The following is a 57,671-nucleotide window of genomic DNA, read 5'->3' as shown; positions in this document are numbered from 1 at the left end:
CTGGAGCTGGCAGAAAAAGCACTACAGGCTTCACTGTTTGCAGGTCTGACAGATGGGCACGAGCGATCTACTGCCCATAAATACCTTGCGTTCATTTATTGCACCAATCGGGAATGGGCCCGGTGCGACACCGCATTCAACGCAGCTTTCGACGCGCGCCCTTCGTTCACGCTCGAAGCGTACGAGCTGCAGAACACGCCGTGGCGGGATGCCTATACGAAGGCATACAGCCAGCGCGGCGCAAAGTGCGGCCGGTCCTTGGCAAGTTTCAGCAACAGTCAAGGATCTTCCCCAGGGAATGGCAACGCTCTTACCTTTTCGCTCAACAGCACTGTGATCACAGCTATCACGCCGCTGTTGGCCGTTGCAGGCTATCCCACACCATCGTTCGACCCGACGTCCCCAATGGCACTGGGTTCGCGGAGGCCCATCCGCTCCGAGAACAACATTCAGCTGCGCGTTTCACCGTGGGCCCATGTGACTCTCAATGGAAAGCGAGTGGGCGTGACTCCTCCGCTCACAGAACTCAAGCTCCCCCCAGGCTCACACAACATTGAATTCAGCAACCCCGGCTTCGATACCGTGCGCAAAACGCTCAAGGTCGAGCCAGATCAACCGATCACGATCACCCATGACTTTGACGCGAGATAAATCCATGCGAAACCGTTACTGGAGCGCCTTGATCGTCGCCTGCGCCAGCCTTCTCCTGGCCGCTTGCGAAACAGCGCCAAAGCCCCCCGAGCCGCAGGTGGAAGCACCGCCACCACCGCCACCAGCTCCCGAGCCCGTCGCACCGGTGGATCCGCGCGCGCAGAAAGAGGCACAGCTGACCGAAGCATTGAACGCGTACGCAGAAGGGCAGTTCGATGAAGCCATCGTCAAGCTCACACCTCTTGCCGACGCCCCCGAGCTACCGCTGACATTGCAAATCAAGGCCCGCAAGTTCATGGCCTTCAGCCACTGCGCCGCAGGGCGGCCGCGCCCCTGCCGACAGCAGTTCGAACTCGCCCTCGAGCAGGACCCCACGTTCCAACTCACCGAGGCAGAAAAGGGCCACCCGGTCTGGGGCCGTGAATTCATCAATGCCCGCAATGCTGCGCGTTCCAAGCGCAACACCCGCAAGACATCCTGACGCTCCTCCAGACAACGCACGCGCAAATACGCAATGGACAAGATAGAACTGGTGGTCACACACGAAGCGGGTAGCCCGGTCTGCCGCTATTGGTCCGCCATCTTTGGGATGGCAGGCGGGACCGTGGGTCGTGCAGGGCAAAACAAGCTGGTATTGCCCGATGACGACGCGATGGTCGCGCGCGTGCATGCCATGGTCCGCCTTGACTCCGACCGAGCCTATATCGCCAATCTGTGCGAACGCCGCTCAGTGCGCGTAAACGGGCTGGAGGTGCTGTCCGGGCAAGAGGTACCGCTTGTACCCGGCACAAGCATAGGCATTGGTCCATATCAACTGCGCGCAGTCATTCCAGGGCAACACCAGGATGCGCAGGCTACCCAGGCGAAGGTCTCCCGCGCGTTCACAGAAGGCATCTCGGAGGCCACATCGGCAGCCGGCAGTGACACACAGCCGGGTACATCCACACCGAGCGCCAATGCCGCAACCTCGGCGATCGGGCTCGCCTCCCTGCCCAACCCCTGGGCAGACATACCAGACATCGTCGGAGGAGATGCACACCTGTCAGGCCTCTTGCTCTCGTCCCTGCCCGAAGCACCATCGCAGCACGATGCGGAGGCCAGCCCCTTCGCAATGCTTGGACGGGTCGAGGCCCGCTCTGCGGCAGCGCTCGTCCCTGAACGGTCCGCCACCGGGCAAGGGCCCGCCGCGGCACTGACAGTGGCGCAATCGGCCTCTGCCGCCCCTGTTGCGGACGGGCTGCATGCAGACATTCCGACGGAACACGCCCCACCCCACCCGTTCGATATTTCTGCCGCTACAGCCAGGCCCACACAGGCACCGCCGACAGCGCATCGAGCGATGGTCATTCCCGACGACTTCAACCCATTCGCAGTTGATCCCAGGGAGCAAGCCCTCCAGCGTGACCCCTGGAGCGGGAATCTTGCCGCCAAGAGCTTGGCTGAAGTGGTTCAACTCAAGAACGATGGCCTGCTCCAGGCATTGCCCAAAACGGGGCATTTCGCGGGCGAAATGGACAATGCTGCGCATACCGGGCTGCCCAAGCAGTTGGATCCAGCCATCGAACTGAACCCGCTGAAGCTCTTTCGTGAGCCCGGGGAGTCGATGTATGTGGAGCCAGAAGACCATGGCATGTCCCGCGGCTCGGATTTGGCCCAGGTGTTCAACATGCCCCGCGATGCCCAACGGCGCCATGCGACAGCGCTGCCAGCTGCGGTCGCCCATGGGCTCCCCGCCACCAACCGCCTCAACGTCGAGGCAACTCCGGTGGCTGCGCCGCCCGTTGAGTCTGTTGTAGAGGCAGGACTTCACGCCATGCAAGGGCTGGACTTGGCTCTGTTCGACGGCGGAGACGCTGCGCAGGCACTGCGGGAGGAGGACTTGCTGAAGATCGCAGATATCCAGCCGCCGCACCTATGGGAGAAGGCGATCCCCACGCACGCCACGCAGCCCGCGTCACCCCCTGCGCCGACACCGACCGCCGCTGACGCCCACGTAACGGCGCAGACAACGGTAGCTTCATCGGATGCACTCGCCGCTGCTTTTCTCCAAGGCGCGGGGATAGAGCAAGGCAAAGCACACGTCACCATCACGCCGGATTTCATGCGCGCTTTCGGCGAAGCACTGCGGGTAGCGGTACAAGGCTCTATCGACCTCCTCTCCGCGCGCTCGGAAATCAAACGTGAATTCCGAGCGGACGTCACGATCATTGCCTCCGGGGCCAACAACCCCCTCAAGTTCCTGCCGACGGCAGACGGTGTGATGCTGCAGCTTATTGGACAGACGTTTCCGGGATTCATGAAGCCGGTACCCGCAATGAAGGAAGCGTACAAAGACCTGGCGGTACACCAGATCGCACTGATGGCCGGCATACGAGCCGCCTACTCAGAAGCCGTGGCAAGCCTCAGCCCAGCAGAGCTAGAGAAGAAAGCTGCGGTAGCGTCTAGCCTGCTAACCAAAATATCCAGAGTGCATCGCAAAGCCGCCTTGTGGGACGACTTCCAGCAGCAATATGACTCGGTGCGTCGCCATGCAGAAGACGACCTCATGGCGTTCTCCGGGAAAACCTTTGTGAACGCATACGAAGCCGCCGCACAGTCTGCCGAGGAGCATTCGTGATCGCACATATCGCAGGAGAGTCGCACCGCCTGCGGCTGTCGGTATCGGCCATCACCGACAAAGGCGGCCGTGCCTCCAACGAAGATTACCTAGGCATGATAGATCTGGGATCGAGAGGCTTTTGCTGCACCCTGGCGGATGGAGCTGGAGGCCATGGCAACGGTGCGCTGGCCGCGCGCCTGACGGTGGACGCCGTACTCGGAGGTTACCGCGAGAACCCTATGTTTGCGCCAGCCAGCCTGGCATCGCTCATCTTTCGCGCCGAACATACAGTATCTGAAGAACAGCCCACCTCCGTTTCGCGGATGCACATGAGCGCCACCGTTGTCCTGCTGTGCATAGATCCGGTCACCGGCCGCGCGCTGTGGGCGCATTGGGGCGACTCGCGCCTTTACTGGTTCCGGGAAGGCCGGGTTCACCGCATGACCGAAGACCACAGCGTTGTGCAGCAGCTTTTGCACGCTGGCTTGTATGCCAACGGCGATCCCAGGTCGCTGCCCAATCGCAGTGTCCTGGCCGGTGCAGTGGGTGCCGAGTCGCAGGTACCGCCCACCGTGCTGCCTGAATCCGTGGAGCTGACAGAGGGTGACGCCTTTCTGCTGTGCTCCGACGGACTTTGGGAAAACCTACACGAGTCCGCGATGGAACAAGCGCTGCGGGCCGCAGAGCGGCCCGACGTCTGGCTACAGCACATGGCGGAAGCCGTTCGCTCCAAAGACCGTCCCCATCAGGACAACCTCAGCGCGCTGGCCGTGTGGGTATCCGCAAACCAGACCGTCAACTGAACTGAATCGAACTGCCCACTGAACGGGAGGATGCCGCCATGCAGATGACCAAGAAAGCCGTATCAAGGCGAACGATCCTGAAGACCACCCACTGGCTGTCAATGGCAGCGCTGCCTCTGTCCGGATGCGGCGTGGTGAACACACTCAATCGCCCCAGCGAGGCGCCCACCGGGGTGCCGCCAGCCGTCATCGAGATCATCGCCGAGCGCAGCCTGAACCCTGACGTGGACGGCATGCCCAAGCCCGTACTGCTGCGCATCTACGAATTGCGCACTCCCGTCACCTTCGAACGCTCCAGCTTCTTCGACCTGTTGGACAAGGACGAAAGCCAGCTCGGCGGCGACTTCGTGCGGCGAGAAGAGATCCTGATTGCACCGGGTGAGCGCCGCGTCATCGAACGCAAAGGCAACCCCGACGTGCGTGCCTTCGGTTTCTTCGCCAGCTATCGCGACCTCGAGCGCAGCACCTGGCGTGCACATGTCGATGCCCCGAACTCGGTGGAAATGCGCCGCCGCTGGTGGGGCCTTGGAGAAACACAGCGGCTCAAACCCGTTCACTACCTGGTCACGGTCTCGCGCGACGCCGTACGGGTTCAACATCAAATCACTTCAAGGTAGAACCATGGTTTGGCAACGCAAGGTGGTGTGGGCGGAAGGGATGTTCCTGCGCCCTCAGCACTTTCAACAACAAGAGCGACACCTGGACTTTCTGATCCAAGGGCGCAGTCTTTCCGCCCAGCCTTTCTACTGGGGGTTTTCAGAGCTGACCCTGGACACCCAGATGCTGGCCCTCGGCAAGGTTGCACTGATCTCTGCGCAAGGTGTGCTACCTGACGGCACGCCGTTCAGGATCCCGGATGTGGACGATGCCCCACCACCGTTTGATGTGGGGAAGAACACCAAAGACACGCTGATCCATCTGTCACTCCCGCTGCGGCGGCGTAGCGGCGCAGAAGTAACCCTTGCCGACGACGACGCAGGCATGACGCGTTACCAAGCGCAGGTGCTGGAAGTGGCAGACATTAACGACGTTGGCGCGCAGCCGGCGGAGGTGCAGTTGGGCATCGCCCGGTTCAGCCTGCGCACATCACACGATCTTTCCGACGGTTGGGTATCTCTGCCCGTGACCCACGTGGTGGAACGCAAGGCGGATGGAGCAGCGTTGCTGGACAAAACCTTCATCCCGACTGTCGTCAACAACTCTGAAACCTCCGCACTATTCGCGTTTTGCCGAGAACTTCACGGCCTGTTGCGCCAGCGGGGCGTCGCGCTGGAGGAGCGGCTGATCCAGCCAGGGCGCGGCGGTGTCGGCGAGGTGGGTGACTTCCTGATGCTGCAGTTCATCAACCGATGGGAGCCCGCGGTAGAACATTGGGTCAGGATTCGCAGCATTCACCCTGAGCGCCTCTTCGATGACCTCCTGAAAATGGCGGGCGAGCTGTCCACCTTCACCCGCGAGCAACGACGCCCCGCGCCACTGCCGGCTTATGACCACGACGACCTGCGCAGCTGCTTTCCGCCCTTGATGCTGGAACTGCGCCGCGGCCTTTCGTCGGTGCTTGAGCAAAACGCTATCCAGATCGAGCTGCAGGAGCGGCAATACGGCGTTCGTGTAGCCCTCATCCCGTCCACCGAGCTGCTGACCACCTGCGATTTCGTGTTGGCAGTACACGCCCAGACCACGGTGGAATTCCTGCGCACCCACTTTCCCACCCAGACGAAGCTGGGGCCTGTCGAGAAGATCCGGGACCTCGTCAACCTCCACCTGCCGGGCGTCACCCTGCGATCGCTGTCCGTGGCTCCACGCGAAATCCCCTATCACGCGGGGTACTCCTATTTTGAGGTTGACACCACACACGACCTGTGGCGCCAGCTCAACAGCTCAGGGGGCCTAGCCATGCATGTCTCGGGCGAGTTCCCGGAGCTGGAGTTGGAATTCTGGGCGATCCGCAGATAAGAACAACCCATGTCGATCCCAATCACGGACAACGTTTTCGCGTTCAGCGCCAGTGACCATACCGAGCATGGCGCACTCGGAACGCCTGAAATATCCATACCTGGAGCAGGCGCCCAGAACATGTCACGCACCAACCTGCCCGATGTGGTCAGCGGTGGCAATCCACTGGTGGCATCCGCGAACGTACTGCTAAATCTTGTGCCGCAGATCCGGGCGATGGCCTCCAACGCGGACCCTGAAGGCTTCCAGCGCCTGCTACTTGCGAACATCCGCGAATTCGAGCGCAGCGCGGGCGTCGCGGGCGTTCCGATCGAGACTGTTATCGGGGCAAGGTACTGCCTGTGCACCGTGGTGGACGAGGCTGCGGCGCAAACGCCTTGGGGCGGATCTGGCGTTTGGCCCAAGTTCAGCCTTCTGGTTGCGTTGCACAACGAAACCTGGGGGGGCGAGAAGTTCTTCCAGCTGCTGGCCAAGCTGGTTCAGACACCCCACCAACACATCGACCTGATCGAGCTGATGTACTTCTGTCTCATGCTCGGTTTTGAAGGACGATATCGCGTGATCGAGAACGGGCGAAGCCAGCTGGAAACGCTCAAGGCGCGGCTGTTGGCTCTGATCGAGAGTACACGTGGCGATCGCAGCGGCGCACTATCACTTCACTGGAAAGGCGAGGAACGCAAGGCGGCGCCTCCGTGGACCATGGTGCCGCTGTGGGTAGCTACAGCACTCGCGCTGCTGCTCGCGTTCGCCCTCTTCCTCTGGTTCAGCTACCGACTCGCAGCCCAGTCTGACGCGCTGTTCACCTCCATCAACGCTATCCGATTCCCCAGAGCCATCGCGGCCATGGCGAGCGTGGACAAGCCCAGGCTGCGCCAATTCCTCGAACCTGAAATCCGCGAAGGTCTGGTCGAGGTCATTGACCAGGCGGACCGCAGCACCATCATCCTGCGCGGCGACGGCTTGTTCGAACTGGGCTCCAACGTGGTCAAACCTCGCTATGTGCAGGTGGTTCAGCGCATTGCCACCGCCTTGAACGAAGTGCCCGGCAAGGTGGTCGTGAACGGCTACACCGACAACTCGCCCATTCGCACGGCCAGGTACCCATCCAACTGGCACCTCTCCCAAGACCGAGCTCGGTCCGTCTCTGACATGCTTCTGAGCACGGTTCGGGACAGTCAGCGCGTGCAGGCTGAAGGCCGTGGAGAAGCGGATCCTGTGGCGCCCAACACCACAAGCGAAGGCAAGGCGAGAAACCGACGCGTAGAAATCGTTCTGCTGGTCGCACCGCAGGTACGTGACAAGGAATTGCAGCTCAGCGGTAATGCCCCGCGGACTGAAAGCATCAAGAAATGAGCATGCTGAGACATATGGCAGCGTTGCTGTTCAATCGTTTTACTCTGGCCTTCATCGGTCTGGTATTGCTGAGTCTGGTGATCTGGTTCATCGGCCCTTTGGTTTACATCAAGCCGTATCAGCCACTGGAAAGCGAAAACGTGCGCTGGGCCCTCATCGCCGCGCTATTCACCATCTGGGTGATCAAGCTACTCTTTCACTGGTGGCGTGCCAAACGCATGAACGACAAGCTCATGGGGCAGATCGCACGGATCACTGCTGGCAGTGATACCCCCCAAGAACTTGCACCTGGTCAAGAGGAGGTGACTGAACTGGAGGGGCGCTTCAAGGAGGCCGTAGAGGTTCTTTCCAAGACTCGCTTTGGCACTACCGAAAGCGGCCTGTTAGGCCGCTTCACCAAGCGCTACGTGTACCAGCTGCCCTGGTACCTGATCATCGGCTCTCCAGGATCGGGCAAGACCACGGCACTGGCCAACTCGGGGCTCGACTTTCCACTGGCCGAACAGTTCGGCAAGGGCTCAATCCGAGGCGTGGGCGGCACACGCAACTGCGACTGGTGGTTCACAGACCAGGCCGTGCTGCTGGATACCGCCGGCCGGTACACGACGCACGACAGCGATGTCGTGCAAGACAAAGCCGCCTGGTCGGGCTTTCTACAGCTTCTGAAGCGCTTTCGCGGTCGGCAGCCCATCAATGGCGTCATCGTGACGCTCAGCGTACAAGAGCTCTTGAGCAGTACCGAAGCGGAGCGCGCGCGCCTCGCCAAGACCATCGGTGCGCGGCTCGGGGAGTTGTGCGATGAACTGGCAATCAAGTTCCCGGTGTACGTACTGATCACCAAGGCCGACCTGCTGGCGGGCTTCAACGAGTTTTTCGGCCAGATGACGCGCGACGAGCGCGCCCAGGTGTGGGGCTTCACCCAGCAATACCGAGAGAATGTGCCGTCCAACGATGACCCTACGGCCCAGTTCACTGCAGAGTTCGACGCGCTGGTGGCACAAATCAATCGCCTGTTGCCCCATCGCCTGCTGGCGGAACCGGATCTTGCCCGGCGTGGACTGATCTACGGGCTGCCCCAGCAGTTTGTGGGCCTGCGCGAACTGGTGCACCAAACGTTGCAGGAGGCTTTTTCATCCTCGCGCTTCAAAGAGAAGCCCCTGTTCCGTGGCGTGTATTTCACCAGCGGTACGCAAGAGGGCATGCCCTTTGACCGTGTGCTGTCGGCACTCAAGCGGCGGTTCGCCATCGCCACCCCGCTGAAGCCTGGAGCAGGGCAGCAAGGCAAGAGTTTTTTCATCGAAACCCTTTTCAAGGGGGTGATGTTCAACGAAGCGGGGTTGACAGGCCGCAACGCCAAGAAAGAGCGGCAGCTCCGACTGCTGCAGGCTGGCGGTCTCATCGGCTTGGCTCTGGCACTGAGTGGTGCTGCGCTGGCCTGGGGCATCAGTCACCAGAACAACCTTGGGTACCTGGAGGAAGTAAAGACCAGTGTGGGCACCTTGCGACAAGCGGTCGAAGAGGCCAAAACGGGCGACCCGGAAAATGTGGTGGCGCTATTACCGATGCTAGACCATGCGGAATCCCTCGCCGTCAGTGAGCGCTACACAGGCTCGCCACCGCTGAGTTGGCGTTGGGGCCTGCTGCAGGTCCCGAAAGTAGAGACAGCAGCAGACACCACCTACCTGCGCCTTCTGGAAGATGCGTGGCTGCCCGGTATCGTGCGGCAGTTGCGCCGCTCGTTGCAGCAAACCTCGACAAGCAACCCCGAGGCCAGCTACGAAGCGCTGAAGGCATATCTGATGATCCATGACTCCGATCGCTTCGACGCCCGAACGGTGAAGGCATGGATCCGGCACGAATGGGACGCCAGCCTGACGCCGCAACTGCTGCAGGCGGGCGTGGGCGATCGCCTATCTCACCATCTGGACCGGCTCATGGACGAACGCGTGGTGATATCGTCAACCCCGGTCGACACCGCACTGGTGGCGGAGGTACGCCAACGCCTGGCACAGATGTCCCCAGCGCAGCGGGCATATAGCCGCTTGAAGCAACTGCTGATCACGGGCAATAACCTCCCAGCAGACTTCAGCGTCGTGCGGGCCAGCGGCCCCGAAGCACCCCAGGTGTTCAGCCGCCGCAGCGGCCGGCCACTGACGCAGGGAATATCCGGACTGTTCACCTATGACGGATACCACGGTGTGTTCCTGCACGAGCTGCCCAAGGTCACAACGCTGCTGTCCAAGGAAGAAGGCTGGGTGCTGGGGCAGGCGGACGGCAAGCGCAGCACCGCTCAGGAGGTATTGACCGGTCAGGTCGCCAACGAGGTGAAACGCCTGTACCTGATGGAGTACGCCAAGCTATGGGAGGACTATCTGGCCGACGTACGCCCCACCCGCATCGGATCACTGGACCAGGCAGGGGAGCAGGCTCGCCTGTATTCATCTGCCAATTCGAGCCTGGAACAGTTCATTCGCGCCGTCGCCAAGGAGACGACGCTTGCACGTCGCCCCGATGCAGATGCCGATAGCAGCGGCGCCAGCACCAGCAGCTGGCTGGGAGATAAGCTGAACCGCATTCGCGAGGAACAGCGGCAGCTGAGCAGGCTGACCGGTAAGCAGGTCAACGTGGGGGGCCTTACGCCCAGTGGAACGCTCGAAGCCGACATCGTGGACTTCCGCTTCCGCGAATACCGCCGGCTCGCGACCAGCAACGGGTCGGGCCCTTCGCCACTGACACAGAGCCTGCAGGTACTCAACGAGGCATCTGCCGTGATCGCATCGGCGCGACAGCAGGTGAAATCGGGTGGCACCATCCCGCCGACGCTGTCGTCGACCCTTGAAAGGGTGCGTGCAGAAGCCAAGCGCCTCCCTCCGCCTCTCAACCTGATGTACACCGATCTGGCTGAAGCGACATCCACCCTGGTCGGACGGGACGTACGCAGCACCATTGGCGGTAATCTGAACGCGACCATCGGGGACTTCTGCCGCCGCGCCGTGCTGGGCAGATACCCCTTCACACGCAGCGCAGGACGCGACGTCACCGCTGATGATTTCGCCAAACTGTTCGCCATGGGTGGCGTCATGGACGATTTTTTCCGCAGCACGCTACAGCCCATGGTCGACATATCCGCTTCCGCCTGGACCTTCAAGCAGGGTGTGGACGGAACGCCGGTCGGAGGATCTGCGTCGCTGGCATCCTTCCAGAAAGCGGCCACCATCCGCGATGTCTACTTTCGGGCAGGAGGCAAGGCCCCCGGTATCCGTCTGGACATCAAGCCCATCGAGATGGACGCGGCCATCTCGCAGATGGTCTTGGACGTGGATGGAGACGTGCTTCGCTACCAGCACGGGCCGCAGATCCCTAAATCCATGAATTGGCCAGGCACGCGGGGCACAGGCCAGGTAAGGCTGCAGATCACGAGCACCAACGGTGAAAACTCGGGATTGGTAACGGAAGGTCCATGGGCGCTACATCGGCTATTTGACCGCGCACAGCTCCTTCCGGGCAATGCGCCGGAGAAGTTCTCCGCGATCTTCAACGTAGATGGGCGCCGGGTACGGTTTGAAGTCACTACCAGCAGTGTGTTCAATCCATTCCGCCTCAAGGCGATGGAAGAGTTCGAATGCCCAAGCAACCTTTGAGCAACGACCTCCGCAGCATGCTGGCGCCTTCTTCTGTCGCCTGGTACGGCAAATTGCCAAGCCTGGGTGACTTCGTGGGCAGGCGTATGCCGCATGCCCTCAGTAGCGAGTGGGATGCGTGGATGCGAGAGGGGATGGAACAACTGCGCCGGGCAGACGGTGCAGGCTGGTCGGATACCTTCGTGAACGCCCCGTTGTGGTTCTTCATTGCCTCTTTGAGCACACAGGGCTCACCGGTAATTGGCGCACTCGCGCCCAGCGTGGACCGTGTCGGGCGCTATTACCCACTCACCGTGATGGCAACGGCGCCGCATGCGGGTTGCCCATTTGCAGACGACCTGCAGGTCAAGGCATTCCTCGCGGGAGCGCGCTCTGCCATTGTGGAGGCACGACGCCGCGCGCTTTCTGTGGATGACTTGGATCGACGTGTCAGCCTGTTGCCCAACCCCTTCGGCACCACACTGCCCAGCGAGCGCGAGCCATCTCTCATCCAAGACATCCTGTCGGACCTCCACGAGGCTTCGCAAGCTCACCAAGCAACAGCAAGCGATCTCGCTGAAAACATCACGCTGCCTGCAGGCGAATGGAGAGCGCACACGGCTCTCTTTGGCGAGCAAAGCCTGTGGTGGATATCTCCCACCCATCGCCTGGAATCCCAGGAACTGGTGCATCACGGCAAGGCCGACCGCTGGCTCTTCGCTCAATTGTTCTCCAAACATTGACTGAACCCGCCTTCCCTGGATCAAGGCCCCTTCACCATGACAAACCTCGACGAACTCCTGAACGAAGCTCCCTCCGCGCCTCCGTGCGGCCCCGAGATGACCTATGCGGCGGAATTTCTGGCGTTGGAGCAATTGGCCCGCGGAAAGGTCGAGCAGCAGTACGGCGACACCATCATTCCCGCCGAAGATCCCGACTGGCAATCTGTGGAAAGCAATGCCTTGCAACTGCTAGTGCAGAGCAAGGACATGCGAATCGCCGGACTGCTGTGCAGATCCTGGACAAACACCGAAGGGCTCATCGGTCTGGCCCGCGGATTGGAGTTAATGGGAGCCCTCCTGGCAAAGTACTGGGACGACATTCACCCGCTGCCTGAAGACGGCGACTATTTCATGCGCATGAACGCCGTTGCCATGCTCAACGACGTGACCGGGCTGCTGCGCGAGTTGAGGCAAACGGAGTTCCTCGCCTCCAATTTTGGTCACTTCACAGTACGCGACGCAGAAGTGCTGGCGCGCGGACAGCGTGCGGAATCCAATGCACAGCTCACCATGGACCAACTGCGGCTGGGCATGGCTCACGCCGTGGAACAAGGGCACGCCCTGCTTGTCGCGGTCCCCCGAGCGAAAGAGGCGCTAGAACAGCTAATGCGGTTGTGCGACGACAAGCTGCCCCACCACCAGCGGCCCGACATGGGCAACATTCAATCATTGGTAGCGCTGCTCCACAGCCTTCTGCCCAAGTCAGAACAAGCCGCTGCCGTTTCCAAAGGACCAGGCGACGGACCAGATGTAGTTGTCACCGCCGTGCCAGCCGTCGGCCAGGAGATCAAGACCCGGGAGGATGCGATCAGACAGTTGGTCAAGATCGCCGAGTTCCTCGAATCCACCGAGCCCACCAACCCCGCCTCGCTCCTGATTCGCCGATCCGCAAAACTGATGGGCATGAGCTTCATCGACCTCCTTCGCGAGCTCGCACCACAAAGCCTTCAGCAGATCGAGTTAATCACAGGAGTCCAGCCTGAACAGACCTCTTGAACTACGAACTGTAACAGTGGCTGCGCAGGCAGATCGGATACTGAAATACAGAAACAGTAGCCCCGTTCAACGCATACAGGCTCCACGAAATTGTGGACTTGCCCACCTCCCAGTGGAGATTCTTCGAAGCATGCGCGTCATGGTCACCCCAAGGGCTGTGTGCGACAAAAAGACCGTCCAGGAACGACTCGTTTCAGCCACGACAAACCGTAGCGAATTCACACAACTTTGTAAGCATTTGAACCGGCAACCACGAGGTCTCGGCCAAAGGTTGATCGAACCAGACAACTTGAGAGAGAGGTAAACATGTCAATCACCAAAGTGGGAAAAAGCGGGCAGAAGTTCATCGCACGAAACCGGGCGCCACGCGTGCAAATTGAGTACGACGTGGAAATCTATGGGTCGGAGAAAAAGGTGCACATTCCCTTTGTCATGGGCGTGATGGCCGACCTGTCCGGAAAGCCGCTTGAAAACTTACCGGAAATCGCCGATCGCAAATTCCTGGACATCGACATCGACAACTTCGATGCCCGCATGAAATCCATCAAGCCTCGCGCTTCCTTCCTGGTGCCCAACACACTCACTGGTGAAGGCTATTTGAGCGTGGATCTGACGTTTGAAAGCATGGATGACTTCTCGCCTGCCGCGGTGGCCCGCAACATCGGCCCACTCAACACACTGCTGGAGGCTCGCACCCAACTCCATAACCTGCTTTCGTACATGGACGGTAAGCAGGGAGCAGAAGAGCTGATCCGCAAGGTACTCCAGGACCCTGCACTGCTCAAGTCACTGGCTGCGAGTGCCAAGCCCGCCGCAGAAGCCGCTGAGACGCCAGCTCAAAACGACGCCGCCTGAGACATCCCTGCCAACGGAGATCACCCATGAGTGCAGTAGTAGCCACCACAGAATCAACCACCGCCCAGTCGCTAGAAGGCCACGACTTTGCGGCCTTGCTGAACAAAGAATTCAAGCCCAAAACCGACCAAGCACGCGACGCAGTAGAAGCTGCCGTACAGACGCTTGCACAGCAGGCGCTCGCATCGGTAGCCACCATCTCCAACGATGCGTACCAGACCGTGCAAGCCATCATTGCAGAGATCGACCGAAAGTTGTCCGAACAAGTCAACCTCGTGATTCACCATGCGGAGTTCCAGAAGCTTGAAGGCGCCTGGCGCGGCCTACAGCATCTGGTGACCAACACCGAGGTGGACGAGATGCTCAAGATCCGCGTGATGAACATCTCCAAAAAGGAGCTTCATCGCAACATGCGACGCTACAAGGGCGTGGGCTGGGATCAGAGCCCCATCTTCAAGAAGGTTTACGAGGAGGAGTACGGCCAGTTCGGCGGAGAGCCCTTTGGATGTCTGGTGGGCGACTACCACTTCGACCACAGCCCGCCGGATGTCGAACTGCTGGGGGAAATGGCCAAGGTGGCGGCAGCAGCCCACTGCCCCTTTATCTCCGGCGCATCTCCCGCGCTGATGCAGATGGACTCATGGCAGGAACTGGCCAACCCTCGCGACCTGACCAAGATATTCACCAACACCGAGTACGCCTCTTGGCGCAGCCTGCGCGAGTCCGATGACTCCAAGTACATCGGCCTCGCCATGCCACGCTTCCTGGCCCGCCTTCCCTACGGCGCCAAGACCAATCCGGTGGACGAGTTCGACTTTGAAGAAGAAACTGCCAGCGGCAACCACAGCAAGTACTGCTGGGCGAATTCGGCGTATGCCATGGCGGTAAACATCAACCGCTCTTTCAAATACTACGGCTGGTGTACATCCATCCGCGGCGTGGAATCCGGCGGCGCAGTGGAGAACCTGCCCGCACACACATTTCCCACAGACGATGGTGGCGTGGACATGAAGTGCCCCACCGAAATCGCAATCAGCGACCGCCGGGAGGCGGAGCTTGCCAAGAACGGCTTCATGCCGTTGGTACACCGCAAGAACTCGGACGTTGCAGCCTTCATTGGTGCGCAGTCGCTGAACAAACCCGCCGAATACTACGACGCCGACGCCACGGCGAACGCCAACCTCTCGGCACGGCTGCCTTACATGTTTGCGTGCTGCCGCTTCGCGCACTACCTCAAGTGCATCGTGCGCGACAAGATCGGCTCGTTCAAGGAGCGCAGCGACATGGAGCGCTGGCTCAACGACTGGATCATGAACTACGTCGATGGGGATCCTTCCAACTCTTCCCAGGAGACCAAGGCACGAAAGCCCCTGGCCGCAGCTGAGGTTGAGGTGAATGAAGTGGAAGGCAATCCGGGGTACTACACCTCCAAGTTCTTCCTGCGCCCTCACTACCAGCTCGAAGGGCTGACGGTATCGCTGCGACTTGTGTCCAAACTGCCTTCTGTCAAAGAAGCAGGCAACTGACCGGCAGCGGTCCTGCCAGGAAGAAGGCACACGCTAACAAAAGCTAGCGTGACTCCATCGCTGTTTTCGCGACCTGGCGCCTCACCCAACTTCCGCTGATTGACCTGCCGTCGTTTGCAGGCAGGCAGGCAGGTACTTTTCACGAATTTGAGTCCAAGCGCACCGCTACTCGGAAGGGCCGCAGTGCATGCCCCACCTTCGTCGGATGACCGACATCGCAATCGATCATCCGTCAAGGCGATTTAGCACGCCGGCACCCAAAATGATCAACATCAGCTTTCAACGTGACTGCCATTCTCTTTGACTCCCAAAGCCCGTTGGACCTTCAACTCCATCGCGTCAAAGACGCGATCCGGGCTGAGCCCTCCAAGGCCTCGCTGCGCACTTTCTATTTCCAGTTGCTAGCGGTACTTGGCGACTGGGACAAGGCGCTGGCGCAGTTGCAGGTATGTGCGCAGCTGGATCCCAAGGCCATTCCGATGGCACATGCCTATCGGGAAGCCATGCGCTGCGAATTGCTGCGCACCGAGGTGTTTGAGGGGCGTCGCACGCCTTACATCCTGGGTGAACCGCCTGCATGGCTTAGTTACATGGTGGACGCCCTCAAAGCAGAGTCAGAAGGGACTCCCAATGCTGCGCTGCAATTGCGATCCCTTGCCTTGGACATGGCACCGGCTCGCTCCGGAAAGCTCAATGGCGAACCGTTCGAATGGCTGAGCGATTCCGACTCGAGGCTGGGGCCAGTGCTGGAGTTTCACACCAACGGCTGCTACTACTGGGTTCCCTTCTCAGCGGTGTATAGCATCGCCATGGAAAAACCCGCAGACCTTCGAGACCTTGTGTGGCAACCCGCAGAGCTGGTGCTGGTCAACGACAGCACGCTAAAAGGCCTGGTACCCACGCGCTATCCGCTGCAGGCTCACGATGACGACGGCCTGAGGCTGGCACGACGCACGGAATGGGCGGAGATCGGGGACGAGCATGTGGCAGGCCGGGGGCAACGAATGTGGGTCTCTGACCAGGGAGATCACGCATTGCTCGATGTGCGCACTATCTCCTTCCTGGATTGACGTATTCCTGTCATGCAGTCCAGAAGACTGAGCGGTTTTGGAACCGAAAAGGATCGCCTGCAGCCGGCTCTGCTGGATCGCCTGACCGACCATGAGCCCACCCAACGGACGGAGCAGGCCGATGCTGTGTATGTCACCGAGTCGCGCCTGCGCGGCGCGTTGCTGCGCGATCTTGGCTGGCTACTCAACGCAAGCAATGCTTCGGGACACATCGACTTTTCCGGACTTGCGCATGCTGAAAGATCCACCCTGAACTATGGGATGAATCCCCTGGCGGGCAAGCTGCTTTCCGATCTGGACTGGAAAGACGTCGAAGCCAATGTGAGCCGCGCGATCCTGGCGTTTGAGCCCCGGGTCCTGCCCGACTCACTGACGGTGACTCTCCTGCCGTCGTTCGATTCACTCAACCACCACAACACTTTGCAATTCGAAATCCGATGCCAGTTCTGGTCCATGCCTTACCCTCTGGAGCTGCTGCTCAAGACGAGCCTGGACCTAGAAACCGGTCAAGTGGTGTTGTCGGACCTTAGAAGCTGACCCTGAGAACACACCGATGAATCCGCGTCTGGTGGAGTACTACAACCGAGAGCTGGCCTACCTGCGTGAGCTGGGGGCCGAGTTTGCTGCCGCATTTCCAAAAGTGGCCGGCCGGCTCGCGCTGCGAGACCTGGATGTGGCAGACCCGTACGTTGAACGTCTCCTGGAGGGGTTCAGCTTCCTGACCGCGCGGGTGCAGATGAAGATGGACGCCGAGTTCCCACGGCTTTCACAACGCATCCTCGAGATGGTGTGCCCCCACTATCTGGCCCCCACCCCCGCCATGGTGGTCGTCCAGATGTCTCCCAGCGATACCGAGGGCAACGTGGCAGACGGCTATTGCCTGCCCGCTGGCAGCATGCTGCGCTCACGCAAGACCCATGATGACCAAGTACCGTGCGATTTTCGTACTGGGCACGACGTCACTCTATGGCCTATTGCACTGTCCCGCGCAGTTCTGGGTGGGCCTCCTCTGGATCTCCCACTATCCCGCTTCGGATTGCAGCATGAGCCGGCAGGGCATTTGCGCCTGGAAATCGAAACCCAGGGGGCTACCGACTTCGCGCAACTGCCGATGGATCGGCTGGATATGTACATCCACGCATCTGACGCTGTGGCGTCTCATCTGCAGGAGCTGTTGCACGAATCTCTCCTCGGCATCGTGGTGCACGATGCACAAGACCCGACCCGGGTGCACGGATACCTCTCAGCCCACGCCCTTCGTGCCGAAGGGTATGAACAGAGTCAGTCCTTGCTGCCTTATTCGCACCGGGCGTTTCAGGGGCACCGGCTGCTGCATGAGTATTTCGCCTTTCCGCCGCGCTTCCGGTTTTTCTCCATCCAAGGTCTGGCGAGTTCGCTACAGGTGATCCCTGGGAGGCGTCTGGCCATGACGCTGCTGCTACGCAAGGCAGCCCCAGACCTCGAACCGGTGGTGGATAGACAAAATTTCCTGTTGCACTGCACACCCGCGATCAACCTGTTTGAGCGCATGGCGGACCGCATCCACGTGTCGGCCGGTGTCAACGAGTACCACGTGGTGATGGAACGCACCCGCCCACGCGACTTCGAGGTGTACAACGTGCTCAGCGTCACCGGCCACCAGGAGGGCCAGGTGAACGACCGGGAGTTCGTTCCCTTGTATGCCTCCGTGCACGGCATACGCTCAGACGACCAAGCGTACTTCGCTGTACGGAGGGAGCCCCGGCTGTTTTCGGAGCACGCCGTTCGTTTCGGGCCCCGGACCCAATACCTGGGCAGCGAAGTTTTCCTGTCGCTGGTGGACCAACGAGCAGCCCCTTTTTCAGACGATCTCAAGCAGCTTTCGGTACGCACCCTGTGCACAAACCGCGATCTGCCTCTGCTGATGCCGATCAATCAAGCCGGGGGGGATTTCATCACCCTCGACTCGGCGCCCATCGGCGCCATACGCACCGTCGCTGGACCATCGCGACCCATGGGCAGCGTGTCAGAGAACGAGATCACCTGGAGATTGATCTCGCATCTGTCGCTGAACTACCTCGCGATGACCGACCTCTCGGAGCAGGAAGGCGCAGCCACGCTTCGCGAACTGATGAACCTCTATCTCGCCTTGGGCAACCATGCCCTCACCGGCCAGGTTGCCGGGCTGAAGGAAGTCAGTATTCAACCCATCACCAGACGCCTTGCTCAACACAGCCAGCTGATATACGGCCGGGGAGTGGGGATCACACTCACGGTCGATGAATCTTCGTTCGCTGGCGTGAGCGCATGGCCGCTAGCCTGTGTGCTTGAGCGCTTTTTCGCGCGCCATGTGGGTGTCAACAGCTTCACAGAACTGTCTTTGCACTCGCGGCAACGAGGGCCACTCGCCAAGTGGGACGCTCGCCCAGGCCAGAGGCCGAATACATGACCGGCGCAGCATCTCCAACCGGGGAAGACCCGTTGCAGCGGCATGATGGCAGCGCCGCCCTGTGGCAACGACTGCGCAGCGATCCACACGCCTTCGATCTGTTCTTCGCGTTGCGATGGCTGCAGGCTCGCCATCCGGACCTACCGGTTTTGGGCCGCGCTGCGCGCCCGCAAGCCGAGCCGATCCGCCTGGGACAGGACCCTTCTCTCGCCTTCGCCCCGGCCACCATCGCGGAGGTGCTGCCAGCCGTTGCAGGCCAGCCGGAGCGGTTGATGGTCTGGAACTTCGGCCTGTATGGTCCCAATGGCCCGCTGCCTACCCACCTGACGGAGTACGTCCGCGAGAGACAGCGCCAATACGACGACCCGACGCTGGCCCGGTTCTCCGACATCTTCCACCACAGGCTGCTGCTGCTGTTCTTTCGTGCATGGGCCGATGCCCAGCCCACAGTATCCCTGGACCGGCCCGGTGACGGGATGTTCGGGCGCCACCTGGCCAGCATCATTGGCATCGGTGAACCATCAGCACGACGCCGCGATGCGGTGGACGACCACGCCAAGCTTCACATGGCCGGGCACCTCACGCGCATCACCCGCAATCCGGAGGGCCTGCAGCGTGCCATCGCCAGCTACTTTGGAGTGCCCGTCGCTCTGAACGAATACTGCTTGCATTACTTGGAGCTCGAACCCTCGCAGCAAACCCGTCTCTCGCGGCATCCCTGCAACTCTCAGTTGGGGGTCGATACGGTGGTGGGATCCAGGGTTCCGGATGCGCAAAGCAAGTTCCGGCTTCGCATTGGCCCCATGACACTGGCGCAGTACGAGCGCTTTCTTCCGGGCCATCCAGATTTCCAGGCACTCGTGGACTGGGTGAGGAACTACCTTGGTATCGAGTACGCCTGGGATTTCGAGCTCGTGCTACAGCGTGAGGAAGTCCCCGGCACGCGTCTGGGAGGCGGAACCCGCCTGGGCTGGACCAGTTGGATGCTCGACGGCCCTGCGGCCTCTGATGCGGATGATTTCCGTCTGGACCCGGAAAGCTGGTTGCATTCGCGCAGCCAGCAGGTCAGAGCGCGCGCGACCATGCCTCCGGGCGTATGACAAACCCTCGTTGTTAACTCTCCCAGAAATTCTCATCAACGCCCTGCCCCGATACCATGTCTGAGATCAGTCGCCTTGCCCTGTTCGGAAAACTCAACCCGCTGCTTTTCAAATCGCTGGAGGGCGCTACGGTGTTCTGCAAGCTGCGGGGCAACCCCTATGTCGAACTGGTCCACTGGCTGCACCAGTTGCTGCAGGAGAACGACTCCGACCTGATGAGGCTGTGTCGCCACTTCGAGATCGATGCAGAGCAACTTGCTGCCGACGTGCTGCGTAGTCTGGACCGGCTACCACGGGGAGCCACGTCGATCTCCGACTTCTCGGACCAGATCGAGATATCCATCGAGCGAGGCTGGGTCTACGCCACGCTGATGTTCAACGAGTCGCAGATTCGCAGCGCCTACTGGCTCTCCGGCATGCTGCGCACTCGGACGCTGGCCAATGAGCTGCGATCAATTTCCAAGGAGTTCGAGAAGCTCGGAGAGCCTTCGCTGAGCGACGCATTCCCCAAGCTGCTGCCGTTGTCGCCAGAAGCCCAACTAAAGGCCGCCGACGGTTCAGGTCTCCAGGGAGCTCCGGGCGAGGCCAGCAGTGCGACGTCGCCGCTCGGTACGCGCAAGCAGGACGCCTTGCAACGCTACACCATTGACCTGACCGAGCGAGCGCGCCTAGGTGAGCTCGATCCGGTGACAGGCCGCGACGAAGAAGTGCGCCAGATGATCGACATCCTCATGCGCCGTCGGCAGAACAACCCCATCCTGGTGGGAGAAGCCGGTGTCGGCAAGACCGCCGTGGTGGAAGGCCTGGCGTTGCGCATTGCCACGGACGACGTTCCACCGCCGCTGCGCGGCGTCCAGCTGCGCACCATGGACGTCGGCCTGCTGCAGGCGGGCGCCAGCATGAAGGGCGAGTTCGAGAGCCGGCTTCGCACGCTGCTGGACGAAGTGCAGGCCAGCACCACCCCGATCGTGCTGTTCATCGACGAAGTGCACACCCTGATCGGCGCGGGCGGCCAGGCCGGCACTGGCGACGCTGCCAACCTGCTCAAGCCAGCATTGGCCCGTGGCGTGCTGCGCACGATTGGCGCCACCACCTGGGCAGAGTACAAGAAGTACATCGAGAAAGACCCGGCGCTGACACGCCGCTTCCAGCTGGTACACATCCACGAGCCCGACGAACCCAAAGCCGTGCACATGCTGCGCGGCGTGGCCGCCAAGCTGGAAGCGCATCACAAGGTTCGGATCGCTGACGAGGCAGTGGTGGCGGCGGTGAGCCTGTCGCACCGCTACATTCCCGCACGCCAGTTGCCAGACAAGGCCGTGAGCCTGATGGACACCGCATGCTCTCGCGTTGCCATGGCCCTGACGGCAACCCCAGCACGCCTGGAGGCCGTGATCCGCCAACAGGATGCGCTCCAGGTGGAGCTGGAGGTGGTGCAGCGCGAGGCCGACCTGGGCATCGCCGATCCAGGGCGCATGACCGAGCTGGCCGCAGCGCTGGAGCGCTTGCGGGTGGAGAAAGCCACGCTGACCGAACGACTGGCCCGCGAGAATGACCTCGCGCAACGTATCGTCCAGGCAGAAGCAACACTCCTGGCTGCACGGCTTACACGCACGCCGGACGCTGCTGCCAGCGTCGATGCTGCTGCCTCCGCTGAAGCGATGACATCAGCCGCACCAGCCGTCTCGCCAGAGGAGCTGGACGCGATGCGCAAGGAACTGCGAACCCTACAGGGCGACGATCCCCTGTTGCACCCGGTGGTGGATGCGGGCGTTGTGGCCGCCGTCGTGGCCGAATGGACAGGCATTCCCGTGGGCCGCATGGTGCGCGATGAAGTGAAGTCGGTGCTGACGCTGACACATACGCTAGAAAAGCGCGTGATCGGCCAGCGCCACGGGCTGGAGGCCATCACGCGCCGCATACAGACAGCGCGCGCGCAGTTGGACAACCCCAGCAAACCCATTGGAGTGTTCCTGCTGGCAGGCCCCTCGGGGGTGGGAAAGACCGAAACCGCCCTTTCCCTGGCCGAGGCGCTGTACGGCGGTGAACAGAATCTCATCACCATCAACATGAGCGAGTTCCAGGAAGCGCACACCGTCTCCACACTCAAGGGCGCGCCACCGGGCTACGTGGGGTATGGCGAAGGTGGCGTTCTGACTGAAGCGGTGCGCCGCAGACCGTACAGCGTGGTATTGCTCGACGAGATCGAGAAGGCGCACCCGGACGTGCACGAGATGTTCTTCCAAGTGTTCGACAAGGGCTGGATGGAAGACGGCGAGGGCCGCTATATCGACTTCAAGAACACAGTGATCATCCTGACGTCGAATGTGGGATCGGAGCTGATCGCAGGCCTTTGCAACGACCCCGACCTCATCCCGTCGCCGGAGGCCCTGGCCCAGGCAATCCGCCAGCCGCTGCTCGACAAGTTCCCGGCCGCGCTGCTTGGTCGCCTCACGGTGGTGCCGTACTACCCGATTTCCGAAGCGATGCTTGAGCAGATCATTGGCCTGCAAATGCGCCGCATCCAGACACGCATCCAGGTCAACCATGGCGCGCAGTTCGATTTCGACGACAGCGCCGTGCGGCTGATCAGAGAGCGCTGCAGCGAAGTGGAGTCTGGGGCCCGCATGATCGACGCGATCCTGACCCAGAACCTCCTGCCACGCATGGCCATAGAGTTCCTGCAAGCTTCGGTGGATACAAAGATCATCAGCCGCATCAACGTGAGCGCCGCTGATAACGACTTTGTGATCCGCTACGTCTAGGCCCACAAGCACCCCCTTCGACGCACCGCCACCATGCCCAACGCACACTTGCTCCGCAACCTGCTTACCCACTCCTGCGCCGCAGAACACCGGGCACGTACTGTGCCAAACACGGCCGCCTTGACCGCCTTGGTCGTCTTGGCAGCCTTCGCAATACCGGCGCACTCAGGTCTGCTCGATGGCCTGGGCCGGGCCGGCGAAGCCATCAGCCGTAGCGAAGGCGCTGTGTCCGCCGGGCAGCAGGTCATGTCGACGGGCCGGCAGGCCATGGACGCGGGCCGCCAGACCTGGGACGGCCGCAACGTCATCCCCTTCCAGCCGCCCTCCGGGGCCGCCGTGATGGCGCGCGACGAAGGCGGCCCGGTGCGGCTCATTGCCGCCCTCGAACGCGGCGCGGGCGACCCCGTCGCTGCGGGGAGCACGCTAGTGGCGCTGCTCGACCAGGGCGCGTACTTCGTGCAGCGCCAGACTGCGCATGTAACAACACCTCAGGACCAGTTGCTGGCCACTCCCCGCGCAGACAGCTCTGCGGTGTCCATCGACCTGCCGCAGACTCCACCGGGGACCCTCTTCGACCTGGCTTCGGGCAGAGTACGAGCTTCAGGCGCTGGCGTGAAGATATTTGCACTGTCTGTGCACACCAGCCTGCCACGCCGGGCTGGCCGCCGCGCGCTGGATGCGATAGAGCAGCACGCCATGCTCACCACCAGTTCAGTGCAGATGGAATGGCCACTGCAGCCCGACCTGGCAATGGAAGCGGTGGGTGGCAAGTTGCTGGTGTGGGCCAGCGAGTCAGGCGCAGCGTTTCCGGCGGGCTTCGGTGCGGACGGCCGCCTCTTCACGCCCGACGACCCCATGGTGCGGCTGCCACGCGGCTACACCGTCGTGACCTTGGACAGCCGCGGTTTCAGCTTCGACCGCAGCCGCGAGATCGCGCTGGCTCAATATGGGGTGCAGTCCACGGCCGACATCGACCTGACCCGGCTGTCGCCCGGCGACGCTTTCAAGGCATTCACCAGTGTGATGCATGAACGCTACCCGTTCCGCGGCGCGCAGCCCATGGACTGGGCGCGGCTGCAGGCCGAGCTGGCGGACAAGGTGCGGCAGGCCGGTGACCAGCGGGAGCGGCAAGCCATGGCGCAAATCTACGCCGACATTGGCACACGCCTGCAGGACGGCCTGTTCCGCGTCGAACTGCGCGGTGCAGGTGGTCCCCAGGGTCTCACGGCAGGACTCGATGTGGGCCTGGCCGGCCAGTGGCTGCCGCGCGGCATCACGCCCCTGCCGATGCAGGGCGTGTGGTGGCTGCCTGATGGCCGGGCCCTGGTAGGCAGCGTCGCTCCACGCTCGGCAGCGGAACTGGCCGGGCTGCGCCCGGGCGCTGAGATTGTGGAAGTCAATGGCGAAAGCATCGGGCGCTATGTGGGCCGCGCCGTACGCTACTCCAACCGCCCCACTGAAGTCGGGCGCCGCCACGATGCCCTCAAGCTGATGGCCTACGATCGGGAAGCCATGGTGCTGAAGGTGCGCCAGGACGGCAAGGAGCAAACCTTCGATCTGCGCCAGCGCGTGGCGGAACGGCCTCAGGCGGCAGGATCAGCCCCCAACAACGAATCGCTGTCAGCGTTCCAGTTGCGCAGTCAATCGGGCCGGCAGTACGGCTACATCGCGCTGAATTCGTTCGCCGACGGCGGAGGCAACCTGGACCAGTGGGAACGCAGCCTTGCAGCCGCCACCCAGGCACGGCTCAGCGGCCTGGTGCTGGACCTTCGGGGCGCCAACCATGGTGCCTATCAGTTGGTTCCCCACTACGCAGCGTCTTTCTTCTCTTACGACCGACCACTGAGGCTGCAGGGCTACGCGCAGCGCCAGGTGGACGCCACCGCCAAGGTGTGGCGCACTCGCGGCAGCCTGGGCCTACCTCCACAGCTGCCGCTGTTCACACAAGGCGGCGCTTACTACGGCGCCCCCTTGGTGCTGCTGACGGGACCGGAGTGCACGGGCCCGTGCGAGATGTTCGCAGCCTGGTTGCAAAAAGCCGGTCGGGCCCAGGTCATCGGGACGGAGCCCACGCCGGGCGCTGTAGGCATGACGACGCGCGTGCTGCTGCCCGGAGACGTGATCGTTCACGCGCCCACGGTGGCAGAACTGGGCGCCAAAGGCGACCACTATGTCTTTGGCAAAGGCGTTGAGCCCGATCTGCGCCTGGCGGCGGACGCAGGCTTAGTCCAACGCGTCATGACCGGTGGCGACCCTGTGCTGGATGCCGCCGTGCAGTGGCTGGACGGTAGGCCCCTGGCACGCTAACAGCAGCGTCATGCGCTCATGTGCCCAAAAAGCAAGCAACCCCTGCTGCAGTGACACAGGCAGGCGAAAATAGCGCATGCCCATCATCCCCGACTTCATCGCCCCCACCCGCCACACCGACCCGGCCGACGCCCTGGCCCAGGTGCAGCGCATATACCAGCAACAAATTGGCCACCTGCGCGACGCCATGCAGCGTTTTGTGGCGGGCGAGACGCCCGAGGGCCCGGTGCGCGCTTTCTACCCGTTTGTGCGGGTGCACACCACCACCGTGGCGCGGGCCGACACCAAGCTGGCCTATGGCTTTGTGGAAGGCCCCGGGCGGTATGAGACCACCCTCACCCGGCCCGACCTGTTTGCCAACTACTACGCCGAGCAGTTCCGCCTGCTGCGCGCCAGCCACAACGTGGAGCTGGAAGTGGGCACCAGCACCCACCCGATTCCCATCCATTTCTCATTTGCGGAGCACGACCACATCGAGGGCACGCTGACCCAGGCCCGCCGCATGCTGATGCGCGACGTGTTCGACCTGCCCGACCTGGCCGCCATGGACGATGGCATCGCCAACGGCACCTGGCAGGCCGCGCCCGGCGAGGCGCAGCCGCTGTCGCTGTTCACCGCGCCGCGCGTGGACTATTCGCTGCACCGCCTGCGCCACTACACAGGCACAGCGCCCGAGTGGTTCCAGAACTTTGTTCTGTTCACCAATTACCAGTTCTACATCGACGAATTCGTGCGCCTGGGCCACGCCGAGATGGCCAAACCCGACAGCGAATACATCGCCTTCATCGAACCCGGAAACGTGGTCACGCGCCGCGTGGGTCTGAGCGCCGAGGCAGGCGATGACCTGGGCGCCGCTCCACCCCGCCTGCCGCAGATGCCCGCCTACCACCTGGTGCGCAAGGACGCGAGCGGCATCACCATGGTCAACATCGGCGTGGGCCCGGCCAACGCCAAGACCATCACCGACCACATCGCCGTGCTGCGCCCCCATGCCTGGATGATGCTGGGCCACTGCGCAGGCCTGCGCAACAGCCAGCAGCTGGGGGACTACGTGCTGGCGCATGCCTACGTGCGCGAGGACCATGTGCTGGACGAAGACCTGCCGCTGTGGGTGCCCATCCCGGCGCTGGCCGAAATCCAGCTGGCGCTGCAACAGGCCGTGGCCGATGTCACGCAGATCAGCGGCGCAGACCTGAAGCGCGTGATGCGCACCGGCACCGTGGCCAGCACCGACAACCGCAACTGGGAGCTGCTGCCCGACAACACGCCGCAGCGCCGCTTCAGCCAGAGCCGCGCCGTGGCGCTGGACATGGAAAGCGCCACCATCGCCGCCAATGGTTTTCGCTTTCGCGTGCCCTACGGCACCCTGCTGTGCGTGAGCGACAAACCCCTGCATGGCGAGATCAAGCTGCCCGGCATGGCCAACCACTTCTACCGCGAGCGGGTGGACCAGCACCTGCGCATCGGCATGCGCGCCATCGAGATCCTGCGCAACGGCGGCGTGGACCGCCTGCACAGCCGCAAGCTGCGCAGCTTTGCCGAGGTCGCTTTTCAGTAAACGAGGGCCCCGGGGCCGCTGCGTATGCCACTGGATTTCCTCACGCTGATGACGGTCATGGCGGCCAACCTGTTCATGATCTCGGCCGCGCTGCCGCTGATCATGGGCCGGGACGTGAGCCGCGCGGCACGCCATGTGCAGGCCAGCATGCTGCTGCAGGCCGTGGCCTGGGCGGCCATCATTGCCTCATCCACCCTGTGGGACCAGGCCCTTTCTACCGTGTCGATTGCCTGCAACGCGGCCGCACAGTGGATGCTGTACCGGGCGCTGGAGGAATGGCTGGGCCCCCGCCCCTTGCGCCGCGTGCTGCTGGTGTTGGTGATTGCCGCCCCGCTGGGCTACACCCTGGGTTTTGGGCACTACGCCTGGCGCGTGGGCTGGGCCAACTTTTTGATGGCCACTATTTTGTGCATCGTTGCGCGCGCCACCCTGGCGCCCGTGGTGGAGGCCAACCTGCGCTGGCGCAGCCTGCTGATGGGCTGCCTGCTGACGTCGGCCGCTTTCACGCTGGCGCGGGGCATGCTGGGAGCCTTCACCGACCAGTACCCGAGCTTTCGCACGCCCCATCCCGTCAACCTGGCAGCTGCTGTAGCCACCAATGTGAGCCTGGTGCTGGGCACCGTCGCCCTGCTGGTGGCGTGGCGGTCGGAGGCAGAACACAAGCTGCGCACGCTGGCGATGACCGATGGCCTCACCGGCGTACTCAACCGGCGAGGCTTCACCACCCAAGGCAGCAGCCTGCTGGCACACGCCGCACGCCACCAGTTGCCCATGACGGCAATGATGCTGGACCTGGACCACTTCAAGCAGGTCAACGACACCCACGGCCACGAGGCCGGGGACCGCGCCCTGCAACTGTTTGCCCGACTGCTGGGCGACACCTGCCGCAGCGGCGATCTGGTCGGGCGCCTGGGTGGCGAGGAGTTTGGTGTGCTGCTGTTGCACAACAGCGAGCCCGCCGGACTGGCCCTGGACCGGCGACTGCGCAGGCGCCTGCACGCAGCCAGTGTGGCCGAGCTGGGCTTTGCGCTGGACTACAGCGCCGGGATGGCCGTGCTGCAGCCGGGCGAAGCTGGCTTGGCCGAACTGATGGCCCGTGCCGACGGTGCCCTCTATGCAGCCAAGACGGCGGGCCGGGGGCGGCTGGTCGCGGCGGACTGAGGCAAGCAGTCCTGTTTTGATAGCATCAGGCGCAATACCCACTAGCGCCTGTGGCAGATTCTCGCAAAAATCCGCCCCCAAGCACCACGGACGCACTCGTCGCACACAATCCCTCCATGACCGCACTTTTTGAAGCCCTGCACCTGCGCAAACGTTATGGCGAGACCACGGTGGTGGACGACGTGTCCTTCGCCATTGCTCCCGGCGAATGCCTGGGGGTCATCGGCCCCAACGGCGCGGGCAAGACCACCACCATCCGCATGTGCCTGGGCCTGGCGTCGCCAGACGGGGGCGAAGTGCATTTCACGCCCCAGCCCGGCACGGCCCCGCTGCTGATGCCCCGCGATGCGCTGGCCATCAAGGCGCAACTGGGCGTGGTCACGCAGTTTGACACCCTCGACCCGGACTTCACCTGCGCAGAAAACCTGCGCGTGTTCGGCCGCTACTTTGGGCTGAAGGGCGCAGTGATGGACGAGCGTGTACCCCAGTTGCTGGAGTTCGCAGCCCTCACCCACAAGGCCGACGCCAAGCCGGGCGAGCTGTCGGGCGGCATGAAGCGGCGCCTGTCGCTGGCGCGCGCCCTGGTCAACAACCCGCGCCTGCTGCTGCTGGACGAGCCCACCACCGGCCTGGACCCGCAAGCCCGCCACCTGATGTGGGAGCGCCTGCAACTGCTGCTGCAGCAAGGCAAGTCGATCCTGCTGACCACCCACTTCATGGACGAGGCCGAGCGCCTGTGCTCGCGCCTGCTGGTGCTGGACCACGGCCGCAAGATTGCGGAAGGCCGCCCGCGCGAGCTGATCGCCCAGCACCTGGAGCCGGATGTGGTGGAGGTGTTCGGCGTGGGGGCCGTCCAGATGGCCGAAGACGCCGCGCTGCGCACCCTGGCCGCCCGCGTGGAAATCAGCGGCGAGACCGTGTTTTTCTACACCCAGAACGCCCAGCCACTGCTGCAGGCCTTGGCCGCACACGGCCACCTGCGCACGCTGCACCGGCCGGCCAATCTGGAAGACCTGTTCCTCAAGCTCACGGGGCGGCAGATCCGGGAATGAGGCCGGCGGGAGGACGCGCAACCCGGCCCTGCCACCAGTTTTCAAGGTCTTGTGGCGCGCAAGGCTGGGAAAAGAGGTAACCCTGCAGTTCGTCGCAGCCCAGCCGGGCCAGCCACTGGGCTTGGTGGTCGGTTTCCACGCCCTCGGCCACCGTGCGCAGGCCCAGCTTTTGCGCCAGGGCCACGATGGCGTCCACCAGCGCTTCGCCCCGGTCGTTGCTCCCCAGGTCGTTGACAAAAGAGCGGTCGATCTTGAGCTTGCGCACTGGAAACCGCTTGAGCTGGCTGAGTGACGAATAGCCGGTGCCGAAGTCGTCGATGGCCAGCTGCACGCCCAGCGACGTGAGGCGCTGCATGGTCTGCAGGGCCTCCTCCACGGGCTCCATGATCGAGCTTTCAGTGATCTCCAATTGCAGCAACCGGGGTGGGCACCCGGTGCTTTGCAAGGCGCGGGCCACCACCTGGTCCAGCTCGGGCTCCTGGAACTGACGGGCCGAGAGGTTCACCGCCACCGGGATCTCCCCCCACCCGGCATCCACCCACCGCCGTGCCTGCGCGCAGGCCTCGTTCAGCACCCATTCGCCCAGTGGCACGATCAGCCCCGTTTCTTCCGCAATACCGATGAACTGCAGCGGAGACACCAGCCCACGCTCCGGGTCCGCCCACCGCACCAGCGCCTCCACCGACGACACGCGCCCCGTCCGCGCATCCATGATGGGCTGATAGTGCAGGCGCAGCCCGTCGTGCTCGATGGCATGGCGCAGGCCCGCCTCCACCCGCAGGCGCTCCGTCAACACCTCCGTCATGTGCGGGCTGAAGAAAGCCAGCCGGTTCCCACCCAGGTCCTTGGCGTCGTACATGGCCACATCCGCATTGCGCAGCAGGAGATCCCCGGAGTCCCCATCCTGCGGGAAGACCGCAATGCCCAGGCTGGTGCCCAGCAACCAGCTGGACGTGCCGGTCTCCACAGGCAGGGTCAGCGCCCGCACAATGCGCCGCGCCATGGGCTCCACCACGGCCGGGTCCGGCAGGTCGGGCAGCACCACCACAAACTCATCCCCTCCCGGCCGGGCCACCACATCGCCAGGGCGCACACAACCCTGCAACCGGGCCGCCACCTCCTTGAGCAAGGCATCGCCCCGGGCATGGCCCAGGCTGTCGTTCACCCCTTTGAACCGGTCCAGGTCCATGGCCAGAACGGCCACGCAGTGGCCCTGCTCCCGCGCCCGGTCCAACGCCGCGTCCAGCCGCTCCGTGAGGCTGTAGCGGTTGGCCAAGTCGGTCAGGGGGTCTCGCCGCGCCTGGCGCTCCAGCGTCTCCGTGTGTTGCGCGATGGACTGCTGCTGGCGCAGCAGGGACTCCGCCATCCGGTCCAGTGCCCGAGCCACCTGCCCCAGCTCTCCCGGGGGATAGGGTGTACCAATGGGTTCGGCGTAGTTGCCAGCATCCATGCGGCCAATGGCACGTATGGCGCGCATGGCATGGCGGCGCACCGCAAATTCCACCAGCAGAAAAGCAGCAACGAACACGATGACCGCCAGTGCCAACACCCCCAGCAGTGCGCGCCGGAACTGGCGCTCCACCGGGCCACGCAGGTCGTCCTCGGGCACGGCCAGGGCCAGACGCAGATCCGAGCCCTGTGCGCGCGGCAACTGGGCGCGTACCCAGACGCGACGCACGCCATCGGCCCCCTCCATCACGGCATGCCCTTCGACCGCTTGCAACATGAAAGTGCGTTCGGCGTCCCCCAGGGTCAGCGGCGCCAACTCCGGCCGGCGGAAGTCCATGACCACCGAACCGTCGGCATTCCATACCTGCAGATGCATACGCTCATAGCGCTGTGCATGCACCGTGGCCTGCCCGTAGTCCTGCATGTCGAGCGAGGCCAGAAGGATGAAGCGCAACGCGCCTCCCGCATCGCGCACCGGGTAGGCCACCTGCAGCACTCCCTTGCCCGTCAGGCGGCCTATGACCGCTTCCAGCACCGGCCCGGAGGCTGTCAGCGCACGCTGAAAGTAACTGCGGTCCCGTAGGTCCAGGGAACGGCCACTGCGCAGCGAATCACAGAACAGGGAGCCATCGGGCTGGATGGTGAGGATGCCGGTGTACTGAGGATGTTCCTTGAGGACATCTGCCAGGAAATCAGAGCAGGCGGCCTTGTCGCCCGCCGCCAGCAGGGGTACGCGCCCAAGGCCAAACAGGAGTTGCCCGGTACCAGCGATCTTGTCGTCCAGGTCGCTGGCAATGATGCCTGCCCTGGCCACCAGCCGGTCGCGCGCCTGTCCGGTGGTGGCCACCCGGAACTCCAGCAGCAACCACACCAGGGCCGGCACAGGCAACAAAGAGGCTGCCAGCACCAGCCACAGGATCCGCGCACTCAGGCTCACAGGGGTTCTCCTTCACAGAAGCGCCGTCGTCGCACCGGCCCGCCGCAACTGCGGCCGCAGGCTATCAGGCCACGCGGGGCCTGACCTTGCTCGCCGCCAGCTTGGCGTTCGCGCGCGCCGTGTCCACATTCTGAGCCCGAGCCAGCGCCACGCCCATGCGGCGCCTCACAAAACTCTCGGGCTTGCCGAACAGGCGCAGATCGGTGCCCGGCACGCGCAGGGCTTCTTCCACACCATCGAACACGATGCCCTGGGCTTCTACACCGCCGTAGATGACGGCACTGGCGCCGGGGTTGCGCAGACTCGTGTCCACCGGCAGGCCCAGGATGGCGCGGGCGTGCAGCTCAAACTCGCTCTGGTGCTGGGTGCACAGCGTGACCAGGCCCGTGTCGTGCGGGCGCGGGCTGACTTCGCTGAACCACACCTGATCGCCCTTCACGAACAGCTCCACGCCAAACAATCCCTGGCCGCCCAGGTTATCGGTGACGGCCTTGGCGATCTGGCGCGACTTTTCGAGTGCGGCCGGGTGCATGGGGTGGGGCTGCCAGCTTTCCACATAGTCGCCACTCACCTGCACATGGCCGATGGGGTCGCAGAAACTGGTGGTGATTTGGCCATCTGTGCCCAACGACCGCACGGTGAGCTGGGTGATTTCGTAGTCAAAGTCGATGAAGCCCTCGACGATCACGCGGCCGTGGCTCACCCGGCCACCGGCCATGGCGTAGTCCCAGGCCTTCTTCACGTCGTCTGGGCCCTCGATCTTGCTCTGGCCCTTGCCCGAGCTGCTCATCACGGGCTTGACGATGCAGGGGTAGCCGATACCTGCGTCAATCGCAGCCTGCAGTTCTTCCAGCGAATTGCAGAACTTGTAGGGGCTGGTGGGCAGGCCCAGCGTTTCGGCGGCCAGCACGCGGATGCCTTCACGGTCCATGGTCAGGCGCGCTGCGCGGGCCGTAGGGATCACGCGCACGGTGCCCGCGGCTTCCAGCTCTTCGAGCATGGGGGTGGCGATGGCTTCGATCTCGGGCACCACCAGGTGGGGCCGTTCGGCTTCGATCAGCGCCTTGAGCTGGGCCGGGTCGCTCATGGTGATGGTGCGCGCGTGGTGGGCCACCTGCTGGCCGGGCGCGTTCTCATAGCGGTCCACGGCAATGGTTTCCACCCCCAGGCGCTGCAGCGCGATCAGCACCTCCTTGCCCAGCTCGCCCGAGCCCAGCAGCATGACTTTGGTGGCATGGGGGGACAGAGGGGTTCCGAGGGTGGTCATGGTGGGGGCTTTCGAGAAGATGAAAAAGTCGGTAAATGGCGGGACGCAGGCGACTTTAATGCACCCGGGCGCAGAACTTGCAATCGCCCTGGCATGTCCCCACCGCCCATGCCCTCCCCTTCCAGCACGGCCCGCTCGCACAGCCCCACCGACTGGCACGCCCAGGAGCTGCTGCTGATGCGCGAGGTGATGCGCCTCATCGGCCGCAGCCTGGCGCCCGGCCTGGTGCTGCGCGAAATGCTGCACCTGATGAGCGAACTGCTGGGCCTGAACCGGGGGCGCATCGTGCTGGTGGACGACGCTCCCTCCTCCCCAGCCGGCGCGCCGCGCACCGCCTCCATCCAGCATGCGTACGGACTCACCCAGGCCGAGGTGCAGCGCGGGCGCTACGCCTGGGGCGAGGGCATCACCGGCCGCGTGCTGGCCACGGGGCAGCCTGCCATCGTGCAGGACATTGATGCCGAACCGCTGTTTCTGGCACGCGCGGTGGAGCGCAGCCAGCTGCCGCCAGAGACGGTGGCCTTCATTGCCCTGCCCATCGAGGTCAACAACGCGCCCATCGGCGTGCTGGCCTGTCACCGCATCCGCAGCCGCCAGCGCCACCTGAACGACGACCTGGCGGTGCTGCGCGTGCTGGCCACGCTGGTCGGGCAGCTGCTGCAACTGGAAGCCCTGGTGGCCGAGCAGACGCGGCAGCTGCAGGCGCGCAACGCCGTGCTGGCCAATGCGCTCAACACCAAAAGCGCGCGCTACGGGCTCATTGGCAGCTCGCCACCGCTGCTGCAGGCCTTGAGCGAGCTGGAGCGTGTGTCGCAAACCCAGGCCACCGTGCTGCTGCTGGGCCAGTCGGGCACGGGCAAGGAGCTGTTCGCACGCGCCGTGCACCTGGCCAGCGGGCGGCGCGACCGGCCCTTCATCAAGGTCAACTGCTCGGCCATTCCAGACGCGCTGTTCGAATCCGAACTGTTTGGCTACGAAAAAGGCGCGTTCACCGGCGCCAGCACAGCCCGCGCGGGCTGGTTCGAGCAGGCCGACAGCGGCACGATCTTTCTGGACGAGATTGGCGAGCTGCCGCTGGCCCTGCAATCCAAGCTGCTGCGCACGCTGCAGGAGGGCACGCTGGTGCGCCTGGGCGGGCAGCGCGAGGTCAAGGTCAACGTGCGCCTGGTGGCGGCCACCCACCGAGACCTGGCGGCCGATGTGGAGGCCGGGCGCTTTCGGCAGGACTTGTATTACCGCCTGCATGTGATTCCGATCCATCTGCCCTCGCTGGCCGAGCGGCGCGAGGACATCCGCGCGCTGGCGCTGCACTTTGTGAGCCGCGCCAACCAGGCGCACCAGCGCAACGTGAACCTCTCGCCCGACGCGCTGGCGCGGCTGGAAGAACACCCCTGGCCCGGCAACATCCGCGAGCTGGGCAATGTGATCGAACGCCTGGTGCTGCTGACCAATGACACGCTGGTGGCGCGGGCGGAGCTGGACCGGTTTCTGCCGGCCGCGTCCGCGCCTTTGCCACCGCCGCCCGCACCATCGTCCCCAACAACCACCGGGGCAACAGCACAGCCGGTCGCCGCTCAGGCGCCGCTGGTGCGTGACTACGCACCGGCCCAGTCGCACAGCGTGTTGGTGCTGCAGACAGCACTGGCCGAGCACCACGGCAACCAGTCGCGTGCAGCGCAGAGCCTGGGGCTGACGCTGCGGCAGTTCAGCTACCGGCTGCGCAAGGCGGGTCTGAAGTGACGACGGACACTGTGTCGACAATTTGTAGACACAGTGTCTGGCGCGGTCTGCTTCACCCTGGCTGCCGACACATGGCCACACCCCAACCACTATCAAATCAATAGCTGCCAGCGCATATTTCACTAGCGCTTCCAGCCATTTTTATTCATATTCCCCTATCTCCACCCGCTCTGGCACACCTGTTGCGATAAGGAAGGCAGGCATCCCGCCCACCACCGCACCGAAAGGTTTTCCATGAGCACCGTGACCGCCACCGCCTCCGACGCCGTCCTCATCTCACCCACCCAGCTGTTGGCCCTGCAAGCCGCAGAACCTGTGGTGCTGATCGACACCCGCGACGCCGACACCTATGCCCTGGGGCACATCCCCGGCGCGGTGAACCTGCGCGAAACCTTCACGTACCTGGCCACCTCCACGCCCCAAGGCCTGCAGGAGCTGAAAGACACCTTTGCCGCGCACCTGGGCGCCATCGGCCTGTCGGGCGCCGAGACGGCCGTGTTCTATGAAGATGCGCTCAACAGCGGCTACGGCCAGTCGTGCCGGGGCTACTACCTGCTGACCTGGCTGGGCTACCCCAAGGTCAAGGTATTGAATGGCGGCTACTCGGCCTGGAAGGCGGCAGAGCTACCCGTCTCCACCGAGGCCGTGGTGCCCACGCCCGCCATCTTCCCCACCCAGCTGGCCACCACCGATGTGATGCTGACCAAGGAGGATGTGATCGAGGCCCTGGGCACCGACACCGTGCTGCTGGACGTGCGCGATGTGGACGAGTGGATTGGCGACAGCTCCAGCCCCTATGGCAAGGACTTTGCGCCGCGCAAGGGCCGCCTGCCGGGCGCCAAGTGGCTGGAGTGGTACCGCTTCATGAAGCCCTCGCCCCAGGGTCCGGTGTTCAAGTCGCCCGACGAAGTGCGCGCCGAATGCGCCACGGCGGGCATCAGCCCGGCGGACACGGTGTACCTGTATTGCTTCAAGGGCGCACGCGCGTCCAACACCTTCCTGGCGCTCAAGCAGGCGGGCTTTGCCGATGTGCGCATGTACTTCGGCTCGTGGAACGAATGGTCGCGCGACGACAAGTTGCCGATCGAAAGCGGGCTGCCGCTGGTCAAGTTCCCCAAAAAGCCTGCGCTGGCACTGGCGGCCTGAGCCCCGTGCGTTGTTGCAGCGGGCGTGGCCCGCTGCGAACCCTGTCCTTCTTTTTTGCATTCCCTTCTCTTTCTCCAAGGAACACCATGTCCACCGATCTGCTGGAACCCTCTGCCCCCGTCACCACCGTGCACACGCACCTGCGCCCCATCGACCGCGACGGGCTGATGGCCTTTGCCGACAAGGGACGCAACAACCCTGCCAGCCGGGGTACCAACAAGGTCCATACGGTGATGGAGGGGCAGTACCGCTCGCTGAGCTATGTGGGCAACCATGCGCCGGTGGTGGTGGACGAGCCCCTGCACCTGTTCGGCCAGGACACGGCACCTGCGCCCGGCGAGATCGTGCTGTCGGGCCTGGGCGGCTGCCTGGCCGTGGGCATCACGGCCGTGGCCACCTGGAAGCAGGTCAAGCTCAGCAAGATCGAGGTGTTCATGGAAGGCGACATCGGCAACCCCGCCGCCTGGGGTGCGGGTGGTGCATTGCAGAAGACGCCGCCGGAGATGGGCTTCCAGGCGATCCGCGTGAAGGTGCTGGTGGAAGGCGATGCACCGCGCGAGGTGCTGGACGAGATCGTGCAGCACGCCAACTTCTACTCGCCCGTGGCCAACAGCATGCGCAACCCCATTCCGTTCGAGATCAGCCTCGCGGACTAAACAGCCCCGCCACCGAGCCCGCCCTGCGCACCCAAGGAGCCCCATGAACCCCGCCGACCTCCCTCCCCAACTCCACCTGGACGGCGCCCTGCGGGGCGATGCGCTGCTGGCCGCCGTGCGCCAGATTGCCCAGGGCCCGCTGGCCGCGCAGGTGGAGGCAATTGACCGCACCGGCTACTACCCCTGCGCGGAGCTGCAGCAGCTGGCCGCCGTGGGCGCGATGAGCGCGCACCTGGACAGCACGGCCGGCCCGGCCGACTACGGCCTGGCCATCCGCGCCATGGCCGAGGCCTCGCGCGTGTGCGGCGCCACGGGCTTCATGATGTGGTGCCAGGCGGTGTGCGGGCTGTACCTGCAGCAGTCGGGCAACCCCGCGCTGATGGGCGATGTGTTGCAGCGCCACGCCAGCGGCGCAGGCATGGGCGGCACGGCGCTGTCCAACCCCATGAAGAGCTATGCGCAGATCGAAAGCCTGCTGCTCAAGGCCACGCCAGTGGAGGGGGGCTACCTCATCAACGGTACCCTGCCCTGGGTGAGCAACCTGGGGCCCGACCACTACTGCGGCGCGATTGCGGCGGTGGTGGAGGCCGACGGCACGGCCAGCCAGCGCGAGGTAATGTTCCTGCTGCGCTGCGACGCACCGGGCGTGGAGATGCGCGAATGCCCCAGCTTCTCCGCCATGGAGGGCACGGGCACCTATGCGCTGCGGCTCAAGGACCATTTCATCGGCACGGCCGACATCATGGCCGACCCCACCCGCCCCTTTATTGCCCGCATCCGCGCTGCGTTCGTGATGCTGCAATGTGGCATGGCGGTGGGCATCACCCAGGGCGCCATCGACTCGATGTGGGCGGTGGAGGCCCAACTGGGCCACGTCAACCAGTTCCTGGAAGACCGGCCCGACGCCCTGCAGGCCGAACTGGATGCACTGACCGCACGCGTAATGCAACTGGCCCAGACGCCGTTCGACACAAGCACCGACTTCTTCATCGATGTGCTGGACGCCCGTGCCCATGGCGCGGAGCTGTGCCTGCGCGCCGCCCAGTCCGCCCTGATGCACCAGGGTGCGCGCGGCTACCTGATGAGCTCGGACGTGCAGCGGCGCGTGCGCGAGTCGCACTTTGTGGCCATCGTCACGCCCGCCATCAAGCACCTGCGCAAGGAGATCGCCCGGCTCAGCACCGAGGAGATGCCTGCATGACGCCCGCCCTCCCCACCGCCACCACGCCGCCGGTTGCCTCCGAGTTCGTGTTGAGCGTGGCATCGCAGGCGCTGTGCGATGCGTTTGCCGACACGGCCACCCAGGCGCCCTGGCAAAGCTACATCTGCAACGCCTGCGGCTACGTCTACCACGAGGCCGACGGCGACCCCGATGGCGGCCTGCCGCCCGGCACGCGGCTGGCAGACATACCCGACGACTGGGCCTGCCCCCTGTGCGGCGTGACCAAGGCCGATTTTTCTCCGTACAAAGCCCCCACGCTGGAGGCGCTGCGGGCGCAGGCCAGCGCAGCGCCAGCCGCCTCCCTGCGCGTGCGTGGCGATCCGGGCGTGGTCATCGTCGGCGCGGGCCGTGCAGGCTGGCAACTGGCCGAAACCCTGCGCCAACACAGCGCCACGCTGCCCATCACCCTGGTGACGGCCTGCGCGGGCGACCGGTACGACAAGCCTTTGCTATCGGTGGCCATGGCGCGCCAGCTGGACCCGCTGGCCCTGGTGTCCGAAACCGGTCGCGATGCGGCGCACCGCCTGGGCGTCACCCTGCTGGCCCACACCCATGCCGTGCGCATCTGCGCCGACACCCGCCAATTGCGCACCACGCGGGGCGTGCTGCGCTACGGCCACCTGGTGCTGGCCCACGGTGCGCAGGCCGCCTTGCCTCCGGGCTTGCCCGCCAGCCTGTGCTGGCGCATCAACCACCTGGACGCCTACCAGCGCCTGCGCCAGCACCTGGGCGACCAGCCCATGGATGTGCTCATCATCGGCGCGGGCCTGGTCGGCAGTGAGCTGGCCAACGACCTGGCCCTGGGTGGCCACCACATCACGCTGCTGGACACGGCCACCGAACCACTGGCGCGCTGGCACGACCAGCAGGCGGGCCCGCAGCTGCTGGACGCCTGGAAAGACCTGTCCATCCGCTTTGAAGGCGGTCTGCAGGTGGAGCAGGTGGAACGCGTGGGCTCGCGCTACCGCGTCTCCACCACCAGCGGGCGGCGTTTTGCGGCGGACGAAGTGGTGGTGGCTGCAGGCCTGCTGCCCCCCCACCGCCTGGCGCAGAGTGCAGGGCTTGACTGGACCCATGGCATTGCGGTGGACGCAGGCACGCTGCAAACCAGCGTATCCCGCATCCATGCACTGGGCGATTGCATCAGCATCGACGGGCAGTGCAGCCGCTACATCGAACCGATTACCCGGCAGGCGCGCACGCTGGCGGCCGCCATCCTGGGCCAGCCGGTGGCCCCCTATGAGCACCGGGCGGCCGTGGTGCGGGTCAAGACCACCACCCGGCCACTGACCCTGCATTGAGGCAGCCTCGGGCCCGGGCGGCAATCTTGCCCGGGCTGGCACCGGCAAAAAATTTTTGGCATCCACTGCATCCAAACGGCGTTTTCGTGGGTAGTACCTACAGCAGCGCATCTTGTTGCTGCTGTCCTATCAACCCACAGACCAGAGAGAAACGCCATGACCATCCACACGTCCCCCATCTCCCGCCTGCTCCCCCTGACGGGTGCCATTGCCGCCGCCGTGCTGCTGAGCGCCTGCGGTTCGATGATGTCGTCGTCCTCCAAATCCATGTATTCGCAGGACAGCCTGCCCGACAGCATCAAGGTACCGACTGGCAACAAGGTGGCAATGGAAACCGTGGGCGTGGGCGAGATCACCTACGAATGCCGCGACAAGGCCAACATGCCCGGCCAGACCGAATGGGTGTTCGTGGGCCCCAAGGCCGTGCTGAATGACCGCAGCGGCAAACAAGTGGGCACCTACTACGGCCCACCGGCCACCTGGGAGTCGAGCGATGGGTCCAAGCTGACGGCTACCCAGCTGGCCGTGGCACCCTCGGGTACGGGAAACCTGCCCTACCAGCTCGTCAAGGCCAACCCCGCCATGGGTTCGGGCGCCATGACCGGCGTGACGTTCATCCAGCGCGTGGCCCTCAAGGGCGGCGTGGCACCCGCTGCTGCCTGTACCACCGCCAACAAGGGCGAGCGCCAGATCGTGAAGTACCAGGCCGACTACATCTTCTGGAAGGCCGCGTAAACCACGCACACGCAATCCCCTGCCCAGCGGGGGCTACCGCCAGGCGGTGGCGGGTTTGCGGCTACGATGCGCCCACCCTTTAGCCGCGGCCCCGCTGCCTGCACACCGTGCCCGACACCCCTGGCGATTTTGACTACGAAGCCGCTCTGGCCGCCTGCGCAGCCGGCGACCGGCAGGCCATGCACCGCCTATATGAACAGGAGGGCGCGCGGCTGCTGGGTGTGGCGCTGCGCATCGTGCGCCAGCGCGCGCTGGCCGAGGACATCGTGCACGATGCCTGCGTGAACATCTGGACGCGCGCCACCAGCTACGACGCGAGCCGGGGCAGCGCACGCGGCTGGATCTACAGCGTGGTGCGCAACCTGGCCCTGAACGCCGTGCGCGACGCGGGCCGCCACGTTGATGTGGACGACACCACCACCCAAGCCCTGGAGGCCGACATGTCTGTGCAGGCCCACCACGAGGTCGAGGAAACCTTTGCGCTGAACGCCAGCCTGGGCCGCCTGCAGCATTGCCTGGAGGCCCTGGACCCCGCGCGCCGCAACTGCGTGTTGCACGCCTATGTGGACGGCTGCTCGCACGGCGAAATTGCCGAGCGCCTCGGCGCGCCGCTGGGCACCGTCAAGGCGTGGATCCGGCGCAGCCTGGTTTCGCTGCGGGAGTGCATGGCATGACCGACGTGCGCAACACACCGTCCACCCCCTCGCCGGAAGACCTGCATGTTCTGGCCGGTGAGTACGTGCTGGGCACCCTGCCCGCCGCCGAACGCCAGGGCGTGCAGCAACGCCTGCCAGGTGACAAGGCATTGCAACAGGCGGTGGCCGAATGGGAAGCCCGCCTGCTGCCGCTGACCCAGCTGGCGGAGCCCATCGCGCCGCCCGCTGCCTTGTGGGCGCGCATCGACCAGTCGCTGCAGGCCACCAGCGCACAGCCGGCTGCGACGTCCGTTACCTCCCAACCCCGCGCAAAAACCGAGCGCAAGCCATCCGTGCGCTGGTGGGACCACCTGGGCCTGTGGCGTGCCCTCGCCGGCTCGGGCTTTGCCATGGCAGCGGTGCTCGCGGCAGTGCTCGTCACACGCACCGCCCCAGTGGCCGCGCCGCCACAGTTCATGGTGGTGCTGGTCGCGCCGCAGGACAAGGCCCCGGGCTGGGTGGTGCAGGCCAGCTCGCCCCGGCAGATCAGCCTGATTCCGCTGGGTGTGGCCGAAGTACCGGCCGACAAGGCCCTGGAGTTCTGGACCAAGGCCGACGGCTGGAGCGGCCCCGTATCGCTGGGCCTGGTGCAGCCCGGTCAGCCCCTGCAGATCCCGCTGGACAAGCTGCCGCCGCTGCAGCCCAACCAGTTGTTCGAGCTGACGCTGGAACCGCCCACGGGCTCGCCGATTGGCAAGCCCACGGGGCCTATCCAGTTCATTGGCCGCGCCGTCAAGGTGCTCTGACCGTCTTGGTTACCCCACTCGGTGCAATGCCTAGACCCACGCCGGCATAACGAGCACGGCCTATACCTGCGACCGCCGCGCAAGGGCCGCCAAGCCGCACAGGCGGCGCTTCGCTGGCGGGCGCTGGCGGTGTCCCCCTTCCCGAATTGCGCAGCAATTCGAGAGAAAGGGGGAAGGCGCGAAGCGACTCAGGGGGTTAGTACTGTTTATACGGCAGGAACTTGCCGGACAGGACCACATTCACGCGGTCGCCATTGGGATTGGCCTCGCGCTGGATATCCATGCTGAAGTCGATGGCGCTCATGATGCCGTCGCCAAACTCTTCGTGGATCAGCTCCTTGATGGTGGTGCCGTACACACTCACCACCTCGTACCAGCGGTAGATCAGTGGGTCGGTGGGCACGGGCGTGGGCAGCGAGCCCTTGTAGGGCACCACCTGCAGCCACTTCTGCTCTTCGGCGGTGAGGCCGAAGATCTTGCCGACGATCTTGGCCTGCTCAGGCGTGGCCGTCATCTGGCCCAGGCACAGGGCCGTGGTCCATTCCTTGGACTGGCCAACCTTCTTGGCAATGGCCTCCCATTGCAGGCCCTTGGCGACCTTGGTGCTGATGATCTTTTCGGTAACGTCGTTGCGGTTCATGGTGATGGCTCCTTCGGTTGGATGGGTTTTGGAACAGGGAACAGGAACTTCAGGGTGCAGCACTCCCTGCCACCCCAAGGGGCAACACGACAGTGCTGGGTTATTCAGGAAATCAGTGGGCTTTGGCTCGGGTGACGAGAAAGTCCACGATGTGGTTGCGCAGCGCGTAGTAGCCGTCCAGGTGGTGCAGGCTGGTGCGCGTGCGTTCGCGTGGCAGCGGGTTCACCACCACCTCGGCGATGCCGCCGGGGCGGTAGCTCTCGGGCGTCTCGTTGCCGTTGCTCATGAGCAGGATACGGTCGGCCAGCAAGATGGCTTCGTCCACATCGTGGGTGATCATGAAAACAGTCTGCTGCGTCTGGCGCACGATGGCCATCAATTCGTCCTGGATGGTGCCGCGCGTGAGCGCATCCAGCGCGCCGAAGGGTTCGTCCAGCAGCAACATCTTGGGCTGGATGGAGAACGCGCGCGCAATGCCCACGCGCTGCTTCATGCCGCCAGAGAGTTGCGACGGCTTCTTGTCGATGGCAGGGCTCAGGCCCACCAGCGCCACGAACTTCTCCACATGCGCATCCACCTGGCTCTTCTTCCAGTCGGGCCAGCGCGACTTGACGGCAAACGCGATGTTCTGGCGCACCGTGAGCCAGGGCATGAGCGCGTGGCTCTGGAACACCACGCCCCGGTCCAGACTGGGGCCGGCCACTTCGCGCCCGTCCATGATGACGGTGCCCGAGGTGGCGGTGTCGAGCCCAGCCAGCACATTCAGGATGGTGGTCTTGCCGCAGCCCGAGTGGCCGATGATGCAGACGAACTCGCCCTTGTCAAGCGTGAACGACACATCGGCAAACACGGGCTTGGCGGGCACAAAAGCCTTGCTCAGCCGGTCGATCTGGAGGAAGCCTTGGGTCACGGCAGAGGCCTTTCGTTGCGGGGCGTCAGTGGCAAGAGGGGCTGGAACAGCCGGGCGCTGGGCGACATCACTCCACATAGGTCACCACCTTCTGCAGCTGGCCGAAGGCCAGGTCGAGCAACATGCCCACCACGCCAATCACCAGGATGGCAAAGATCACGTTGGTGAGCGACAGGTTGTTCCACTCGTTCCACACGAAGTAGCCAATCCCCGTGCCGCCTACCAGCATCTCGGCCGCCACGATCACCAGCCAGGCGATGCCCATGCTGATGCGCATGCCCGTGAGGATGGTGGGCGCTGCGGCGGGCAAGATCACCAGGAAGGCCTTGCGCAGCGGGTTGACCTGCAGCGTGGCCGACACGTTGAGCCACTCGCGCTTGACCGATGCCACGCCAAACGCCGTGTTCACCAGCATGGGCCACACCGAGCAGATGAAGATCACGAAGATGCCCGAGATCGATGAGTCCTTGATGGTGTAGAGCGCAAGCGGCATCCACGCCAGCGGGCTGATGGGTTTGAGCACCTGAATGAACGGGTCGAACGCACGGCGCAGCAGCGGCGACATGCCGATGACGAAACCGAGCGGTATCGCCACCAAGCAGGCCAGGCCGAACCCTAGCGCGACCCGGCCCAGCGAATGCGCGAGCTGGATGGCGATGCCCTTGTCGTTGGGGCCGTTGTCATAGAACGGGTTGGACACGTGCCCCCACACGGTACGGCCCATCTCTGTCAGCGAGGGGAAGCCGCTGCCCTTGGCGCTGGCGCCTGGGTCCTTGCCCATCATCTTGGCGTACTCGATCTGCTCGGCGGTCATGCCGGCCGTGCTGTTGCCCGCGCCCGAAGAAGCGGTGGCGATGTACCAGATCCCCAGCAGGGCCAGGAAGATGAGCACGGACAACAGGCCCGCGCGCAGGTTGAGGTTCTTGGCGGGAGTCATGTCATGCCGCCTTGCGGATGGGGAAGCTCTTTGCGTACTCGCTCGCCTTGGCGGCATCGAATTCGCGCCCCATGATCTTGAACTTGGGGTATGCGCCTTCGGGCACCTTCTGATCCAGCGCCTTCATCTGCTTTTTCGCATCGGTGATGAGGAACACCTTTTCGGCAATCTGCTTGTAGTCCACATCGCCCTTGATGTAGCCCCAGCGCTGCATCTGCGTGAGCATCCACACGGCCATGCTCTGCCACGGCATGGGGTCGAAGTCCGCGCGGTCCGGCACGTTCTGGATCTTGCCCAGGCCGTCGGCGAACTTTCCGGTGAGCACCTGGTTGAGCACTGCCTCGGGCTGGTTCAGGTAGGCCTGGGGCGCAATCACCTTGGCGATGAGCTCCCGGTTGGCCGGGTCGCGCGCCATCGCGGCCGAGGTGAGCACCGCGCGGTACAGCGCGGCAAAGGTGTTGGGGTTCTTCTGGATGAACTCGGTGCTGGTGCCGAAGGCGCAACAGGGGTGGCCGTTCCACAGGTCCTTGGTGAGCAGGTGGATGAAGCCGACTTCCTCGAACACGGCACGCTGGTTGAAAGGATCGGGGCCGAGGAAGCCGTCGATGTTGCCCGCGCGCAGATTGGCCACCATCTCGGCGGGTGGCACCACGCGCAACTGCACGTCGGTGTCGGGGTTCAAGCCCGCCTCGGCCAGGTAGTAGCGCAACAGGAAGTTGTGCATGCTGTACTCGAAGGGGATCGCGAACTTGAAGCCCTTCCAGTTCTTGGGATCGCGGTTGTCCTTGTGCTTGAGGCTGAGCGTGATGGCCTGGCCGTTCACGTTCTGGATGGTGGCCACGTTCATCGGCGTGGCGTTGGAGCCCAGGCCCATGGAGATCGCCAGCGGCATGGGGCTCAGGAAGTGCGTTGCGTCGTACTCCTTGTTGATCATCTTGTCGCGGATCAGTGCCCAGCCGGCCGTCTTGGTGACTTCGACGCTCAGGCCCTGCTTGCTGTAGAAGCCCAGCGGGTGGGCCATGATCAGCGGGGTGGCGCAGGTGATCGGGATGAAGCCGATCTTGAGGTTGGTCTTCTCCAGTGCGCCCTGCTTCTCTTGCGCCATGGCCTGCATGCTGGCCACAGGCAACACGCTCGCGATGGCCGCCATGGCCGTGCCCTTGCCCACCGCCTTGATGAAGCGGCGGCGCACCGCGTCTTGCGGAAACAGCGCCTTGACCAGCGTGGCTTCGATGAACTCGTTGCTGTAGAGCTCGAACTCACGGGTCTCGCTGCGCTGGCGCAGGGTGGCTGCGGCGGCATCGGCCGACACCTCGGCGTGGTGGTCGGCCACCGTGTGGTCGCGGCCACAGCTGCATTTCAGCATCAACGGGCGGTCGGCATCGTAGGGCGAGAAAAATTCGGACATGGCACACCTCGAAGAAGTTGGTGCCAGGCGTTACGCAAAGCGCGGGCCAGTTTTTGCCGGTGTCGGCCCGCTGTCATGAATTCGTGGGTGTGTTGTCTACAGCGTGTAGGGCCAGCACTACAAATCGGTCGTGCAACGCACCGAATTCACTCTGCCGGTGCGCCACGCGCCAGCAGCGCCAGCTCCACATCGTTGCGCGCGCCAGTCTTTTCGAGGATGCGGGCGCGGTAGGTGCTTACCGTGTTGGGCGCGAGCTTGAGCTGCGCACCAATTTCGCTCACGCTCTGCCCAGCAGTGAGCAGGCGGAACACCTGGTGCTCCCGATAGGAGAGCGCGTCCACTCCGGCGGGCGTGCCCTGCTGGGCGGTGCGCACCACCCCGGTGCGTTCCAGTGCACCTGCCAGGGCTTGCGCTGTCGCTTCCGTCAGGTAGCGCCCGCCAGCGGCCACCTTGCGCACGGCGGCCACCATGTCGTCGGGATCGGCGCTTTTGTGCAGGTAGCCCGCCGCGCCCATCTGGATGCAGCGCACCGCGTATTGCCGCTCGGGGTAGGTGCTGAGCATCAGCACCGGCAACGCAGGCCAGGCCTTGCGCAGCGCCTGCAGCACTTCGAGGCCGTCCATGCCCGGCATGGCGATGTCCAGCAGCACCAGGTCCAGCCCCGGTGTTCCCGTGGGCCCTTGCAGGGCGGCGACCAGCTCCAGCACCTCGTTGCCCTGGGTGGCCTCGGCGACCACAGTGATCTCGGGCACGCCATTGGCCGGGTCGCCCAGCACCTGCTTGAGCCCCTCCCGCACGATGCGGTGGTCATCACCGATCAACACTCGAACCACGGAATTCATGACAGCTCCAGAGGAATCAGCAATTGCAGGCACGAGCCCTGCCCCGGCTCGCTGGTGATGCTCAACCGGCCCCCAAGCTGCCGTGCCCGCTCGCGCATGCCCATCACGCCATAGGCGGTGGGCGCCTCCAGGGCCTGGCGGGTGGCGCCCACGCCGTTATCGCGCACGCGCAGTTGCAGCATCTCGTCCTGCACGTCGATGGCAATGTCGATGGCGCTGGCCTGCGCGTGGCGGCCCACATTGCTCAGCATCTCCTGGAAGATGCGGAACACAGCGATAGCTGCAGGCTCGAGCAAGTGCAAGGTGGCAGGCACCTCCATCTGCCACGCCAGCTCCAGTTCGGCCGACTGCACGAACTCCTGTGCCTGCCACTCCAGCGCCGCCCATAGCCCCTGGTGGTCCAGGATGCTGGGGCGCAGGTCGGTGATGATGCGGCCCACGTTGTCCACGGCGTTTTCGATCAGGCGGCTCATGTTCTGGCACTTGCAGCGCATCTGGGTGCGCATGTCGCCCGCGGCCTCGGGCGTGCGCTCGCCCTGCTCGCCCAGGCGCTTGTGCAGCCAGTTCACATCCATCTTCAGCGCCACCAGCAGGCTGCCCAGCTCGTCGTGCACCTCGCGGGCGATGCGGGTGCGTTCGTCTTCGCGCACCTGCTCCGAGTAGGCGGACAGCTCGCGCAGCTGCGCCAGCGCCTGCGACAGCTCTTGTGTGCGTGCTGCCACTCGGCGCTCCAGCTCGTCGTTGGCGCGGGCCAGCTCATCGTGCGCGCGCTGCAGCTCATCGGCGGCACGCTTGCGGCTGGTAATGTCCACAAAAGCGATCACGGCACCCTGCACCTGATCGCCTTCCAAAATGGGGTGGCTCGAGTACTCCACGGCAAACGCCGAGCCATCGCGGCGCCAGAACACCTCGGTGTCCACACGACAGGGCAGGCCCTGGCGGAACGCGTTGAAGATGGGGCAGTCGCCATCCGCATAGGGGCTGCCGTCGGGGTGGCTGTGGTGGGTGAGCGCGTGCATGTTGCGGCCCATCACCTCTTCGGCCGCAAAGCCCAGCATCTGTGCGCCCGCCCGGTTGATGAACACGCAGTTGCCCGCCAGGTCGATGCCAAACACGCCCTCGCCCGTGGACTCCAGCAGCAGCCCCAGGCGGTTCTGCCAGAGGGCACTGGCACCGGCGGGCAGGTTCAGGACGTGGGTGGACATAGGGGTACCCAAGCAATGGCCGTGCCCAGGTGGCGACGATGAACACATCGGGGACTGTGCGCCCGCCCGCCAACATCGCACAATAAGCGGATGCAAACCGCTCACCCGCCCTCTGTGGCCACTGTGGCCCCGCCCCCGCCGTCGGTATGGCGCCCGCCCAGCCTGTCCGTGCGCTGGTGGCCCGTGTTCATGCGCAACCTGCTGGTCTGGCGCAAGCTGGCCATCCCCAGCCTGGTGGGCAACATTGCCGAGCCGCTGATGTGGCTGGTGGCCTTTGGCTACGGCATGGGGGCCCTGGTGGGGCAGGTGAACGTGGGCGGCGCGGCGGGCGACACCAAGGTGCCCTACATCCTGTTCCTGGCCAGCGGCTCCATCTGCATGAGCGCCATGAACGCGGCCAGCTTCGAGGCGCTGTACTCGGCCTTCTCGCGCATGCATGTGCAAAAGACTTGGGACGGCATCATGAACGCGCCGGTCAGCCTGGACGACGTGGTGCTGGCCGAAATGCTGTGGGCGGCGTTCAAGGCGCTATTCACCGTCACCGCCATCCTGGGCGTCATGCTGGCCCTCTCCATCAGCCACAGCCCCAAGCTGTTGGTGGCCTGGCCGGTGCTGCTGTTCGTGGGGGTGATGTTCTCCAGCATCGCGCTCATCTTCAATGCGCTGGCCAAGGGGTATGACTTTTTTACCTACTACTTCACGCTGGTGCTCACGCCCATGATGTTTCTCTCGGGCGTGTTCTTCCCGCGCGAGCAGCTGCCTCCCATCGTGCGCACCATCTCCGACTGGCTGCCACTGACCAACGCGGTCGAGCTGGTACGCCCGCTGTTCATGGACCAGTGGCCCGCCCACCCCCTGCGCCACGGCCTGGTGCTGGTGGTGACCACCGTGGTGGCCTTCTGGGTGGCTCTGGCCCTGACCCGCAAGCGCTTCAAGGCATGACCGCGCTGCTCGGCCCCAGCCATATCGCCATGGTGGCCAAGGGCGTGTCGGCCATCGTGGCGTCACGCGATGCGGCCCTGCGGCCGAGCATCATGCGGGCCGTGGGCAGTCGCATCAACGGCGATGGGCGGGAGGTCACGGTGTACCTGCGGCGCAGCCAGTCCGAACAGTTGCTGCAGGACATTGCGCACACCGGAGAGATTGCCGTGGTGTTCAGCGTGCCGTCCACCCACCAGACGCTGCAGCTCAAAGCCCGCCGGGCCACGCAGCGCCCGGCCACTGATGGCGACCTGCCGGTGTTGCAGGCCTACCTGCAGTCCATGGTGCAGGAGGTGGGCCGGGTGGGTTATGGGCCGCAGTATGTGGGCGCCATGCTGGCAGCACCGCTGCAGGATGTGGTCGCAGTGACCTTCACCCCCACCAGCGCGTTCGACCAGACCCCAGGCCCGCGCGCGGGCGCGGAGTTGTGTGCGCCGCCCGCACCACCCACACCACCCGTACTGCAGCCATGAGCTCCGCAGCGCCGTCCCTGCACAGCATCCGCCCCTGCCTAGAGGGGGCGATTCCCGCCATCATGGCGACCTGCGACCCTGACGGCACACCCAACGTAGCCTACATCTCGCAGGTGGTCTATGTGGATGCGGCACATGTGGCGCTGTCGTTCCAGTTCTTCAACAAGACCCGCCAGAACATCCTGCGCAACCCGCGCGCGTCGGTGCTGGTGCTGGACCCAGTCACCGCCCATTTCTACCGCCTGCACCTGCTGTACGAACGCACCGAGGACAGCGGGCCGGTGTTCGAGAGCATGCGCGCACAGCTGGCGGGCATTGCGTCGCATGCGGGCATGGCCGAGGTGTTTGAACTCAAGGGGGCCGACATCTACGCTGTGGAGCGCATCGAATCGGTGGCGGGCGAAGGCCTGCCGGCACCGGTGCCGCGTTCCGGCTTGCTGCACACACTGCGCCTGTGCAGCGAGAGCATCGCGCGCTGCTCGGGGCTGGACGAATTGCTGCAAGGCGCGCTGCAGGGCCTGCAGGACAAGCTGGGCATTCAGCACGCCATGGTGCTGATGCTGGACGCCAGCGCCCAGCAGCTCTACACGGTGGCCAGCTGCGGCTATGCCACATCGGGCGTGGGTTCAGAAATCCGGCTGGGCCAGGGAGTGATCGGCATGGCTGCGCGCGAGCGCACGCCGGTGCGCATCAGCCACATGACGCACGCCGCCCTGTACAGCCATGCCATCCGCGAAAGCATGGACGCGCATGCCACACCCGATGCGCCCCCGTTGCGCGGCCTGGACATCCCCTACCCCGGCCTGCCCGAGCCGCACAGCCAGGTGGCGGTGCCCCTGCTGTCGGCCGGGCGCCTGCTGGGTGTGCTGTTTGCCGAGAGCCCCGAGGACATGCGCTTTGACTTCGAGGATGAAGACCTGCTGGTGGCCATTGCGGGCCAGCTGGCCGCCGCCATCGACCTGCTGCAGGCCGCGCCCGATGCGCCCGAGCCGCTGCCTACTCCGACAGCGGCACCGCCGGTGAGCGGCAGCGCGCTGCGGGTGCGCCACTTTGCGGCCAACGACAGCGTGTTCATCAACGACGACTATTTGATCAAGGGCGTGGCGGGCGCCATTGTCTGGAAGCTGCTGCGCGACCACCAGCACACCGGGCGCGTGGACTTCACCAACCGCGAACTGCGGTTGGACCCCGCCCTGCGCCTGCCCGATGTGGCCGACAACCTGGAGGCCCGCCTGCTATTGCTGCAGCGCCGCCTGCAGGAGAACTGCCCGCACATCCACATCGAAAAGACGGGGCGCGGGCGCTTTCGGCTGTGCGTGCTGCGCCCGGTGGTGCTGGAAGACGCTTGACGCCTTCACGCCACTGATTTCTCAGACTCAGTGCACCAGACCCGGCACCACCGGCAGGCCTAGGCTGCGCATCAGCTTGGTCCACTCAGGCTGCGTGAGGTGCGGCTGCACTTGCGCCAACACCGCTACCAGCACAGGGGCAGGCGCATGTTGCTTCATGTCCGACAGCATGGCCGTGCGCTCGGCCGGTGACATGTAGGGCACCATCCAGCGGGCCACCACCATCATTTCGTGCGGCGGGATCGAGGCCACCAGCGCGTCGTGCACGCCCGCCAGTTCCGCGTCGGTATAGCACTGCCAGAGCACGCGGTTGTGCGCAGTCTCTTCCTCGTGCATGTGCTCGAAGTTGTGCGCCACAAACAGCGCCAGCTGGCGGTACAGGGCCTGGGTGGCTGCGGGGCGTGCGGGCTTAGCACAGGCCATCAGGTGGTTCACCCCGTCTGCCAGGGCCGTGATGGCCTCTTCGTGCTCCACATGTTCACCGGCAATGCTCTGGCTGGATCCGGGCTGGCGCGCCTCCATAGCGGCGTGCACGAACTGGTTCTCGTGGTGCAGGTGGGCGCGGCACAGGTCCAGCAGCTGCATCACGCGGTCGCAGGTGTGGGCAAACTCCAGGTCGTCCTCGACATCCATGCGGCCCAGGCCCAGCAGCGTGTCGGCCATGAAGGCGCGCAGCGCCTTGTGGATGCTGGCGTACATGTCCATGCGGGGGGCGGCGGGCTGGGCTTGGGTCAGTGCGGCAATTTCGCGGGCATCAATCTTCATCACGTTCTTTCATGGCCTCGGTGGGCTCTTTCAGCGCCTTTTTTTTGGTGCTGGGCCGGGTGCACCATGCACCCGTTTCCATGCAAAGAAGTCTAGAAATTCGCCGCGCTTTTGCCTGTTAAAAACTCCTTAAACAGACCCTTTGAAAACCTTAAAAATCGCGTTCCGGGCGCCAAACGTGAAATCGTTCACGGCGCGGTGCGCAGCAGGTCCACCGCTTTTTCAGCAATCATCACCGTGGGCGCATTGGTATTGCCGCTCACGATGCGCGGCATGATGGACGCGTCCACCACACGCAGGCCCGCGAGGCCATGCACACGCAGTTCGGCATCCACCACATCCAGCGGCCCAGGCCCCATGCGGCAGGTGCCCACGGGGTGGTAGATGGTGTCGGCGTACTGGCGGATGAACTGCTCGATATCCGCATCGCTGCGCGCACTGGCCGAGGCCGCCAGCTCCTTGGCGCCGAACTTCGCGAGCGCCGGTTGCATGAGGATCTCCCGCGTGCGTTTGAAGCCACGCACCATGCGCGCCATGTCATCGGGATCGGCCAGGAAGTTCGGGTCCACCAAAGGCAAGGCCATGGGGTCGCGGCTGGCCAGCGTGACCGAGCCCCGGCTCTTGGGCTGCAGCAGGCACACGTGGGCCGAGTAACCATGACCGAACACGGTCTTGCGCCCGTGGTCCACCAGCTTGCCGATCACAAAGTGCAGCTGCAGGTCGGGCGCGGGCTCGGACGGGTCGCTCTTGATAAAGCCGCCCGCCTCGGCAAAGTTCGTGGTCAACATGCCCGTGCGGTGCTTGCGCCATTCGGCTATGCCGCGCAGCGTCTGCGCCATGCCCGACAGTGACAGGCCGAACAGGTCCTTGAGCTCGGGTGCGTCCAGCACCTGCACCACGTCGGGGTGGTCGTGCAGATGCTGGCCTACGCCCGGCAGGTCGTGCAGCACCGGGATGCCGTGTTGCTGCAAATGCGCGGCATGCCCCACGCCCGACAGCATCAGCAACTGCGGCGACAGCAGCGCGCCCGCACTCAGCAGCACCTCGCGGCCCGCTCGCACCTGCTTGATCGCGCCGCCCTGGCGGTATTCGACACCCACCGCGCGCGTGCCGTCGAACAGGATGCGCGTGGCATGCGCCCCGGTGATGACCTGCAGGTTGGGTCGCGCCAGGTGCGGCGTGAGGTAGCCCTTGGCTGCGCTGTGGCGCTCGCCGTTCTTGTGCGTGACCTGGTACAGGCCCACACCTTCCTGCGTGGCGCCGTTGAAGTCGGTGTTGTGCGGGTGCCCGGCCTGCACACCTGCGTCGGTGAAATATTGGCTGAACCGGTTGGGTGCACGCAGGTCTGCCACGTTGAAGGGGCCGCCCCGGCCATGCCAAGCGTTGGGGCCGCGTTCGTTGTTCTCGGCACGCACGAAGTAAGGCTTCACATCCTCCCAGCCCCAGCCCGGGTTGCCCTGCGCGGCCCAGTGGTCATAGTCGGCGTGCTGGCCCCGGATGTAGACCATGGCGTTGATGGAGCTGGAGCCCCCCAGCACCTTGCCGCGTGGCTGGTAGCCGCGCCGGTTATTCAGCGCGGCCTGCGGCGTGGTGTTGAAGCCCCAGCCGTTCAGTTCGAACTTGGCCATCACGGCCAGCCCAGCCGGGCAGTGGATGAGCACGCTCTTGTCGGCAGGCCCTGCCTCCAGCAGGCAGACGCGTACGGAGGGGTTCTCAGTCAGACGGCCGGCCAGCACGGAGCCCGCCGATCCGCCACCGATCACGATGTAGTCAAACATGTTTTGTGTCTCCTCCGCCATGCTGCGCAGCGGCTTGTTGGTTCAGGTTTGACGCACGATAACCGAACGGTCGTGCGATTCGCCTTACCATTCCGTCCATCCGTTTCACTTTGAAGAGGGCTCTCTATATGACGATTCAGACCGTAGGCATCATCGGCGCAGGCACCATGGGCAACGGCATTGCGCAGGCCTGCGCGGTGTCGGGCATCAACGTGGTGATGGTTGATATCTCGGATGCTGCAGTGCAAAAAGGCCTGGCCACCGTGGCCGGCAGCCTGGACCGCCTGATCAAGAAGGAAAAAATCACCGAGGCCGACAAGGCCGCCGCGCTGGGCCGCATCAAGACCTCCACCAGCTACGACGACCTGAAGGCCGCGCAGCTTGTGATCGAGGCCGCCACCGAAAACTACGAACTCAAGCTCAAGATCCTCAAGCAGGTGGATGCCCTGGTGGGCCCCGAGGTGCTGATTGCATCGAACACGTCCTCGATCTCCATCACCAAGCTGGCAGCCGCCACCAGCCGCGCCGACCGCTTCATTGGTATGCACTTCTTCAACCCCGTGCCCATGATGGCGCTGGTGGAGATCATCCGTGGCCTGCAGACCAGCGACGCCACGCACGACGCCGTGAAGGCCCTGGCCGAGGCGCTGGGCAAGAGCCCCATCACCGTGAAGAACGCGCCCGGTTTTGTGGTCAACCGCATCCTGGTGCCCATGATCAACGAGGCCTTCTTCGTGCTGGCCGAGGGCCTGGCCACGCCCGAGGACATCGACGCGGGCATGAAGCTGGGCTGCAACCAGCCCATCGGCCCACTGGCGCTGGCCGACATGATCGGCCTGGATGTGTGCCTGGCGGTGATGGACGTGTACCTGACCGAGTTTGGCGACAGCAAATACCGCCCCTGCCCGCTGCTCAAGGAAATGGTGGCCGCCGGCCGCCTGGGCCGCAAAACGGGCCAAGGCGTTTACACCTACTGACGGCCTTCAGCGCGCTGTCCCTCGGGAGACGGCGCGCAGTTTCCATTGCGTTTTCAATCATGGGCCAGGAGACCTGCGCCCATGACAAACATCCCCCCCACTTCGCCCCCGCCCGAGGGCAGCATCGACACCCAGGTCATCGGCCATGTGCTGCTGATCGGCATCAACCGCCCAGCCAAGCGCAACGGCTGGACGCCCCCCATGTTCCGCCAGCTGGCGGAAGCCTACACCCGACTGGATGATGACCCTAACCTGCGCGTCGGTGTGCTGCATGCCATGGGCGACCACTTCACGGCTGGACTGGACCTGCCCGCCGTGAGCGCCTACATGCAGCGCGGCGAAAAAGCCATCCCCGAAGGCCTGGTGGAGCCCCATGACTACGGCCTGCCCGGCTACCGGCGCCGCACCAAGCCCATGGTGGTGGCGGTCAAGGGCATCTGCTTCACCGTGGGCATCGAGTTGATGCTGGGTGCCGACATCGTGGTGGCGGCCGACAACTGTCGCTTCTCGCAGATGGAGGTGCAGCGCGGCATCATGGCCACGGGCGGCGCCACGCTGCGCATGGCCGAGCGCGCGGGCACGGGCAATGCGCTGCTGCACCTGCTGACGGCCGACGAGTTCGGCAGCGCCGAGGCGTACCGCCTGAACTTTGTGCAGAAAGTGGTGCCGGCTGGCCAGGAGCTGGACGAGGCATTGGCGATTGCCCAGCGCATTGCCGCACAGGCGCCGCGCGCGGTGGTCGCCACGCGCCTGAATGTGCTCAAGGCCATCGAGCAAGGCCAGGCGGCTGCGGTGGCGGACTTCATCCCGGTGCAGAAGGAACTGGCCAACAGCGAGGATGCGGCCGAAGGCGTGCGCGCGTTTGTCGAGCGCCGGCCCGCGCAGTTCAGCGGGCGCTGAGGGCCTGGTGGTTCGTCGTCGCCCGAACCACTACATGCCAAATTGCAAGCCCAATCGACTGCTAGCACATATGAATCATGCGCTAGCAGCTCTGCTATTGATAGCAATTTCCCGAGGATGAAGGGGGCACAGCTCCCCCACCTGCGCAAGCGGTACGCGCGAGTAGCACCGATGGCGCGGCGCCGCTCCCCCACCCACACAATCCCATCCATTAACAAAGTTTTTCACAATTCAATTGCACACAATTGAATTTGCACCCACAATTCACTCCATGCCCAGCCACAGCACACCCCACACTCCCAGCCCCGCCATCCTGCGGCTGGACAACCAGGTCTGCTTTGCGCTGTATTCCGCCTCGCTGGCGATGACCAAGCTGTACAAACCGCTGCTCGACCAGATCGGCCTGACCTACCCCCAGTACCTCGTGATGCTGGTGCTGTGGGAGCAGGATGGCGTGACCGTCTCCGAGCTGGGCGAGCGCCTGTTCCTCGACTCCGGCACGCTCACGCCGTTGCTCAAGCGCCTGGAGGCGCAGGGCCACATTGCCCGGTTGCGCGATGTGCAGGACGAGCGCCGCGTGCGCATCACCCTCACGTCGCAAGGCCGCGCACTGCGCGACCAGGCCGAGGCCATCCCGCCCTGTGTGCTGCAAAGCAGCCAGTGCTCGATTGCCGAGCTGACCACCTTGACCACCGAACTCAAGCAGCTGCGAGACCGGCTCAGCGAGCAACGCTGACGGCCTGCAGACAACGCAAGAACCGATTCCCTCCACCGCCCGCCAGTGGGCAACAACCGCAAGGAAGACACCATGACCAAGCTCGAAAAAGTCCTGTACACCGCCAAGTCGCACGTGACCGGTGGCCGCGATGGCGCCGCCAAGACCGATGACGGCCGCCTGGAAGTCAAGCTGTCCTCGCCCGGCACGTCCGGCACCGGCACCAACCCCGAGCAGCTGTTTGCCTCCGGCTACGCAGCCTGCTTCATCGGCGCGATGAAGGCCGTCGGCGGCAAGATCGGCATTCCTGTGCCCCAGGACGTGTCCATCGACGCCGAAGTGGACCTGGGCCCCATCCCGAACGCCTACGGCATCGCCGCCCGCCTGACCATCAGCCTGCCCGGCCTGGACAAGGAAACCGCCCAGAAGCTGGTGGACGCAGCCCACCAGGTCTGCCCCTACTCCAACGCCACGCGCGGCAACATCGACGTGACCATCACGATCGTCTAAGACCATGGGCCGCCTGCTGATTCCCCGCATCGCGGTGGCCCTGGTGGCCATCGAGCATGTGTACATCCTCGTGCTCGAAATGTTCTTCTGGAACAAGCCCCTGGGCATGAAAACCTTCAGCCTGACCCAGGAGCTGGCCGACGCCACCACCACGCTGGCGGCCAACCAGGGGCTGTACAACGGTTTTCTGGCGGCGGGCCTGTTCTGGGGGCTGTTCACCGGCAACCGGGTGTTAAAGATCTTCTTCCTGGCCTGCGTAATCGTGGCCGGGGTATTTGGCGCCGCCACCGCAGCGCCCAAGATCTTCTTCAGCCAGGCGCTGCCCGCGATCATCGCGCTGGGCCTGGTGCTGGCGCTGGACAAAAAACCCGCCGTACAGCGCAGCCTCTGAGCTACCAAAACCATAGCTGCCAGCGCTTGCTCCACAAGCGCTGGCAGCTATTTTTTCTTTGAATCCACGCAGGTACTGCCGCCTGCAAGCTGGCGTTCAGCGACACCCGCGATGATGGGGTTGGAGACAACCCCATGAAAATCGCCCTGCTGTCCGACATCCATGCCAACCGCCAGGCCCTGGACGCCTGCCTGCAACACGCCCGCGCACAGGGCGCCGAACAATTTGCGCTGCTGGGCGACCTGGTGGGGTACGGCGGCGAGCCCGTGGCCGTGGTGGAGCAGGTGCGCGACCTGGCCCAGCAAGGTGCCCTGTGTGTGCTGGGCAACCATGACGCCATGGCCCTGGCCCCGCCTGCCAACCCACGCAACCGCAGCGAGCTGGGAGCGCAATGGACGCACGACCAGCTCGGCAACAGCCACATCGCCTTTTTGCAGTCGCTGCCGCTCACGGCGCGGCTCGGCAGCAGCGCCTTGCTGGTGCACGCCAGTGCCGACATGCCCGCGCAGTGGCGGTATGTGGAGGACTCCAACGCCGCCGAGCGCAGCATGACCGCAGCGCAAGGCATCGACCCCGCCATCCGCTATGTGTTCTGCGGCCATGTGCACGAGCAGGTGCTGTACTTCCTCACGCCCACCGCCAAGCTGATGCGCTTTGCGCCCGAGCCCGGCGTGCCCGTGCCCGTGCCGACGCACCGCCAGTGGCTGGGCATCGTGGGCTCGGTGGGCCAGCCGCGCGACGGCGATGCGCGCGCCATGTACGCGCTGTTTGACGACACCGCCAAGCAGATCACCTTCTACCGCGTGCCGTATGACCACCTGGCCGCCGCCGCCGCCATCCGCGCGGCAGGACTGCCCGCGTTTTATGCCGACAGGCTGGAGCATGGTCAATGAAACTGCTCGAACCCGGCACCGAGATCGACGGCTTTCGCGTGGTGAACTGCATCCACGCGGGTGGCATGGCCCACATCTACGCCGTGGAATACGCGCAGGCCGACCGCAGCCCCGGCTTTCCCATGGCGATGAAGATCCCGCGCATGACGGCAGGCGACGGGGCCGAGAACATCGTGAGCTTCGAGGTCGAGCTGCAGATCCTGCCCGTGCTCAGCGGCCCGCATGTGCCGCGTTTTGTGGCGGCGGGCGACCTGGTGCGGCTGCCCTACCTGGTCATGGAATACATTCCCGGCCAGACGCTGCAGCACTGGCTGGATGCGCCCGGGCGCTGCGACATCACCACCATAGCCCGCCTGGGCGCGGCCACGGCGCGCGCCGCGCACAGCCTGCACCAGCAGAACGTGTGCCACCTGGACCTCAAACCTGCCAACGTGCTCATCAAAGAAGATGGCACGGCCGTGCTGCTGGACTTTGGCCTCTCGTGCCACGCCCACTACCCGGACCTGCTGGCCGAGGAAATGCGCCAGGCCGTGGGCTCGCCCGCCTGGATCGCACCGGAGCAGGTGGTGGGCGTGCGCGGCGACCCGCGCAGCGATATCTTTGCCATCGGCGTGATGCTGTACGAGCTGGCCACGGGCGAGCTGCCCTTTGGCGCCCCCACCACCAGCGGCGGCATGCGCCAGCGCCTGTGGATGACGCCCGCGCCGCCACGCAAGCACCGCGCCGACATCCCGCCATGGCTGCAGGAGGTCATCCTGCGCTGCCTGGAGCCCGAGGCCGCAAGCCGTTACCCCTCGGCCGCGCACCTGGCGTTTGACCTGTCCAACCCCGAGCAGGTACTCATCACCGAACGCGGCGAGCGCACCGAGCGCACGCCGCTGCGCACCCACCTGCGCCGCTGGCTGCGCGCAGCGGGCATGCACTACACCCCCAGCCCCCTGCCCTCGCAGCAGATCGAGGACACGCCCATCCTCATGGTGGCCGTGCCTCATGCCGACGTGACGGACGCCACGCTGTATTCGCTGCGCCAGGCGGTGGCGCGCTCCCTGGGCATCCGCCCCGGCGCACGGCTGGCCTGCGTGACGGTGGTGTCGCCCGGCGCCAGCAGCACCAGCGACAGCGAGCGCAGCGAAACCACGCTGCACCGCCAGCACATGGCGAGCCTGCGCCAGTGGGCCCAGGGGCTGGACCTGACCGGGCATGCCGTGAGCTACCACGTGCTCGAAGCGGGCGACGTGGCCCAGGCGCTGGTGCGCTATGCGGCCAGCAACCACGTGAGCATGATGATCCTGGGCGCCGCCACCCACGGGCTGCAAACCCAGCGCTTTTTTGCCACGGTGCCCATGCGCGTGGCGCGCGATGCGCCCTGCAGCGTCATCCTGGTCAAGCAGGCGCTGCCTTTCGAGCAACTGGCACAGCCCACGGCGGACTGAGCCCGTCAGCATTCCGGCGCACCGCCACGCCGCGCACCTGTCGCCCAGGCGGCGCGCGCTGCTTGAGCGTACGCCCGCTTTGGTTTAG

49 protein-coding genes (1 of these 49 running past the window's edge) are annotated in these 57,671 nt (G+C 64.5%); 39 read left to right on the top strand and 10 right to left on the bottom strand.

Annotated features, from left to right (window positions below):
• From N4G42_RS03275 to N4G42_RS03175, 21 genes are all read left to right on the top strand, one after another.
• Positions 1 to 651, top strand: partial view of a PEGA domain-containing protein gene (locus tag N4G42_RS03275; RefSeq protein WP_260666155.1) — the 3' portion only. The gene continues 102 nt to the left of window position 1, outside the view; the window shows 651 of its 753 coding nt (coding positions 103-753); its start codon lies beyond the left edge, outside the window; its stop codon occupies positions 649 to 651.
• A 4-nt stretch (positions 652 to 655) separates the two neighbouring features.
• Positions 656 to 1,132, top strand: a complete 477-nt coding sequence (locus tag N4G42_RS03270) for a TssQ family T6SS-associated lipoprotein (RefSeq protein WP_146191211.1) — start codon at positions 656 to 658, stop codon at positions 1,130 to 1,132.
• 33 nt (positions 1,133 to 1,165) lie between these two features.
• Positions 1,166 to 3,268: a type VI secretion system-associated FHA domain protein TagH gene (gene tagH / locus N4G42_RS03265; protein ID WP_260666154.1), complete on the top strand. Its 2,103-nt coding sequence runs from the start codon at positions 1,166 to 1,168 to the stop codon at positions 3,266 to 3,268.
• Positions 3,265 to 4,053 carry a PP2C family protein-serine/threonine phosphatase gene (locus N4G42_RS03260; protein ID WP_108497271.1) on the top strand — a complete coding sequence of 263 codons (789 nt, stop codon included), beginning with the start codon at positions 3,265 to 3,267 and terminating at the stop codon, positions 4,051 to 4,053. Before tagH ends, N4G42_RS03260 begins: the two co-directional genes overlap by 4 nt.
• 38 nt (positions 4,054 to 4,091) lie before the next feature.
• The gene (tssJ, locus tag N4G42_RS03255; protein WP_233250246.1) at positions 4,092 to 4,670 is read left to right on the top strand and encodes a type VI secretion system lipoprotein TssJ; all 579 of its coding nucleotides are present in this window, start codon (positions 4,092 to 4,094) and stop codon (positions 4,668 to 4,670) included.
• 4 nt (positions 4,671 to 4,674) lie between these two features.
• Complete coding sequence (gene tssK / locus N4G42_RS03250) at positions 4,675 to 6,009, top strand: type VI secretion system baseplate subunit TssK (RefSeq protein WP_260666151.1); 1,335 nt, start codon at positions 4,675 to 4,677, stop codon at positions 6,007 to 6,009.
• A 9-nt stretch (positions 6,010 to 6,018) separates the two neighbouring features.
• On the top strand, positions 6,019 to 7,362 hold the full coding sequence (locus N4G42_RS03245) for a DotU family type VI secretion system protein (protein ID WP_199227674.1): 1,344 nt from the start codon (positions 6,019 to 6,021) through the stop codon (positions 7,360 to 7,362).
• A complete protein-coding gene (gene tssM / locus N4G42_RS03240; RefSeq protein ID WP_260666150.1) occupies positions 7,359 to 11,003 on the top strand; it encodes a type VI secretion system membrane subunit TssM in 3,645 nt (1,214 codons plus the stop codon). Before N4G42_RS03245 ends, tssM begins: the two co-directional genes overlap by 4 nt.
• Complete coding sequence (gene tagF, locus N4G42_RS03235; protein WP_056059611.1) at positions 10,985 to 11,725, top strand: type VI secretion system-associated protein TagF; 741 nt, start codon at positions 10,985 to 10,987, stop codon at positions 11,723 to 11,725. The genes tssM and tagF overlap by 19 nt, the downstream gene beginning before the upstream one ends.
• 36 nt (positions 11,726 to 11,761) lie before the next feature.
• Positions 11,762 to 12,760: a type VI secretion system protein TssA gene (gene tssA, locus N4G42_RS03230; protein WP_260666149.1), complete on the top strand. Its 999-nt coding sequence runs from the start codon at positions 11,762 to 11,764 to the stop codon at positions 12,758 to 12,760.
• A 306-nt stretch (positions 12,761 to 13,066) separates the two neighbouring features.
• On the top strand, positions 13,067 to 13,615 hold the full coding sequence (gene tssB / locus N4G42_RS03225; protein ID WP_056059615.1) for a type VI secretion system contractile sheath small subunit: 549 nt from the start codon (positions 13,067 to 13,069) through the stop codon (positions 13,613 to 13,615).
• A gap of 26 nt (positions 13,616 to 13,641) precedes the next feature.
• Positions 13,642 to 15,141: a type VI secretion system contractile sheath large subunit gene (gene tssC, locus N4G42_RS03220; protein ID WP_260666148.1), complete on the top strand. Its 1,500-nt coding sequence runs from the start codon at positions 13,642 to 13,644 to the stop codon at positions 15,139 to 15,141.
• A 284-nt stretch (positions 15,142 to 15,425) separates the two neighbouring features.
• Positions 15,426 to 16,211: a type VI secretion system accessory protein TagJ gene (locus N4G42_RS03215; protein ID WP_260666147.1), complete on the top strand. Its 786-nt coding sequence runs from the start codon at positions 15,426 to 15,428 to the stop codon at positions 16,209 to 16,211.
• A 12-nt stretch (positions 16,212 to 16,223) separates the two neighbouring features.
• Positions 16,224 to 16,748 (top strand): type VI secretion system baseplate subunit TssE, encoded by a 525-nt coding sequence (gene tssE, locus N4G42_RS03210; protein ID WP_056059623.1) that lies wholly within the window; start codon positions 16,224 to 16,226, stop codon positions 16,746 to 16,748.
• A gap of 16 nt (positions 16,749 to 16,764) precedes the next feature.
• The gene (gene tssF / locus N4G42_RS03205; protein WP_056059625.1) at positions 16,765 to 18,639 is read left to right on the top strand and encodes a type VI secretion system baseplate subunit TssF; all 1,875 of its coding nucleotides are present in this window, start codon (positions 16,765 to 16,767) and stop codon (positions 18,637 to 18,639) included.
• Positions 18,636 to 19,739 carry a type VI secretion system baseplate subunit TssG gene (gene tssG, locus N4G42_RS03200; protein ID WP_260666146.1) on the top strand — a complete coding sequence of 368 codons (1,104 nt, stop codon included), beginning with the start codon at positions 18,636 to 18,638 and terminating at the stop codon, positions 19,737 to 19,739. The genes tssF and tssG overlap by 4 nt, the downstream gene beginning before the upstream one ends.
• Positions 19,740 to 19,795: 56 nt before the next feature.
• Positions 19,796 to 22,504, top strand: coding sequence for a type VI secretion system ATPase TssH (gene tssH, locus N4G42_RS03195; RefSeq protein WP_260666145.1), 2,709 nt, complete (start codon positions 19,796 to 19,798; stop codon positions 22,502 to 22,504).
• A 120-nt stretch (positions 22,505 to 22,624) separates the two neighbouring features.
• Positions 22,625 to 24,811 carry a S41 family peptidase gene (locus tag N4G42_RS03190; RefSeq protein WP_260666144.1) on the top strand — a complete coding sequence of 729 codons (2,187 nt, stop codon included), beginning with the start codon at positions 22,625 to 22,627 and terminating at the stop codon, positions 24,809 to 24,811.
• Positions 24,812 to 24,887: 76 nt separating this feature from the next.
• Entirely contained in the window at positions 24,888 to 26,369 is a 1,482-nt protein-coding gene (locus tag N4G42_RS03185) for an AMP nucleosidase (RefSeq protein WP_056059633.1), read from the top strand.
• 24 nt (positions 26,370 to 26,393) lie between these two features.
• Entirely contained in the window at positions 26,394 to 27,530 is a 1,137-nt protein-coding gene (locus N4G42_RS03180; protein WP_260666142.1) for a GGDEF domain-containing protein, read from the top strand.
• A 116-nt stretch (positions 27,531 to 27,646) separates the two neighbouring features.
• Positions 27,647 to 28,582 carry an ATP-binding cassette domain-containing protein gene (locus N4G42_RS03175; protein WP_260666141.1) on the top strand — a complete coding sequence of 312 codons (936 nt, stop codon included), beginning with the start codon at positions 27,647 to 27,649 and terminating at the stop codon, positions 28,580 to 28,582.
• Here N4G42_RS03175 and N4G42_RS03170 read toward each other — a convergent pair.
• Positions 28,557 to 30,968 carry a putative bifunctional diguanylate cyclase/phosphodiesterase gene (locus tag N4G42_RS03170; protein ID WP_260666140.1) on the bottom strand — a complete coding sequence of 804 codons (2,412 nt, stop codon included), beginning with the start codon at positions 30,966 to 30,968 and terminating at the stop codon, positions 28,557 to 28,559. The genes N4G42_RS03175 and N4G42_RS03170 overlap by 26 nt on opposite strands.
• A gap of 64 nt (positions 30,969 to 31,032) precedes the next feature.
• Positions 31,033 to 32,235, bottom strand: a complete 1,203-nt coding sequence (gene purT / locus N4G42_RS03165) for a formate-dependent phosphoribosylglycinamide formyltransferase (protein WP_260666139.1) — start codon at positions 32,233 to 32,235, stop codon at positions 31,033 to 31,035.
• 93 nt (positions 32,236 to 32,328) lie between these two features.
• Between purT and N4G42_RS03160 the strand changes: the two genes are divergently transcribed.
• The 8 genes from N4G42_RS03160 (at position 32,329) to N4G42_RS03125 (ending at position 40,476) form a co-directional block, all read left to right on the top strand.
• Positions 32,329 to 33,975, top strand: a complete 1,647-nt coding sequence (locus N4G42_RS03160) for a sigma-54 interaction domain-containing protein (protein WP_260666138.1) — start codon at positions 32,329 to 32,331, stop codon at positions 33,973 to 33,975.
• A gap of 234 nt (positions 33,976 to 34,209) precedes the next feature.
• Positions 34,210 to 35,121: a sulfurtransferase gene (locus tag N4G42_RS03155; RefSeq protein WP_056745584.1), complete on the top strand. Its 912-nt coding sequence runs from the start codon at positions 34,210 to 34,212 to the stop codon at positions 35,119 to 35,121.
• A gap of 86 nt (positions 35,122 to 35,207) precedes the next feature.
• A complete protein-coding gene (locus N4G42_RS03150) occupies positions 35,208 to 35,777 on the top strand; it encodes an OsmC family protein (protein WP_008905298.1) in 570 nt (189 codons plus the stop codon).
• A gap of 43 nt (positions 35,778 to 35,820) precedes the next feature.
• On the top strand, positions 35,821 to 36,978 hold the full coding sequence (locus N4G42_RS03145; protein ID WP_260666134.1) for an acyl-CoA dehydrogenase family protein: 1,158 nt from the start codon (positions 35,821 to 35,823) through the stop codon (positions 36,976 to 36,978).
• Positions 36,975 to 38,300 (top strand): FAD-dependent oxidoreductase, encoded by a 1,326-nt coding sequence (locus tag N4G42_RS03140; protein ID WP_260666132.1) that lies wholly within the window; start codon positions 36,975 to 36,977, stop codon positions 38,298 to 38,300. Before N4G42_RS03145 ends, N4G42_RS03140 begins: the two co-directional genes overlap by 4 nt.
• 156 nt (positions 38,301 to 38,456) lie before the next feature.
• A complete protein-coding gene (locus tag N4G42_RS03135) occupies positions 38,457 to 39,035 on the top strand; it encodes a DUF3455 domain-containing protein (protein WP_260666131.1) in 579 nt (192 codons plus the stop codon).
• A gap of 107 nt (positions 39,036 to 39,142) precedes the next feature.
• On the top strand, positions 39,143 to 39,709 hold the full coding sequence (locus tag N4G42_RS03130; protein ID WP_056059648.1) for a sigma-70 family RNA polymerase sigma factor: 567 nt from the start codon (positions 39,143 to 39,145) through the stop codon (positions 39,707 to 39,709).
• A complete protein-coding gene (locus tag N4G42_RS03125) occupies positions 39,706 to 40,476 on the top strand; it encodes an anti-sigma factor domain-containing protein (RefSeq protein ID WP_108498299.1) in 771 nt (256 codons plus the stop codon). The genes N4G42_RS03130 and N4G42_RS03125 overlap by 4 nt, the downstream gene beginning before the upstream one ends.
• Before the next feature lie 196 nt (positions 40,477 to 40,672).
• Here N4G42_RS03125 and cynS read toward each other — a convergent pair whose 3' ends face one another.
• The 6 genes from cynS to N4G42_RS03095 all read right to left on the bottom strand — a co-directional run bounded on the left by cynS (position 40,673) and on the right by N4G42_RS03095 (position 46,418).
• The gene (gene cynS / locus N4G42_RS03120) at positions 40,673 to 41,116 is read right to left on the bottom strand and encodes a cyanase (protein ID WP_008905293.1); all 444 of its coding nucleotides are present in this window, start codon (positions 41,114 to 41,116) and stop codon (positions 40,673 to 40,675) included.
• A 112-nt stretch (positions 41,117 to 41,228) separates the two neighbouring features.
• Complete coding sequence (locus N4G42_RS03115) at positions 41,229 to 42,104, bottom strand: ABC transporter ATP-binding protein (protein ID WP_260666130.1); 876 nt, start codon at positions 42,102 to 42,104, stop codon at positions 41,229 to 41,231.
• Entirely contained in the window at positions 42,094 to 42,963 is an 870-nt protein-coding gene (gene ntrB, locus N4G42_RS03110) for a nitrate ABC transporter permease (RefSeq protein WP_056059654.1), read from the bottom strand. The genes N4G42_RS03115 and ntrB overlap by 11 nt, the downstream gene beginning before the upstream one ends.
• A gap of 1 nt (position 42,964) precedes the next feature.
• The gene (locus N4G42_RS03105; protein WP_099731376.1) at positions 42,965 to 44,371 is read right to left on the bottom strand and encodes a CmpA/NrtA family ABC transporter substrate-binding protein; all 1,407 of its coding nucleotides are present in this window, start codon (positions 44,369 to 44,371) and stop codon (positions 42,965 to 42,967) included.
• 146 nt (positions 44,372 to 44,517) lie between these two features.
• On the bottom strand, positions 44,518 to 45,213 hold the full coding sequence (locus N4G42_RS03100; protein ID WP_094289105.1) for a response regulator transcription factor: 696 nt from the start codon (positions 45,211 to 45,213) through the stop codon (positions 44,518 to 44,520).
• Positions 45,210 to 46,418 carry a PAS domain-containing sensor histidine kinase gene (locus N4G42_RS03095; protein ID WP_260666129.1) on the bottom strand — a complete coding sequence of 403 codons (1,209 nt, stop codon included), beginning with the start codon at positions 46,416 to 46,418 and terminating at the stop codon, positions 45,210 to 45,212. Before N4G42_RS03095 ends, N4G42_RS03100 begins: the two co-directional genes overlap by 4 nt.
• Positions 46,419 to 46,508: 90 nt before the next feature.
• Here N4G42_RS03095 and N4G42_RS03090 point away from each other — a divergent pair, with 90 nt between their 5' ends.
• Genes N4G42_RS03090 through N4G42_RS03080 form a run of 3 tightly spaced genes read left to right on the top strand, consistent with a single transcriptional unit; the run spans position 46,509 to position 49,221 of the window.
• Positions 46,509 to 47,360, top strand: a complete 852-nt coding sequence (locus N4G42_RS03090; RefSeq protein ID WP_094289109.1) for an ABC transporter permease — start codon at positions 46,509 to 46,511, stop codon at positions 47,358 to 47,360.
• A complete protein-coding gene (locus N4G42_RS03085) occupies positions 47,357 to 47,872 on the top strand; it encodes a hypothetical protein (protein ID WP_260666127.1) in 516 nt (171 codons plus the stop codon). The genes N4G42_RS03090 and N4G42_RS03085 overlap by 4 nt, the downstream gene beginning before the upstream one ends.
• The gene (locus N4G42_RS03080; protein ID WP_260666126.1) at positions 47,869 to 49,221 is read left to right on the top strand and encodes a GAF domain-containing protein; all 1,353 of its coding nucleotides are present in this window, start codon (positions 47,869 to 47,871) and stop codon (positions 49,219 to 49,221) included. Before N4G42_RS03085 ends, N4G42_RS03080 begins: the two co-directional genes overlap by 4 nt.
• 27 nt (positions 49,222 to 49,248) lie before the next feature.
• On the opposite strand, the gene N4G42_RS03075 is transcribed toward N4G42_RS03080, so the two are convergent.
• Positions 49,249 to 49,986: a hypothetical protein gene (locus tag N4G42_RS03075; RefSeq protein ID WP_260666125.1), complete on the bottom strand. Its 738-nt coding sequence runs from the start codon at positions 49,984 to 49,986 to the stop codon at positions 49,249 to 49,251.
• Positions 49,987 to 50,174: 188 nt separating this feature from the next.
• Positions 50,175 to 51,764: a GMC family oxidoreductase gene (locus N4G42_RS03070; RefSeq protein ID WP_260666124.1), complete on the bottom strand. Its 1,590-nt coding sequence runs from the start codon at positions 51,762 to 51,764 to the stop codon at positions 50,175 to 50,177.
• A gap of 128 nt (positions 51,765 to 51,892) precedes the next feature.
• Between N4G42_RS03070 and N4G42_RS03065 the strand changes: the two genes are divergently transcribed.
• The 7 genes from N4G42_RS03065 to N4G42_RS03035 all read left to right on the top strand — a co-directional run bounded on the left by N4G42_RS03065 (position 51,893) and on the right by N4G42_RS03035 (position 57,583).
• Positions 51,893 to 52,741 (top strand): 3-hydroxybutyryl-CoA dehydrogenase, encoded by an 849-nt coding sequence (locus tag N4G42_RS03065; RefSeq protein ID WP_055396310.1) that lies wholly within the window; start codon positions 51,893 to 51,895, stop codon positions 52,739 to 52,741.
• Positions 52,742 to 52,822: 81 nt separating this feature from the next.
• Positions 52,823 to 53,641, top strand: coding sequence for a crotonase/enoyl-CoA hydratase family protein (locus N4G42_RS03060; protein WP_260666121.1), 819 nt, complete (start codon positions 52,823 to 52,825; stop codon positions 53,639 to 53,641).
• A 271-nt stretch (positions 53,642 to 53,912) separates the two neighbouring features.
• Entirely contained in the window at positions 53,913 to 54,377 is a 465-nt protein-coding gene (locus tag N4G42_RS03055) for a MarR family winged helix-turn-helix transcriptional regulator (RefSeq protein ID WP_146870110.1), read from the top strand.
• Positions 54,378 to 54,449: 72 nt separating this feature from the next.
• Entirely contained in the window at positions 54,450 to 54,866 is a 417-nt protein-coding gene (locus tag N4G42_RS03050) for an organic hydroperoxide resistance protein (protein WP_260666120.1), read from the top strand.
• Positions 54,867 to 54,870: 4 nt separating this feature from the next.
• Positions 54,871 to 55,257 (top strand): DUF1304 domain-containing protein, encoded by a 387-nt coding sequence (locus N4G42_RS03045; protein WP_260666119.1) that lies wholly within the window; start codon positions 54,871 to 54,873, stop codon positions 55,255 to 55,257.
• Positions 55,258 to 55,391: 134 nt separating this feature from the next.
• A complete protein-coding gene (locus N4G42_RS03040) occupies positions 55,392 to 56,150 on the top strand; it encodes a metallophosphoesterase (RefSeq protein ID WP_260666118.1) in 759 nt (252 codons plus the stop codon).
• Positions 56,147 to 57,583, top strand: coding sequence for a bifunctional serine/threonine-protein kinase/universal stress protein (locus tag N4G42_RS03035; protein WP_260666116.1), 1,437 nt, complete (start codon positions 56,147 to 56,149; stop codon positions 57,581 to 57,583). Before N4G42_RS03040 ends, N4G42_RS03035 begins: the two co-directional genes overlap by 4 nt.
• Positions 57,584 to 57,671 lie beyond the last annotated feature (88 nt).

This window comes from Acidovorax sp. K2F, assembly GCF_025246485.1.
Classification (GTDB): Bacteria; Pseudomonadota; Gammaproteobacteria; order Burkholderiales; family Burkholderiaceae_C; genus Acidovorax; species Acidovorax delafieldii.
The sequence above is the reverse complement of the archived record's forward strand: the minus strand, read 5'-3'. Positions and strand labels throughout refer to the sequence as shown.

Excerpts from the sequence above, each read along its gene's own strand:
- tssC (WP_260666148.1), top strand. The coding sequence starts at position 13,642 with ATGAGTGCAGTAGTAGCCACCACAGAATCAACCACCGCCCAGTCGCTA.
- N4G42_RS03080 (WP_260666126.1), top strand. The coding sequence starts at position 47,869 with ATGAGCTCCGCAGCGCCGTCCCTGCACAGCATCCGCCCCTGCCTAGAG.
- tssH (WP_260666145.1), top strand. The coding sequence starts at position 19,796 with ATGTCTGAGATCAGTCGCCTTGCCCTGTTCGGAAAACTCAACCCGCTG.
- N4G42_RS03135 (WP_260666131.1), top strand. The coding sequence starts at position 38,457 with ATGACCATCCACACGTCCCCCATCTCCCGCCTGCTCCCCCTGACGGGT.
- purT (WP_260666139.1), bottom strand. The coding sequence starts at position 32,235 with ATGACCACCCTCGGAACCCCTCTGTCCCCCCATGCCACCAAAGTCATG.
- N4G42_RS03245 (WP_199227674.1), top strand. The coding sequence starts at position 6,019 with ATGTCGATCCCAATCACGGACAACGTTTTCGCGTTCAGCGCCAGTGAC.
- tssM (WP_260666150.1), top strand. The coding sequence starts at position 7,359 with ATGAGCATGCTGAGACATATGGCAGCGTTGCTGTTCAATCGTTTTACT.
- N4G42_RS03035 (WP_260666116.1), top strand. The coding sequence starts at position 56,147 with ATGAAACTGCTCGAACCCGGCACCGAGATCGACGGCTTTCGCGTGGTG.
- N4G42_RS03075 (WP_260666125.1), bottom strand. The coding sequence starts at position 49,986 with ATGAAGATTGATGCCCGCGAAATTGCCGCACTGACCCAAGCCCAGCCC.
- N4G42_RS03175 (WP_260666141.1), top strand. The coding sequence starts at position 27,647 with ATGACCGCACTTTTTGAAGCCCTGCACCTGCGCAAACGTTATGGCGAG.
- N4G42_RS03125 (WP_108498299.1), top strand. The coding sequence starts at position 39,706 with ATGACCGACGTGCGCAACACACCGTCCACCCCCTCGCCGGAAGACCTG.
- N4G42_RS03115 (WP_260666130.1), bottom strand. The coding sequence starts at position 42,104 with ATGTGGAGTGATGTCGCCCAGCGCCCGGCTGTTCCAGCCCCTCTTGCC.
- ntrB (WP_056059654.1), bottom strand. The coding sequence starts at position 42,963 with ATGACTCCCGCCAAGAACCTCAACCTGCGCGCGGGCCTGTTGTCCGTG.
- N4G42_RS03155 (WP_056745584.1), top strand. The coding sequence starts at position 34,210 with ATGAGCACCGTGACCGCCACCGCCTCCGACGCCGTCCTCATCTCACCC.
- tagF (WP_056059611.1), top strand. The coding sequence starts at position 10,985 with ATGCCCAAGCAACCTTTGAGCAACGACCTCCGCAGCATGCTGGCGCCT.
- N4G42_RS03055 (WP_146870110.1), top strand. The coding sequence starts at position 53,913 with ATGCCCAGCCACAGCACACCCCACACTCCCAGCCCCGCCATCCTGCGG.
- N4G42_RS03070 (WP_260666124.1), bottom strand. The coding sequence starts at position 51,764 with ATGTTTGACTACATCGTGATCGGTGGCGGATCGGCGGGCTCCGTGCTG.
- N4G42_RS03065 (WP_055396310.1), top strand. The coding sequence starts at position 51,893 with ATGACGATTCAGACCGTAGGCATCATCGGCGCAGGCACCATGGGCAAC.
- N4G42_RS03040 (WP_260666118.1), top strand. The coding sequence starts at position 55,392 with ATGAAAATCGCCCTGCTGTCCGACATCCATGCCAACCGCCAGGCCCTG.
- N4G42_RS03270 (WP_146191211.1), top strand. The coding sequence starts at position 656 with ATGCGAAACCGTTACTGGAGCGCCTTGATCGTCGCCTGCGCCAGCCTT.
- N4G42_RS03100 (WP_094289105.1), bottom strand. The coding sequence starts at position 45,213 with ATGAATTCCGTGGTTCGAGTGTTGATCGGTGATGACCACCGCATCGTG.
- N4G42_RS03140 (WP_260666132.1), top strand. The coding sequence starts at position 36,975 with ATGACGCCCGCCCTCCCCACCGCCACCACGCCGCCGGTTGCCTCCGAG.
- tagH (WP_260666154.1), top strand. The coding sequence starts at position 1,166 with ATGGACAAGATAGAACTGGTGGTCACACACGAAGCGGGTAGCCCGGTC.
- N4G42_RS03145 (WP_260666134.1), top strand. The coding sequence starts at position 35,821 with ATGAACCCCGCCGACCTCCCTCCCCAACTCCACCTGGACGGCGCCCTG.
- N4G42_RS03045 (WP_260666119.1), top strand. The coding sequence starts at position 54,871 with ATGGGCCGCCTGCTGATTCCCCGCATCGCGGTGGCCCTGGTGGCCATC.
- tssK (WP_260666151.1), top strand. The coding sequence starts at position 4,675 with ATGGTTTGGCAACGCAAGGTGGTGTGGGCGGAAGGGATGTTCCTGCGC.
- N4G42_RS03160 (WP_260666138.1), top strand. The coding sequence starts at position 32,329 with ATGTCCCCACCGCCCATGCCCTCCCCTTCCAGCACGGCCCGCTCGCAC.
- tssG (WP_260666146.1), top strand. The coding sequence starts at position 18,636 with ATGACCGGCGCAGCATCTCCAACCGGGGAAGACCCGTTGCAGCGGCAT.
- N4G42_RS03085 (WP_260666127.1), top strand. The coding sequence starts at position 47,357 with ATGACCGCGCTGCTCGGCCCCAGCCATATCGCCATGGTGGCCAAGGGC.
- N4G42_RS03185 (WP_056059633.1), top strand. The coding sequence starts at position 24,888 with ATGCCCATCATCCCCGACTTCATCGCCCCCACCCGCCACACCGACCCG.
- tssA (WP_260666149.1), top strand. The coding sequence starts at position 11,762 with ATGACAAACCTCGACGAACTCCTGAACGAAGCTCCCTCCGCGCCTCCG.
- N4G42_RS03180 (WP_260666142.1), top strand. The coding sequence starts at position 26,394 with ATGCCACTGGATTTCCTCACGCTGATGACGGTCATGGCGGCCAACCTG.
- N4G42_RS03105 (WP_099731376.1), bottom strand. The coding sequence starts at position 44,371 with ATGTCCGAATTTTTCTCGCCCTACGATGCCGACCGCCCGTTGATGCTG.
- tssB (WP_056059615.1), top strand. The coding sequence starts at position 13,067 with ATGTCAATCACCAAAGTGGGAAAAAGCGGGCAGAAGTTCATCGCACGA.
- N4G42_RS03090 (WP_094289109.1), top strand. The coding sequence starts at position 46,509 with ATGCAAACCGCTCACCCGCCCTCTGTGGCCACTGTGGCCCCGCCCCCG.
- N4G42_RS03050 (WP_260666120.1), top strand. The coding sequence starts at position 54,450 with ATGACCAAGCTCGAAAAAGTCCTGTACACCGCCAAGTCGCACGTGACC.
- tssJ (WP_233250246.1), top strand. The coding sequence starts at position 4,092 with ATGCAGATGACCAAGAAAGCCGTATCAAGGCGAACGATCCTGAAGACC.
- tssF (WP_056059625.1), top strand. The coding sequence starts at position 16,765 with ATGAATCCGCGTCTGGTGGAGTACTACAACCGAGAGCTGGCCTACCTG.
- N4G42_RS03150 (WP_008905298.1), top strand. The coding sequence starts at position 35,208 with ATGTCCACCGATCTGCTGGAACCCTCTGCCCCCGTCACCACCGTGCAC.
- N4G42_RS03095 (WP_260666129.1), bottom strand. The coding sequence starts at position 46,418 with ATGTCCACCCACGTCCTGAACCTGCCCGCCGGTGCCAGTGCCCTCTGG.
- N4G42_RS03060 (WP_260666121.1), top strand. The coding sequence starts at position 52,823 with ATGACAAACATCCCCCCCACTTCGCCCCCGCCCGAGGGCAGCATCGAC.
- tssE (WP_056059623.1), top strand. The coding sequence starts at position 16,224 with ATGCAGTCCAGAAGACTGAGCGGTTTTGGAACCGAAAAGGATCGCCTG.
- cynS (WP_008905293.1), bottom strand. The coding sequence starts at position 41,116 with ATGAACCGCAACGACGTTACCGAAAAGATCATCAGCACCAAGGTCGCC.